The organism is Ensifer sp. ENS02 (assembly GCF_014851885.1).
GTDB classification, from domain to species: domain Bacteria; phylum Pseudomonadota; class Alphaproteobacteria; order Rhizobiales; family Rhizobiaceae; genus Ensifer; species Ensifer adhaerens.
Map to the genome: position 1 here is coordinate 108,815 of NZ_JACVAO010000009.1, position 56,867 is coordinate 165,681.

Consider the following 56,867-nt stretch of genomic DNA (forward strand, 5'->3'; position numbering starts at 1 on the left):
AAGGCGCGTCTGACCGAAAAGGGTTGGGCGAACGAGGATGAGCTGAAGCAGATCGACAAGGAAGTCCGTGACATCGTTGCCGACAGCGCCGATTTTGCCCAGGCCGATCCGGAGCCGGATGCATCCGAGCTCTACACCGACATCCTGCTTTGATCCGGGGAGGGACAAACATGCCAGTAGAAATTCTTATGCCCGCCCTTTCCCCGACAATGGAGGAAGGCACGCTCTCGAAATGGCTGAAGAACGAGGGGGACAAGGTGTCCTCCGGCGACGTCATTGCCGAAATCGAGACCGATAAGGCAACGATGGAAGTCGAAGCCGTCGATGAAGGCACGATCGGCAAGCTCTTGATTGCCGCCGGCACCGAAGGCGTCAAGGTCAACACCCCGATCGCCGTGCTGCTGCAAGACGGCGAAGGCGCTGGCGACATCGCCGCTCCGAAGGCCGAAGCGCCGAAGGCAGCCGCTGCCGAAGCGCCGGCCGCTTCCGCGCCGGCTCCGGTTGCAGCCCAGCCGAAGGTCGAAGTCGCTGCTGATCCGGCGATCCCTGCCGGCACCGAAATGGTGACGATGACCGTTCGCGAAGCACTTCGCGACGCCATGGCCGAAGAAATGCGCGCCAGCGACGACGTCTTCGTCATGGGTGAAGAGGTCGCCGAATATCAGGGCGCCTACAAGATTACCCAGGGCCTGCTGCAGGAGTTCGGCGCCCGCCGTGTCATCGATACCCCGATCACTGAGCACGGCTTTGCCGGCGTCGGCGTCGGCGCTGCCATGACCGGCCTTCGTCCGATCGTCGAGTTCATGACCTTCAACTTCGCCATGCAGGCGATCGACCAGATCATCAACTCCGCTGCCAAGACACTCTATATGTCCGGCGGCCAGATGGGCGCGCCGATCGTCTTCCGTGGCCCGAGCGGTGCGGCTGCCCGCGTGGCGGCGCAGCACTCGCAGTGCTACGCCGCCTGGTACAGCCATATCCCGGGCCTCAAGGTCGTCATGCCCTACACGGCTGCCGACGCCAAGGGCCTGCTCAAGGCTGCGATCCGCGACCCGAACCCGGTCATCTTCCTCGAAAACGAAATCCTTTACGGTCACTCCTTCGAAGTGCCGAAGCTTGACGATTTCGTGCTGCCGATCGGCAAGGCCCGTATCCACAAGGTCGGCAAGGACGCAACGATCGTTTCCTTCGGTATCGGCATGACCTACGCCGTCAAGGCGGTTGCCGAACTCGAAGCCCAAGGCATCGATGTCGAACTGATCGACCTGCGCACCATCCGTCCGATGGACCTGCCGACGGTCATCGAATCCGTCAAGAAGACCGGCCGTCTGGTCACCGTCGAAGAAGGCTATCCGCAGTCTTCCGTCGGCACCGAGATCGCAACCCGCGTCATGCAGCAGGCCTTCGACTACCTTGACGCTCCGATCCTGACGATCGCCGGCAAGGATGTGCCGATGCCTTACGCCGCGAACCTCGAGAAGCTCGCGCTTCCGAACGTCGCAGAGGTTGTCGATGCGGTGAAAGCCGTTTGCTACAAATAAGGGGAGGGCCCTTCGATGCCTATCAACATCACAATGCCTGCCCTCTCCCCGACGATGGAAGAAGGCAATCTGGCCAAGTGGCTCGTCAAGGAAGGCGACAAGGTCAAGTCCGGTGACGTGATTGCCGAGATCGAGACCGACAAGGCGACGATGGAAGTCGAAGCCGTCGACGAAGGCACCGTTGCCAAGATCGTCGTTCCCGCCGGCACCGATGGCGTCAAGGTCAATGCGCTGATCGCCGTTCTCGCCGCCGATGGCGAGGATGTCGCCGCCGCCGCCAAGGGCGGCAACGGCGCGGCAGCACCGGCACCCGCCGCCAAGGCCGAAGCGCCTGCACCGGCAGCGCCGAGCGCTCCGGCTGCGGCTCCTGCCGCTGCACCGGCTGCAGCCCAGCCGGCCAAGGCCGAGGGCGGCGCCCGCATCTTCTCCTCGCCGCTCGCACGCCGTCTGGCAAAGGACGCGGGCATTGACCTGTCGGCAGTTGCCGGCACCGGTCCTCATGGCCGCGTCGTCAAGAAGGACGTCGAAGCCGCCGTCTCCGGTGGCGCTGCCAAGCCTGCCGCCGCGCCGGCTGCTGGCGCTGCTGCTCCTGCAGCCGCTCCGCTTGCCAAGGGCATGTCGGAAGACGCCGTTCTCAAGCTGTTCGAGCCGGGTTCCTACGAACTCGTGCCGCATGACGGCATGCGCAAGACGATCGCCAAGCGTCTCGTCGAATCCAAGCAGACGATCCCGCACTTCTACGTGTCGGTGGACTGCGAACTCGACACGCTGCTGGCACTGCGTGCGCAGCTCAACGCAGCGGCTCCCGAGCAGGGTGGCAAGCCGGTCTACAAGCTCTCCGTCAACGACATGGTCATCAAGGCTCTGGCGCTGGCACTGCGCGATGTTCCGAACGCGAACGTCTCGTGGACCGAGAGCAACATGGTCAAGCACAAGCACGCCGATGTCGGCGTTGCCGTGTCGATCCCGGGCGGCCTGATCACCCCGATCATCCGCCAGGCGGAACTGAAGAGCCTGTCTGCCATCTCCAACGAGATGAAGGACCTCGGCCAGCGTGCCAAGGACCGCAAGCTGAAGCCCGAAGAATACCAGGGCGGCACGACTGCCGTCTCCAACATGGGCATGATGGGCGTCAAGAACTTCGCCGCCGTCGTCAACCCGCCGCATGCCACGATCCTCGCGGTCGGTGCCGGCGAGGAGCGCGTCGTCGTCAAGAACAAGCAGATGGTCATCGCCAACGTCATGACCGTCACGCTTTCGACCGACCATCGCTGCGTCGATGGCGCGCTCGGTGCCGAACTGCTCGGTGCCTTCAAGCGCTACATCGAAAACCCGATGGGCATGCTGGTCTGAGTTGGATGAGGACCGGCCTTCGGGCCGGTCCGTTCCTTTTCACGCAGTCGAAGGCGGGCCCGGACGATGAAAACAGTTCTCTGCTATGGCGACAGTCTGACCTGGGGCTACGATGCCACCGATGGCGGTCGACATGCGCTTGCCGATCGCTGGCCGAGTGTCTTGCAGAAGGCGCTGGGGCCGGACGTCCAGGTCATTGCCGAGGGGCTGAACGGCCGCACGACCGCCTACGACGATCACCTCGCCGATTGCGACCGTAACGGTGCGAAGGTGCTGCCGACGCTGCTGCACAGCCACGCGCCGCTCGATCTCATCATTCTTCTTCTCGGTGCAAATGACATGAAGCCGGTGATCCACGGAACCGCCTTCGGCGCCGTCAAGGGCGTCGAGCGGCTGGTCAATCTGGTGCGCCGTCACGATTGGCCGGTTGAGAGTGAGGACGGCCCGGAGATCCTGATCGTGTCGCCGCCGGTGCTTTGCGAAACGGCCGACGCCGGCTTTGCCGCAATGTTCGCAGGCGGCATCGAGCAGTCTTCGATGCTGGCGCCCCTTTACCGCGATCTCGCCGACGAACTCGATTGCGGCTTCTTCGATGCCGGATCAGTGGCGGTGACGACGCCGCTCGATGGCGTGCATCTCGATGCGGAAAACACGCGTGCGATTGGCCGGGGTCTGGAACCGGTCGTGCGGATGATGCTCGGGGTCTGAGAATGGTCGGGGGCGTCACCATACGTCCGGCCGAAAGACGTGAGGCGGCGGAACTCGCCATCCTCGTCGATATCGCCGCGCATGGCTTTGCCTCCTGGCTCTGGTACGGCGCCGTCCAGAATGGGGTGACGGATACGGCTTTCGAGCGCGGGCGCATCAAGCTGCGCGAAGAGCCGGGTCCGGGGAACTGGCGTGATGCGCTGGTTGCCGAGGTCGATAACGAGGTTGCCGGACTGTCGCTCGGCTATGGGGTCGGGCCGGAAGCGGCTGAGATTGTTGCCGGGCACCCGGTTCTCGAGCCCCTGCTGGCGCTGCAGCGCCAGATCGTCGGCCACTGGTTCATAGAGAGCCTGGGCGTCTATCGCCATCAGCGCGGCCGGGGGATCGGCAAGGCGCTTCTGGCAAAGGAATTCGAACGCGCCGGATCGGCGCCGGTGAGCCTGATCACCGAGAGCCACAACGGCAGGGCTCAGGCACTATACAGGGCAAACGGTTTCGGCGAGGCAGCGCGCGCCGAGGCGGTTCCGCTCTTTGAGGAAAGCAAGAAACACGACTGGGTGCTCTTCACCCGCAAGGTCGCTTGAGACAAAGGCAGGAAACACATGGCTGAGAATTACGACGTCATCGTCATCGGTTCGGGTCCGGGGGGCTATATCGCCGCCATTCGTGCGGCACAGTTGGGTCTCAAGACCGCGGTCGTCGAGCGCGAGCACCTGGCCGGCATCTGCTCCAACTGGGGCTGCATCCCGACCAAGGCGCTGCTGCGCTCCGCCGAAGTTCTGCACTACGCCCAGCACCCGGGCAGCTATGGCATCAAGATCGAAGGCACGGTGACGCCGGACCTGAAGGCGATCGTTGCACGCTCGCGCGGCATTGCCGGGCGCATGAATGGCGGCGTCGGCTTCCTGATGAAGAAGAACAAGGTCGATGTGATCTGGGGTGAAGCCAAGCTCACGAAGCCCGGCGAAATCGTCGTCGGCAAGTCGACGAAGCCGGTCGTCCAGCCGCAGGCGCCGCTGCCGAAGAACACCAAGGGCGAGGGCACCTACACCGCCAAGCATATCATCATCGCGACCGGCGCCCGCCCACGCGCGCTGCCGGGTATCGAGCCCGATGGCAAGCTGATCTGGACCTACTTCGAGGCGATGAAGCCTGAGGAAATGCCGAAGTCGCTGCTGGTCATGGGCTCGGGCGCGATCGGCATCGAATTCGCCTCCTTCTACCGCACCATGGGTGTGGACGTGACGGTCGTCGAAGTGATGCCGAACGTGATGCCGGTCGAAGATGCCGAGATTTCGAACATCGCCAAGAAGCAGTTCGAAAAGCAAGGCATGAAGATCCATCTCCAGGCCAAGGTGACGAAGGTCGAGAAGGCTGCCAACTCGATCACCGCCCATGTCGAGATGAAGGACGGCAAGGTCGAGAAGATCACCGCTGACCGCATGATCTCGGCCGTCGGCGTTCAGGGCAACATCGAGAACCTCGGCCTCGAAACGCTCGGGGTCAAGACCGACCGCGGCTGCATCGTCATCGACGGCTACGGCAAGACCAACGTTCCCGGCGTCTACGCGATCGGCGACGTCGCCGGACCGCCGATGCTCGCCCACAAGGCCGAGCATGAGGCCGTCATCTGCGTCGAAAAGATCGCTGGCCTGCCGAACGTCCACCCGATGGACAAGCTGAAGATCCCGGGCTGCACCTATTGCCACCCGCAGGTCGCCTCCGTCGGCCTTACGGAAGCCAAGGCCAAGGAACTCGGACGCGACATCCGCGTCGGCCGTTTCCCCTTCGTTGCCAACGGCAAGGCGATCGCGCTCGGCGAGGACCAGGGCATGGTCAAGACGATCTTCGACAAGAAGACCGGCGAACTCTTGGGCGCCCACATGGTCGGTGCGGAAGTCACCGAACTGATCCAGGGCTTCGTCGTCGCGATGAACCTCGAGACGACCGAAGAAGATCTGATGCACACGATCTTCCCGCATCCGACGATCTCCGAGACGATGAAGGAAAGCGTGCTCGACGCCTACGGCCGCGCGCTCAACGCCTGATGGTTTCGGCGCCGGCGCTTTTGGTGTAGCTTTGGCATTGATAATGGGCGCATTTTCAATGCACGGAGACCAAAATGAGCGTGAACGGCGTCGGTATTTTGGCTGCGATCATCGTCGGCGGTTTGGCTGGGTGGCTCGCGGAGAAGTTCATGGGCAGCAGCATGGGGCCGATCATGAACATAGTGCTCGGCATCATCGGTGCGGTGGTGCTGAATTTCGTCCTGGCGGCCTTCGGCATGGCCTATGCCGGCTGGGTCGCCTACCTGATCATCGGCTTCATCGGCGCATGCCTGTTGATCGCCGCTGGTCGGGTCGTAAAACGATAGTCTGCCGGGCCTTCTGTGCTTCCGTCGGGCTTCGAAAATAGACGGCCTGACATTTCTGGTCGGGCCGTCTATATAGAGCGAAAATGGGTCGTCCGGCCTGATGCCGGACCCGCCGCGACGAGGAAGACAGTATGGTAACGGTGTTCGATGCCGTCTCTGACCGGGCGCAACGCGTCCGCCACCCGGAAAAGGCCCACAAGCCCGACACGGAAGTGATGCGCAAGCCGGAGTGGATCCGCGTCAAGGCGCCGATGTCCAAGGGCTACCAGGAGACGCGCGAGTTGGTGCGTTCGCACAAGCTCGTGACCGTGTGCGAGGAAGCCGGTTGCCCGAACATCGGCGAATGCTGGGACAAGAAGCACGCCACCTTCATGATCATGGGCGAGATCTGTACCCGCGCCTGCGCCTTCTGCAATGTCGCGACCGGGAAGCCGAATGCGCTCGACATGGAAGAGCCGGCCAACATCGCCAAGGCCGTCAAGCAGATGGGCCTCAGCCACGTCGTCATCACTTCGGTCGACCGTGACGATCTGGAAGATGGCGGCGCCGAACACTTCGAGAAGGTCATCTGGGCGATCCGCGAGGCCTCGCCGACGACCACGATCGAAATCCTGACGCCGGACTTCCTGAAGAAGCCGGGTGCGCTGGAACGCGTCGTTGCCGCCAAGCCTGACGTCTTCAACCACAACATGGAAACGGTTCCCGGCAACTATCTGACGGTCCGCCCGGGTGCGCGCTATTTCCACTCCGTCCGCCTGTTGCAGCGCGTGAAGGAACTGGACCCGACCATGTTCACCAAGTCCGGCATCATGGTCGGCCTCGGCGAAGAGCGCAACGAAGTGCTGCAGTTGATGGACGACCTGAGGACCGCCGATGTCGACTTCCTGACGATCGGCCAATACCTGCAGCCGACGCGCAAGCACCACAAGGTCGAAGCGTTCGTCACGCCCGAGGAGTTCAAGTCCTACGAGACCGTCGCCTACACCAAGGGCTTCCTGATGGTGTCGTCGAGCCCGCTGACGCGCTCGTCGCACCACGCCGGCGACGACTTTGCGCGGCTGCGTGCAGCCCGTGAAAAGAAGCTGGCGGCCATGGCAGGCTGACGGCTCGGCCGCTCAAAAAAGACCGAAACTCCGGCCCCGCGCCGGAGTTTCGCATTGGGTTTCCTTGTTCCCGAGTTCCGCGGGAGTTTCCATGGACTTGCCGTCAAAACCGGCAATCGTCAACTACGTCGACGATGCCGTTGCCGCCGACCATATTCGCAGTGCCAGGCGTATCCTCGTTGTCGGGTGCTCCGGCGGCGGCAAGTCGACGCTTTCACAGAAGCTCGCTCGTCAGTTCCAGTTGACCTACATCTCGATCGATCGCGATATCCGGTGGTTGCCGGGTTGGGCAGAGCGAGACCGGGCGGAGCAGCGCCAGCGCATTGTCGAGAGGATCGCCGCCGATCGCTGGGTCATGGATGGCACCGGTCCGTCCACATTCGATATCCGGGTGCCGAGAAGCGACATCGTGATCTGGGTGCGCATGTCGCGGCTTGTCTGCATATGGGGCGTCGTCACCCGCTGGCTGAAACATTTCGGCCGCACCCGCCCGGAGATGGCGTCGGGCTGCATCGAAAAGGTCGATTGGGATTTCCTTCAGTTCATCTGGACGTTTGAGCAGAAGTTTACGCCGCACATCGTCGCAGGTCTGGCGAAGCACGGCCCTGACGTGCCGGTTCTGCAGTTGAAATCGCGGCGCCAGATGCGCAGGCTCCTTGATCTTCTCGGTTCTCCCGCTTAACTCCCCTTTATGCCGCATTTCGAAACCAACCACGTCGTCAAGCACACCGCAGACCAGATGTTCGACCTCGTTGCCGACGTCGAACAGTATCCGCAGTTTCTGCCGCTCTGTGAGGCGCTGACGGTGCGCTCGCGCAAGGAGCGCGATGGCAAAGTGCTGCTGCTTGCCGATATGACCGTCGGTTACAAGGCGATTCGCGAGACCTTCACGACGCAGGTGCTGCTGAACAAGGCAGAGCGGACGATCGACGTCAAATACATCGACGGGCCGTTCAAATATCTCGACAACCGCTGGCGCTTCGAGCCTTCGGGCGAGGGGCAGTCGATCGTGCACTTCGACATCGACTACGAGTTCAAGAGCCGCATCCTCGGGGCCTTGATGGGCTCGATGTTCGACCGCGCCTTCCGCATGTTCTCCGACGCCTTCGAAAAGCGCGCCGACAGCATCTATTCGGCCTGAGCGATCTGCGTGAGCAGATCGAGTGCGGTGCGGATGGTCGCAAGCCTTATGTTGCTGCGGCCGATATCGCCGTAGCGCATCTCGCGATGCAGCAGCGCGCCGTTTCGCCCTGCCGCAGCGAGATGCACAAGGCCGACAGGCTTTTCAGCCGAACCACCGCTCGGCCCGGCGATGCCGGTGACGGCAACGGCGAAGTCAGCCGCCGAATGCGCGATTGCGCCCTGTGCCATCTCGATCGCCGTCTGCCGCGAGACGGCACCATGGGCGACGAGCGTCGCCGTCTCGACGCCGAGCATTGCGACCTTTGCCTCATTGGAATAGGTGACGAAGCCGCGGTCGAGGACTGCGGACGAGCCGGAGATCTCGGTCAGCGCGCCGGAGATCAGGCCGCCGGTGCAGGATTCGGCCGTTGCCACCTTGAGGCCATGTGCCGTGAACTGCGCGATGATCTCACCGGCTTTGACTTCGATGTCGGCGGACCACATCACGAAAGGTTCCCATAGACGACCGTCGCCGTGGCGATCGCGGCGATGCCTTCGTCGCGGCCGACGAAACCAAGGCGTTCGTTGGTCGTTGCCTTGACCGAGCACCGGTCGAGTGAAATCCCCAGCATGTCCGAGAGACTTTCGCGCATCGTCAGGCGGTGCGGCCCGACCTTCGGCGCTTCGGCGATCAGCGAAACGTCTGCATTGGTGATGATGCCGCCGCGCTCGCGCACGATTTTGGCCGCGTGCTCCAGGAAAATGCGAGACGGCGCGCCCTTCCATTGCGGATCGGACGGCGGGAAATGATCGCCGATGTCGCCGGCGCCACAGGTGGCGAGCAGCGCGTCGGTGAGCGCATGCAGCGCCACGTCGGCATCGGAATGGCCGGAAAGTTTCTTGGTGTGCGCAATGAAGACGCCACAGAGCGTGACGCCGTCGCCCTCGACGAGCTGGTGCACGTCGTAGCCGTTGCCGGTGCGCACATCGGGCAGGGCAATCCGATTGAGTTTCTCGTCGGCCATGGCGATATCCCTTTTCAGCGTAAGCTTGACGTTGTCGACGGCGCCTTCGACGAGCACGACCTTGAGGCCGGCCCATTCAGCGATCGACGCGTCGTCGGTAAAATCCGTGCGGCCGCTTCTCGCCGCCTCCCGGTGCGCGGCAAGAATGGCCTGGAGATCGAATGTCTGTGGCGTCTGTGCGCCGTAGAGGCCGTCGCGCGGCACGGTTTCCGTGACCATGCCATCCTTGCCGGCACGCTTCAGCGTGTCTGCGACGGCGACCGCCGGCAGTACGGCCCTGACGTCCTCACTCAATGCCGCAGCGCACCGCGACAGCAGCGCGTGATCGGCAAAGGGGCGCACCGCATCGTGGATCATCACGCGGCGCGCGCCGATGTCGGCCAGGGCTTCGAGGCCGGCGAGCACCGATATCTGCCGGGTCGCGCCGCCGTGGACGATGATCACATCCTCGGCCACCGAGCGTTTGCGTGCGGCGTTAAACAGCGCCTCGTCGTCCGGATGGATGACGACGACGATCGGACCGGCGCCCGGCCATGTCGCGAAAGTGTCAAGCGTATGGGCGATAACGGGGCGGTCGCCGATGGTTCGGTACTGCTTCGGGCCCTCGGCGGATTGCCCGGCGCGTTCGCCGCGTCCTGCCGCAACGATAACCACGCCGCACTTGAGCTGTTCTTGAGGCTGCATTTTCTGTATGAGGTCCCGCATTCGCCGATCTTCGCCGTGATGTACCGCGAAGGGTCGTGCTTTGCCAGCTGAGCTTAGAATTTTGCGCGCCGCGCCGAAATCGCTTGGCAAGTCCGAGAACAATGTCTAAAAATAGTGCAGGAACAACATGTGCCTGAAAGATATGCATTTGCCAATTCCGGCTCTTTCGTCTCCGCTTCGCATCGGATCCATCGAAATCCGCAACCGTGTTGCGCTCGCGCCGATGTCCGGCGTCACCGATCTCCCATTCCGGCGGCTTGCCTGGCGCTTCGGTGCGGGTTTCGTCGTGACCGAAATGGTGGCTAGCCGTGAACTGGTCGGCAATGCCCAGGAATCCTGGGCGCGGCTGAAGAACTCCGGGATCGAGCCGCACATCGTCCAGCTTGCGGGCCGTGAGGCCCATTGGATGGCGGAGGCCGCGAAGATCGCTGCCGACAATGGCGCCGACATCATCGACATCAATATGGGCTGCCCGGCAAAGAAGGTGACGGGCGGTTACTCCGGGTCGGCCCTGATGCGCGACCCCGATCACGCTTTGTCGTTGGTCGAGGCGACCGTCAACGCCGTCGATGTGCCCGTTACGCTGAAGATGCGGCTCGGCTGGGATGAAAACTCGATCAATGCGCCGCTGATTGCCAAGCGCGCCGAAGAGGCGGGCGTGAAGGCAATTACCGTGCACGGCCGCACGCGCATGCAGTTCTACAACGGTAAGGCGGATTGGGATGCGATCCGATTGGTCCGCGAGGTCGTCACCGTGCCGCTGGTCGCCAATGGCGACGTGGAGACGGTCGCCGATGCAGAAGAGATTCTCCGCCGATCGGGCGCGGACGCCGTCATGGCCGGCCGGTCCTCGCAGGGGCGCCCGTGGCACGTCGGGCTTCTCGCCGGGGCGGTCACGCATCCGTCAGCGGCGGAGGTCGCCGATATCTTTGCGGAGCACTACGAGATGATGCTCGAATTCTATGGCGTTGAGGTCGGCCTCCGGCATGCCCGCAAGCATGTCGCCTGGTATCTCGATCGCGCCGCCCCTGACCTTGCGGGTCCAGAAAAGGCAGCAATCCTGACATCGACCGATGCCCGTTTCGTCCGTGACAGGGCCCGTGCGGCGATGCTCGACGCCACCTCGAGTAAGCCGGAAGGCGAGGCGGTAGCAGAAGGAATTGCCGCATGACCGAGAAACCGAGCATGCCCGATGCCGTCGCCAACGGTCTGTCGATGGCGGTTCTGAACGCCATCCAGAACCCGGTGATCATGGTGGACGCCAAGGGTCTCGTCGCCTTTGCCAACTGGGAGGCCGAATCGTTTTTCGGCGCCAGCGCCAACCACCTGGCGCGCCATGACATCAGCGCCTTCATTCCCTTTGGTAGTCCGCTGCTGACGCTGATCGAGCAGGTCCGCGAGCGCAAGGCGCCGGTCAACGAGTATCGCGTCGACCTGAGTTCGCCGCGCCTTGGGGCCGACAAGCTGGTCGATCTCTATGTCGCCCCTGTACTGTCCGAGCCGGGTGCGGTCGTCGTCGTCTTCCAGGAGCGTTCGATGGCCGACAAGATCGACCGGCAGCTGACGCATCGCGGTGCTGCCCGTTCGGTGACCGGTCTCGCCTCGATGCTGGCGCATGAAATCAAGAACCCGCTCTCGGGCATCCGAGGTGCTGCGCAACTGCTGGAGACCTCCGCCAACGACGAGGACCGCGCGCTGACGCGGCTGATCTGCGACGAGACCGACCGCATCGTTTCGCTGGTCGATCGCATGGAGGTGTTTTCCGACGAGCGCCCCGTCGATCGCGTGCCGCTGAACATCCATTCGGTGCTCGACCACGTGAAGGCGATCGCCAAGGCCGGCTTCGCCCGCCACATCAAGTTCGCGGAGCACTACGATCCGTCGCTGCCGCCCGTCTATGCCAACCGCGATCAGCTGGTTCAGGTGTTCCTGAACCTGATCAAGAATGCGGCCGAAGCGATCGGCGAACGCCACGACGGCGAAATCCTGCTGACGACCGCCTACCGGCCGGGCATTCGCCTGTCGGTTGCCGGGACGCGCGAGAAGATCTCGCTGCCGCTGGAATTCTGCGTGCACGACAATGGCCCAGGCGTCCCTCAGGACCTGCTGCCGCTCTTGTTTGACCCCTTCATCACCACCAAGACCAATGGTTCAGGCCTGGGTCTCGCTCTGGTTGCCAAGATCATCGGCGGCCATGGCGGGATCGTCGAATGCGACAGCCAGCAGAACCGCACCACCTTCCGCGTGCTGATGCCTGCCTCCAAGGGCCAGGCCGCGGATGACGACGACATGCCGATGACAAAAGGAAACCTTGCATGACCGGTGCCACGATCCTCGTCGCGGATGACGACGCCGCCATTCGCACCGTGCTGAACCAGGCGCTGAGCCGCGCCGGCTACGATGTCCGCATCACCTCCAACGCGGCGACGCTGTGGCGCTGGATTGCGGCGGGCGATGGCGATCTGGTCGTGACCGACGTGGTGATGCCGGACGAAAACGCCTTCGATCTTCTCCCGCGCATCAAGAAGGCGCGCCCCGACCTGCCGGTGCTGGTCATGAGCGCCCAGAACACATTCATGACGGCGATCAAGGCCTCGGAGAAGGGCGCCTACGACTATCTGCCGAAGCCTTTCGACCTGACCGAGTTGATCGGCATCATCGGCCGGGCGCTGTCGGAGCCGAAGCGCCGGCCGGCAAAGCTCGACGACGACACCCAGGACGGCATGCCGCTGGTCGGCCGCTCGGCTGCGATGCAGGAAATCTACCGGGTGCTGGCGCGCCTGATGCAGACCGACCTGACCCTGATGATCACCGGCGAGTCCGGCACCGGCAAGGAGCTTGTTGCCCGCGCGCTGCACGACTATGGCAAGCGCCGCAACGGTCCGTTTGTCGCGATCAACATGGCGGCGATCCCGCGCGACCTGATCGAATCGGAACTGTTCGGCCACGAGAAGGGCGCGTTTACCGGCGCGCAGATGCGCTCGACCGGGCGTTTCGAGCAGGCCGAAGGCGGAACGCTCTTCCTCGACGAAATCGGCGACATGCCGATGGACGCGCAGACGCGTCTTCTACGGGTCTTGCAGCAGGGGGAATATACGACCGTCGGCGGACGCACGCCGATCCGCTCCGACGTGCGTATTGTCGCGGCAACCAACAAGGACCTGAAGCAGTCGATCAATCAGGGCCTGTTCCGCGAAGACCTCTACTATCGTCTGAACGTCGTGCCGCTGCGGTTGCCGCCGCTGCGCGACCGTGCCGAGGACATTCCGGACCTCGTGCGCCACTTCGTCCAGCAAGCGGAAAAGGAAGGCTTGGACGTCAAGCGCTTCGACCATGAGGCGCTGGAGCTGATGAAGGCGCACCCCTGGCCAGGCAACGTTCGCGAGCTGGAGAACCTGGTGCGGCGCCTGACGGCACTTTATCCACAGGATGTCATCAGCCGCGAGATCATCGAAAACGAGCTTCGCTCCGAGATCCCGGATAGCCCAATCGAGAAGGCGGCGGCGCGTCCGGGCTCGCTGACGATTTCGCAGGCGGTCGAAGAAAATATGCGCCAGTATTTCGCAAGCTTTGGCGAGGCCTTGCCTCCGGCCGGCCTTTACGACCGGGTACTTGCGGAAATGGAGTATCCGCTGATCCTCGCAGCGCTCACCGCCACCCGCGGCAACCAGATCAAGGCGGCCGATCTGCTCGGACTCAACCGCAACACGCTGCGCAAGAAGATCCGTGAGCTCGGTGTTTCGGTCTATCGCAGCTCACGCAGCGCTTGACTTGGCCGCACCCACCGTTGCATTTTCGCCACAATGCGTTGCTTGAACGGATAACGGCCGCCGAATCGCGCGTCGTTGCCGTCCTGTTCAATCGATTTGACCCAATCGATTGACGGGGGTGCCGCGCGGCAGCCCATCTGGGTGGTGAGGTCAACCTTTGACCCGAGAATGCAAGCAAGAGATGCCGTCGCCGGCCGGCGACGGTTGGGGGAACGCTTTTCATGGTGGACGCAATGGCCTTGCCGCTGGGCACAGATGAGGGACTGGCGGCGCAGGATCGCCGTGGCTCCTTTGCCCTGCCGGGCCTGATGTTGGCAACCGGCGCGCTGATCTGTGCGACCGTCTCCCTGCTCGTGCTTCTCGGCCTGACGCCAATCAAGCTCGAACGAAATATCGTCATCGCCTGTGCGGCGATCAACAGCCTCTTCGTCGTCGGCCTCATCTATCTGATCGCCCGTGAAATCCTGCGTCTGCTGCGCGCCCGCCACAAAGGCCGTGCCGCAGCCCGACTGCACGTGCGCATCGTCGCGCTGTTTTCAATCGTGGCGATCACGCCGGCGGTTCTCGTCGCGATCTTTGCCAGCATCACGCTCGATGTCGGCCTTGACCGCTGGTTCTCGCTCCGAACCCAGGCGATCGTCCGCTCCTCGATCAACGTGGCGCAGGCCTACGTGCTCGAGAATGCCAGCTATCTCCAGGGCCAGACCGTCTCGATGGCGAACGACCTCGAGCGCAACCGTCAGCTCTACAGCCTCGACCGTACGGGCTTTGCCGAGTTGATGACCCGCCAGGCGCGCGGACGCGGCATGCTTGGCGCCTTTCTTGTGCGTGCCGACGGCAGCCCCATCGTGCAGGCCAACATCTCGACCGATCGGCCGCTGCCGGCGATCCCGCCGGATGCGTTGAAGAGTTCCGTCTCCGGCCAGCCGACCCTGATCCCGCCAGGGATCACCAACCTTGTCGGCGCGGTCATCCCGCTTGACGACATCCCGGGCACCTTCCTCTACACGGTTCGCAACGTCGATCCGGAGGTGATGCGCTCGCTCCGGCTGATGGAGGAGAACACCGCCGAGTACAAGATGCTCGAGGCCGGGCGAACCTTCACCCAGATTGCCTTCGGTGTCCTCTATCTCGGCTTTGCCCTCATCGTACTGCTGGCCGCGATCTGGACCGCGATCGCCGTCGCTGACCGGATTGTCCGGCCCATCCGCCAGCTGATCGGTGCCGCCGACAGCGTCGCTTCCGGTAATCTCGATGTCGTCGTGCCGGTGCGCGCCGTCGATGGTGACGTCGGTAATCTGTCACGAACCTTCAACAAGATGGTTTCTGAGATACGCAGCCAGCAGGAGCAGATCCTGGAGGCCAAGGACGAAGTCGACCACCGCCGCCGCTTCATCGAGGCGGTTCTGTCGGGCGTGACCGCGGCTGTCATCGGTGTCGGTCGTGACCGCCAGATCACCATTGCCAATCCGTCGTCCGAAGATTTCCTGAAGAAGGCCGCGCCGGATCTTCTCGGTGCCGATCTCAGGCAGATCGCGCCCGAGATCGAGGAGGTCCTGGTCGAGGCCGAAGGGCGCCATCGCAACGATTACCGCAAGCAGATCAACGTTATGCGCGGCGGAACCGAGCGCACGCTGAACGTTCAGGTGACGCGCGAAGAGGGCGGCGAGGCGAACGAATCCTACGTCATCACCATCGACGACATCACCGATCTCGTCATCGCCCAGCGCTCGACCGCCTGGGCGGACGTGGCGCGCCGCATCGCCCACGAGATCAAGAACCCGCTGACGCCGATCCAGCTTTCCGCCGAGCGCCTGAAGCGGCGCTACGGCAAACAGATCAATCAGGACGACAAAGCCGTTTTCGACCAGTGCACGGACACCATTGTGCGCCAGGTGGAAGACATCGGACGCATGGTGGACGAGTTCTCGGCCTTCGCGCGCATGCCGAAGCCGACAAAGGAACGGGCGGATCTTCGTGCGATCCTGAAGGATGCAGTGTTCCTGCGCGAAATGGGCAACAACCACATCAACTTCGTGCGCGATCTCGGCGAGGAGCCGCTTGAGGGCTCGTTCGACGGACGCATGCTCGGTCAGGCCTTCGGCAACATCGTCAAGAATGCCGTGGAATCGATCGAGGCGGTGCCGGCGGATGCGGTCCGCGGCCAGCCTGTCGTCGTGGCGCGTGCGCGAACCGATGCGGGGACCGGCCAGTTCGTCGTCGACATCATCGACAACGGCAAGGGCCTGCCCACGGAAAACCGGCACCGTATTCTGGAGCCATACATGACGATGCGCGAGAAGGGCACGGGCCTGGGTCTCGCCATCGTCAAGAAGATCATCGAGGACCATGGCGGACAATTGGAATTGCACGACGCGCCTGCCGAATACGACGGCGGTGTCGGGGCGATGATCCGCGTGATCCTGCCGCCTGCCGGAGAAACCGCGGGCGAAGAGAGTTTGAAGGATAAGGGTGCGAGCGATGGCCGCTGATATTCTGGTTGTGGACGATGAGGAAGATATCCGCGAGATCGTGTCGGGTATCCTGTCCGACGAGGGGCACGAAACGCGCACCGCCTTCGACAGCGACAGCGCGCTGGCGGCGATCAGCGATCGCGTGCCGCGGCTGGTCTTCCTCGACATCTGGATGCAGGGAAGCCGCCTCGATGGCCTGGCGCTGCTCGACGAGATCAAGGGGCGGCACCCGGATCTTCCGGTTGTCATGATTTCCGGTCACGGCAACATCGAGACCGCGGTCAACGCAATCAAGCGCGGCGCCTATGATTTCATCGAGAAGCCCTTCAAGGCCGACCGTCTGATCCTGATCGCCGAACGGGCGCTGGAAAATTCCAAGCTCAAGCGCGAAGTCTCGGAGCTGAAGAAGAAGTCCGGCGATCCGGTCGAGCTGATCGGCACGTCCGTTGCCGTCTCGCAGCTTCGCCAGACGGTCGAAAAGGTCGCGCCGACCAACAGCCGCATCATGATCCAGGGGCCCTCGGGTTCCGGTAAGGAACTGGTCGCGCGTATGATCCACCGCAAGTCGACGCGATCGACGGGCCCCTTCGTGGCGCTGAACGCAGCGGCGATCACGCCGGACCGAATGGAAATCGCGCTCTTCGGGACCGAGGGCACGCCGGGCCAGCCGCGCCGCACGGGCGCGCTCGAGGAAGCCCATGGCGGCATCCTTTATCTCGACGAGATCGGCGAAATGCCGCGCGAGACGCAGAACAAGATCCTGCGCGTGCTCGTCGACCAGCAGTTCGAGCGTGTCGGCGGCACCAAGCGCGTGAAGGTCGACGTCCGGATCATCTCTTCGACGGCCTACAATCTCGAAAACATGATCTCCGAGGGCCTGTTCCGCGAAGACCTGTTCCACCGGCTGGCGGTCATTCCGGTTCGTGTTCCGGCACTCGCCGAGCGGCGCGAAGACATTCCGTTCCTCGTCGACATGTTCATGCGCCAGGTCAGCGAGCAGGCGGGCATCCGTCCGCGCAAGATTGGCGACGACGCGCTGGCGGTGCTGCAGGCGCATGACTGGCCGGGCAACATCCGCCAGCTTCGCAACAACATCGAGCGGCTGATGATCCTTGCCCGCAGCGACGGTCCGGATACGCCGATCTCGGCCGACATGCTGCCGACCGAAGTGGGTGACACCCTGCCGAAGATTTCGGCCCAGGGCGACCAGCATATCATGACCTTGCCGTTGCGCGAGGCTCGCGAAATGTTCGAACGTGATTATCTGATCGCGCAGATCAACCGATTCGGCGGTAATATTTCGCGCACGGCGGAGTTTGTCGGTATGGAGCGGTCGGCGCTGCATCGGAAGCTGAAGTCGCTGGGCGTCTGAACCGGAATTTCCGGCCAACCCGCCCGCGCTCGCATGTGAAAGAACGACATGAAGGTAGTCATTTGTGGCGCGGGGCAGGTCGGCTACGGCATTGCCGAGCGACTGGCGCAGGAAGACAACGACGTTTCGGTGATCGATACGTCGGCGGCGCTGATCGCCAACATCACCGAGAGCCTCGACGTGCGCGGTTACGTCGGCCATGGCGCGCATCCGGATGTGCTCGCCAAGGCGGGTGCTGACCAGGCCGACATGCTGATTGCGGTCACGCTGTCCGACGAAGTCAACATCGTCGCCTGTGAAGTGGCGCACGCGATCTTCAACGTGCCGACGAAGGTTGCGCGCATTCGGGCGCAGAGCTATCTCGCGCCTGAGTATGCGAACCTGTTTTCGCGCGAGAACGTGCCGATCGACGTCACCATCTCGCCCGAAGTCGAGGTCGGGCGGCTCGTGCTGCGGCGCATTTCCTTTCCCGGCGCGATCGACGTCGTGCGTTTCGCCGATGACCGCATCGCCATGGTCGCCTTCGAGTGCCTGGAAGATTGTCCCGTCGTCGGCACGCCGCTGCAACAGTTGAGCGAACTGTTTCCTGACCTGCTTGCGACCGTCACCGGTATTTTCCGCAACGGCAAGGTGATCGTGCCCCATTCCGACGACCAGTTGCAGGCGGGCGATATCGCCTATGTCGTTTGCGATCGGGATCATGCGCGGCGCACGCTGACGCTCTTCGGCCACGAAGAGCAGGAGGCGCGGCGCATCATCATTTTCGGCGGCGGCAATGTCGGCTATTTCGTCGCCAAGACGATCGAGGAACACCAGCCGCGCACGCGGGTGAAGCTGATCGAGAGCGATCGCGACCGCGCGGTGATGATGGCCGACAAGTTGAGCAGCACGGTCGTCCTCAACGGGTCGGCCATGGACCAGCGGATCCTCGCGCAGGCCGATGTCCAGGACGCCGATCTCGTCGTGGCGCTCACGAACAACGACCAGATCAACATCCTCGGCAGCATGATGGCGAAACACCTGGGTGCAAAGTCCACACTCGTCCTCATCAACGAACCGTCCTACCAGGATTTTGCCGCGACTGCCGGCGTCGACGCCTATGTGAACCCGCGCGCGGTGACCATTTCGCGCGTGCTGCAGCATGTCCGCAAGGGCCGCATACGCTCGGTCTATGCGGTGCAGAAGGGCATGGCCGAGGTGATCGAGGCCGAGGCTCTGGAAACGTCCCCGCTCGTCGGCAAGGCCCTGCGCGACCTCGAACTTCCCGACGGAATCCGCATCGGCGCGCTCTATCGCGACAAGACGTTCATCCGCCCCGATGGCGCCACCCGGATCAAGGCGAAGGACCGCGTCGTGCTCTTTGCCACCGCCGATGCGGTGCGCCATGTCGAGCAATTGTTCCGCGTCAGCATTCAGTATTTCTAAGGTCGAGACGATGTCCCGAATTGCCTATGTCAACGGCGCCTACGTGCCGCACGCGGACGCCGGCGTCCATATCGAGGACCGCGGTTATCAGTTCGCCGACGGGGTCTACGAGGTCTGCGAGGTGCGTCACGGCTATATCGTCGATCTCACCCGTCATCTCGATCGCCTCGGCCGCTCGCTCAGCGAACTGCGCATCGACTGGCCGATGACAAGGGCCGCGCTCGTCCACGTGATCCGCGAAGTCATCCGGCGCAACCGGGTGAGAAACGGCCTGTTCTACATGCAGGTCACGCGCGGCGTGGCGCGCCGCGATCACGTCTTTCCCGTAGCGGAAACACGCCCGTCGATCGTGGTGACGGCGAAGCGCACCGACGCTGCAGCCATTGCCAGGAAGGCGACCCATGGCATTGCGGCGATCACGGTGCCGGAAAACCGTTGGGATCGTGTCGACATCAAGTCGGTCGGGCTTCTGCCCAACGTGCTGGCGCGCCAGAAGGCCAAGGAGGAAGGCGCACAGGAGGCGATCTTCGTCGATGCCGACGGCACGGTGAAGGAAGGCGCAGCGACCAATGTCTGGATTGTCGATCGCGACGGAAACCTGCGCACACGACCGGCAGAACACGGCATCCTCAAGGGAATCACCCGCACCACCTTGATGGATGTAGCGGTGCCGCTTGGGCTTAAAATCGAGGAGAGGGCGTTCTCGGTCGATGAGATGCTCGCGGCGCGCGAAGTGTTTATTACGGCCGCCACCAGCATCTGTTTTCCGGTCGTTTCGATCGACGGCAAGCCGATCGGCAACGGCCATCCAGGAAGCATAGCACAGAATATTCGCGAAGCCTTTTTCGGCGTTGCGGAAAAGACATTGATTTGATACCAACTCTGAAGAGGTGTCGGGGAAGGTACTTGTGGCGCCTCTGATTGCTGAATTTGACAAAAATGCACCGGCGCAAAACGCCGGCAAATAAGAAAGAAGCGGCGCGATGGCGGAACGTTCTCAAAACTTGCAGGATCTCTTTCTCAATACGGTCCGCAAGCAAAAGATTTCCTTGACAATTTTTCTCATCAACGGCGTCAAGCTTACCGGCGTTGTGACCTCGTTCGACAACTTCTGCGTCCTGCTGCGTCGCGACGGCCACTCGCAACTGGTCTACAAGCACGCGATCTCGACCATCATGCCCGGCCAGCCGCTGCAGATGTTCGAGAACGAAGAAGCCGCATCCTGACGGGACGTTAGGCACATTACCAAACGTGATTCAAAATTGTCGTCGATCATTCCGGAGCTCGAGAAGCTCCGCGACGACATGCGCGCGGTCGTCATCGTTCCAGTCTTGAAAAAGACCGGACGGCAGTCCGCAGATATGCTCTCGACCACCACGACGCGCTCGGACGAAAGTCGCCTCGAAGAGGCGACCGGTCTCGCCATGGCGATCGATCTTGAGGTCGTGCATGGCGCCATCGTTCCGGTGGCGCAGCCGAAGCCGGGCACCTTGCTTGGTACCGGCAAGATCGAAGAGATTGGCCACATCCTCGTCGAGCTCGATGCCGGTCTTGTCATCGTCGACCATCCGCTGACGCCGGTGCAACAACGCAATCTCGAGAAGGAATGGAACGCCAAGGTCATTGACCGTACGGGCCTCATTCTCGAAATCTTCGGCCGCCGCGCCTCCACCAAGGAAGGCACGCTGCAGGTCGATCTCGCGCATCTCAACTATCAGAAGGGCCGCCTGGTCCGAAGCTGGACCCACCTTGAGCGCCAGCGCGGTGGTGGCGGCTTCATGGGCGGTCCGGGTGAAACCCAGATCGAAGCGGACCGGCGCTTGCTGCAGGATCGCATCGTCAAGCTCGAGCGCGAGTTGGAGCAGGTGCGCCGCACACGGCAGTTGCATCGCTCCAAGCGCAAGAAGGTACCGCACCCGATCGTCGCCCTCGTCGGCTACACCAATGCCGGCAAGTCGACGCTGTTCAACCGCATGACCGGGGCAGGCGTTCTGGCCGAGGATATGCTGTTTGCGACGCTCGACCCGACGCTTCGGCGGCTGAAGCTGCCGCATGGCCGGATGGTCATCCTCTCCGACACTGTCGGCTTCATTTCCGACCTGCCGACCCATCTCGTCGCCGCGTTTCGCGCGACGCTGGAAGAGGTACTGGAGGCGGATCTGATCCTGCATGTCCGCGACCTCTCGGACCCGGACAACCAGGCACAAGCAAGCGACGTTCTCAGAATCCTGTCCGATCTCGGCATCGACGAGAAGGAAGCCTCCGAGCGCCTGATCGAGGTCTGGAACAAGATCGACCGGTTGGATGACGAATCACGCGAGGCATTGCGCGGCAAAGCGGCGACGTCCAACAACACGGTTGCCGTTTCCGCGATCACCGGTGACGGCGTCGACGAACTGCTCGCCGAAATCGGCCGTCGTCTTTCCGGCGTCCTGACGGAATGCACTGTCGTTCTCGGCATCGATCAGCTGCAGCTTCTGCCCTGGGTCTACCAGCACGCGATCGTCGACGGTCGCGAGGACCTGGAAGATGGGCGGGTGAGCCTTGATCTCAGGTTGACCGAGAACGAGGCCTCCGAGCTGGAGCGTCGCCTCGGAAACGGGCCGAAGCCCGTCGAGGAAGACTGGTAAGCCATAGCTTTCCCGGGGTTGGCGGCTAGCGGGCCGTCGGCCTCAGCTTTGGGAAAGAGGACGCATGGCGGGCACGCGTCTCGCTCGTTCTAGCCCAGCTGTCGCTCGATCGCCTTGGCTGCCTGCCAGAGCTCTTCCATCCGCTCCAGCGTTGCCTCATCCAGCGTCTCGCCGGCCGCGCCGAGTTCCCGCTCGATATGGGCGAAGCGGCGGCGGAATTTGGTGTTGGTGCCGCGAAGCGCCATCTCCGGATCGGTGCCGACATGGCGCCCGATGTTCACCACGGCAAAGATCAGGTCGCCCAGTTCGTCGCTGACTTTGGCGTGGTCCTTTTCTCGCAGAGCCTGGCGCAGTTCACCGATCTCCTCCTCGATCTTGTCGAGAATTGGTTCCGGTTCCGACCAGTCGAAGCCGACCTTTGCGGCGCGCTCCTGCAGCTTCAGGGCTTCTACGAGCGCCGGAAATGAGCGCTGCACCGAGCCCAAATGGTTTGCGGCTGCATCAGGCGCGAGGCCACGCTTGACGCGTTTTTCTTGCCGCTCGGCCTTTTCGGCCTGCTTGATCTCATCCCATTGCAGCTTCACCGCCTCGGGCGTATCGGCGTCGGAGCGGGCAAAGACATGCGGGTGCCGGCGGATCATCTTGCGGGTCACCGCCTCAACGACGTCGCCGAAAGCGAAGTCGCCGGCCTCTTCGGCCATACGGGCGTGGAAGACCACCTGCAGCAGCAGGTCGCCGAGCTCGTCGCAGAGGTCGTGCATGTCGCCGCGCTCAATGGCATCGGCAACCTCATAGGCCTCTTCGATCGTATAGGGCTTGATGGTCTCGAAGGTCTGGACGATGTCCCAGGGGCAGCCGGTCTCGGGCTGGCGGAGCGCCGCCATGATGTCGAGCAGGCGCGTTATGTCGCGTGAAGGTTCCATGGATCTCAGTTCAGCGGAATGGCGTTGTCGTCCTTGCCCGACTGGTAGCTGTCGGAAAGGCTCTGGTAGCGGGCGCGGATGCGGGCATCCTGGGCGGAAAGCCGATCGCGGGTTTCGGCGTCGGCGTCTTTCGAGAGTGCAGCAATCGAGGCCGAGTGCCAGAAAGCGTTGTCTTGCGCGTAGCCACCCGGTTCCAGCCGGAAGACCTCTTTCAGGATCTTCAAGTCGTGCGGGATCGCGAACGCGTCGCGCGAATCCTCGTGGCTGAAGAAATAGTAGAAATTGTCGAAGCCGGCCCAGGTGATGGCAGAAAGGCACATCGAGCAGGGCTCGTGCGTCGAGAGGAAGATGAGGTCGCGTGTGTCCGGTTTCTCCGCCATCTCGTAGAAACGCTTCAGCGTGTGCACTTCGCCGTGCCAGAGCGGATTTTCCGTCTCGTTGTTGGTTTCGGCAAGCACCAGCGACAGATCGGACTTGCGCAGGATCGCTGCGCCGAAGACCTTGTTGCCGGCGGCAACACCCTTTTCGGTAAGCGGCAGGATATCCTGCTCGATGACGGTCAAAAGCCGTTCGGCGAGTTCGGGTTTTGTCATGTCTTGGGCCTCCGGCAGGTCGTTGACGGCATTTAACGGAGGTTACCCATGCGGCGCAATGGCCGCGCCAAGGTCGGCGATTGAACAGGCTCGGAGATATTTGCTCAAAATGGTGCACCGCCGAGCAAAACAATACGTGCCTGGAAAGGCATTGAAATTTCTGTTCCTTCAATTGTCGTGCGCCATAAGGGATATTCGCCGCAGCCTGTAGAAGGAACGACCGCAAGACCATGTCGCAGCAGCTCGCCGTTTTCCCCGCATTCTTTCGCGTCGCGCAAAAGCGCGTGGCGGTTTTCGGCAATGGCGACGAAGCCTTTGCCAAGGTGCGGCTGCTGCTGAACACCGAAGCGTCGATCGTCGTCTTCGCCGACGCGCCGGAAGCGGAGTTCGCACAATACCTTCGTGACCGTGGGATCGAACATGTCGCGGCCGCCTTCGCACCCGAGCAGCTCGACGGCGCCATTCTCGTTTTTGCCGCGACCGGCAATGCCGTCGAGGATCAGCGCATCGTCCTTGCAGCGCGTGAACGCAAGATCCCGGCAAATGCCGTCGACCAGCCCGACTTCTGCGACTTCTTCACGCCGGCGCTCGTGAACCGTGCCCCTGTTGCAGTCGCCATCGGGACCGAAGGGGCAGGACCCGTTCTGGCGCAGATGATCCGTGCGCAGATCGATCAGCTGCTGTCCCCCTCGCTCGGTGTCGTTGCTTCGCTTGCCGCGAGCTATCGCGAGGCCGTCGATCGCCTGGTGCCGCGCGGCGTTGCCCGCCGCATGTTCTGGCGCCGGTTTTTCCAGGGGCCGGTGGCAGACAAGGTCGCCGGCGGCGATCTGGCTGCTGCCCGCCGTGAGGCTTCGCGTCTGCTCGATGCGCCCGAGAAGGCGAGGGGCCATGTCTGGCTCGTCGGTGCCGGTCCAGGCGCGGAAGACCTGCTGACGCTCCGCGCCCAGCGCGTGATGATGGAAGCCGATGCGATCGTTTATGATGCGCTGGTGCCGCAGACGATCGTCGATATGGGTCGTCGTGACGCCGAGCGCCTGTCGGTCGGTAAGCGCAAGGGCTGCCACACCAAGTCCCAAGACGAGATCAACCAGCTGCTGGTGACGCTGGCTGCCGAAGGCAAGCGCGTCGTCCGTCTGAAGTCCGGCGATCCTTTGGTTTATGGCCGCGCCGGCGAAGAGATGGCGGCGATGCGCGAAGCCGGTATCAGCTATGAGATCGTCCCGGGTATCACTTCGGCCTTCGCCGCGGCGGCCGATTTTGAACTGCCGCTGACGCTTCGCGGTGTTGCCTCCTCGCTGGTCTTCACGACCGGCCACGATCTGACCGGCGAAGTCCTGCCCGATTGGGCGCGGCTTGCCGTCTCGGGTGCAACGATCGCCGTCTACATGGGACGCACTGTTGCGGCGTCGGTCGCCGGTCGTCTGATGCAGGCAAGCCTCCCGCCGGAAACGACGGTTGCCGTCATCGAGAATGCCAGCCGCGCCGACCGGCGCCTGCTGCACGGTACGCTGAAGGACCTTCCGGATCTTGAAAACCGCAGCGAGCTTGCAGGTCCGGTGATGGTCATCATCGGCGATGCCGTCGCCGGCGCCAATTTCGAGCGGTCCGAACCGCTTGTCGCAGGCAAGGCACGTGGCGAGAAGAAAAACATTGAAGCTGCTTTCGGGCGCGACGAACAGATTTTGAACTGAGGAAGAGGTTATGGTGAGCAAGGTTTTGACGGCAAATCGACTTTCGGACGGCATTTCCGTCTGGCTGGATGCCGCGGGCAACTGGGTCGAGCAGCTTCAGGATGCCTTCATCGCTCGCCACGCCGAGGCCGTGACGGCGCTCGAAGCCGCCGGTAAGCAGGCGTTCGATGACAACAAGGTCGTCGATGCCAACGTCGTCGACGTCGAAGAGATCAACGGCACGCTTCGCCCGCTGCGCATGCGCGAGCGCATCCGCGCTGAAGGCCCCTCGATCCCCTACGCTGCCGGCTACAATGGCCTTTCCGGCCCGAAACACGCTGCCTGAGGAACCGATACCCGATGTACCGTTACGATGAATTCGACCACGCCTTCGTTTCCTCCCGCGTCGAACAGTTCCGCGATCAGGTCGAGCGGCGACTGAGTGGCGAGCTTGCCGAAGACGCCTTCAAGCCGCTGCGCCTGATGAACGGCGTCTACCTGCAGCTTCACGCCTATATGCTGCGCGTCGCCATTCCCTATGGCACGCTGTCGAGCCGCCAGATGCGCATGCTCGCCCATATCGCGCGCAAATATGACCGCGGCTACGGCCACTTCACCACGCGCCAGAACATCCAGTACAACTGGCCGCGTCTGTCCGACACGCCGGATATCCTGCAAGAGCTCGCAAGCGTCGAGATGCATGCGCTCCAGACCTCGGGCAACTGCATTCGCAATGTGACCGCCGATCACTTTGCCGGCGCGGCCGCCGATGAGGTCGCAGACCCAAGGCCTTACGCCGAGATCTTGAGACAGTGGTCGAGCGTACATCCGGAATTCTCGTTCCTGCCGCGCAAGTTCAAGATCGCCGTCACTGGCGCTGAGCGCGACCGCGCCGCAATCCAGGTCCATGATATCGGTCTGCACCTGAAGAAGGACGAAAACGGCCGCATCGGCTTTGCCGTCTATGTCGGCGGTGGTCAGGGCCGCACGCCGATGATCGCCAAGAAGATCCGCGACTTCCTGCCGGAGGAGGACCTGTTGTCCTACACGACGGCGATCATGCGCGTGTACAACCTGCACGGCCGCCGCGACAACAAGTACAAGGCCCGCATCAAGATCCTCGTACACGAGACCGGCGCCGAAGAATTGTCGCGTCAGGTCGAAGTCGAGTTCGCGGCCCTCAAGGACACCGAGCTGAAGCTGCCGGAGACCGACATCCAGGCGATCTCCACCTATTTCGCACCACCGGCCCTCGAAAACCGTGCTGAAGGCTGGGAGAGCCTGGCGCGCTGGAAGAAGACCGATCCCGAGTTTGCCCGTTGGGTGCAGCAGAATGTGCAACCGCACAAGCACCCGGACTACGGCATGGTGACGATCTCGCTGAAGCCGATCGGCGGCATTCCGGGCGACGCCAGCGACGCGCAGATGGATGCCGTTGCCGATATCGCCGAGGAATACGCCTTCGACGAAATCCGAGTCAGCCACGAACAGAACCTGATCCTGCCGCATGTGGCGCTGGCCGATCTCGAGCCGGTCTACCGCGCGCTGGTCGCCTCAGGTCTTGCCACTGCCAATGCCGGCCTGATCACGGATATCATCGCCTGTCCTGGGCTGGACTACTGCGCACTTGCCAATGCGCGCTCCATCCCCGTGGCGCAGGAAATTTCGACCCGCTTCGGTTCGCCCGAGCGTCAGGCCGAGATCGGTGAGTTGAAGATCAAGATCTCCGGCTGCATCAATGCCTGCGGTCATCACCATGTCGGCCATATCGGGCTGCTTGGCGTTGAAAAGAAGGGTGCGGAACTCTATCAGATTACGCTTGGTGGCTCCGGCGACGAAAACACCTCGATCGGCGAGATCATCGGCCGCGGCTTCGAACCGGAGAAGGTGACCGACGCCGTCGAGACCATCGTCGACACCTACCTGGGACTGCGCCGCGACGGTCAAGAGACCTTCCTCGAAGCCTATCGCCGCGTCGGCCCACAACCCTTCAAGGATGCGCTCTACGGCAGCGCGCAGGAAGCTGCCTGAGGCGCTGAGGAACGGAAATGACGAAAATCTGGAAGGAAACCGGTTTCGTGGGCGATGATCCCTGGGTCATCGAGACGGAGGAAACCAAGGCAGGCTCGAACGAGAAGGCGATCGTCGGTCTCGACGCATTCCTGGGCAAGGTTGCAGACAGCGACGAAACCGGTCTTGGCGTGGTCATCGCGCCGGCAGACGACGTGACGAAGCTCGCACCACACCTTGATCGCCTTGCGCTGGTCGCCGTCGCGTTCCCGGCGTTCAATGACGGCCGCGCCTTCAGCCATGCGTCGCTGCTGCGCGCGCGCCTTGGCTTTACCGGCGAGGTGAGGGCGGTCGGCGACGTGCTGATTGACCAGATCCCGCTGATGCTGCGCTGTGGCGTCGAAAGCTTCGCTGTCAGCAATGCGACAGCGCTGAAGCGTTTGTCCGAAGGACGCCTGCCGGGCATTGCTGTGCACTACCAGCCGACCGCCAAGCCTTCGACCGATGCTAAATCCTATAGCTGGCGCCGGGTGTCATAGGGTAGGGTTGGCCGCGACAGTGTGAAGCACGCCGAAATCCCCAAAAGCGACTATATTTGGAAGAGATTTCCTTTCAACAAGGCGCAGCTTGGAATATCGGCTTATTGTTGATAGACAGGGTCATCATTTACAGGACTTGTAGCTAAGATGAATGCTCCGGCAAAAACGGAAGATTTCGCGATCCAGGCACCCGCAGGCGTCTACGTCGAGACGGTGACCAGCGTTGAACACTATACGGATCGGCTCTTCCGCTTCCGCATGACCCGCCCTGCCGAATTCCGCTTCCGCTCGGGCGAATTCGCGATGATCGGCCTGATGGTCGGCGACAAGCCGGTCTATCGCGCCTATTCGATCGCCAGCCCGGCCTGGGACGAGGAACTCGAGTTCTTCTCGATCAAGGTGCCGGATGGCCCGCTGACCTCGCACCTGCAGGGGATCAAGCCGGGCGACAAGGTGCTGATGCGCAAGAAGCCGACCGGTACGCTGGTGCTCGACGCGCTCGTTCCCGGGCGCCGTCTCTACATGTTCTCGACCGGCACCGGCATTGCGCCCTTTGCAAGCCTGATCCGCGATCCCGAGACCTATGAAAAGTTCGAGGAAGTGATCCTCACCCATACCTGCCGCGATGTTGCCGAACTGAAATACGGCTTCGATCTGGTCGAGGAAATCCGGAACCACGAGTTCCTGAACGAGATTGTCGGGGACAAGCTGCGCCACTACGCGACGGTGACCCGCGAAGACTTCCCGTTCAAGGGCCGCATTACCGACCTAATGGTAAACGGCAAGTTCTTCTCTGATCTCGGCCTGCCGCCGCTCGATCCGGCTGTCGATCGCGGCATGATCTGCGGCTCGACCGCGATGCTGAAGGACACCAAGGAAATCCTCGAGGCCGCTGGTCTCACCGAAGGTGCCAACAACAAGCCGGCCGAATTCGTGATCGAACGCGCCTTCGTCGGCTGACCCTTTTTTGTGCAGTTTATCGTTCGAGGGGCGCGCCAAGGGTGCGCCCCGCGTCGTTTAAGGCGAAATACCATCGAGCTATGCGTCGGCGGTAGTTCCGCCTTGCCCATTCTGCGTACCGCCCTTCGGTCCGAGCGGCTATCGTGCTCCTGCAAATCTTCATAGCGTGCGCACGCAGACATGCGAAAATAAGCGCACGACGAACCAAGCCCGCGCCGTCCTGATATGAGCCTCGTGGGCCATTTCTGGGAGTGCCCGATGAGTCATGTTCCGCCAACCGACCTGGAAGCCAGGATCCGCTGCAAATCGCTGCGTGATCGCATCGCTACGCCGGAAGAGGCGGCCGCGCTGATCAAGGACGGCATGACCATTGGCATGAGCGGCTTCACCAAGGCCGGTGACGCGAAGGCCGTGCCGCTTGCCATGGCCGAACGGGCCGCACGGGAGAAGTTTCGCATCACGCTGATGACGGGCGCCTCGCTCGGTCATGACATCGACAAGACGCTGACAGAGGCGGGTGTTCTTGCCCGGCGCCTGCCGTTCCAGTCGGACCCGGTTCTGCGAGCGGCGATCAACCGCGGCGAGGTGATGTTCATCGATCAGCATCTCTCGGAAACCGTCGAGCAGTTGCGGTCCGGCCAGATCAGCCCGATCGACTATGCGGTGGTCGAGGCGGTGGCGATCACCGAAGACGGCGGCATCGTTCCGTCGACATCGGTCGGCAATTCGGCAAGCTTCGCGATCCTGGCGAAGAAGGTGATCGTCGAGCTCAATCTCAGCCACAGTCCCGAACTCGAAGGCCTGCACGATATCTTCATTCCGGCGAAGCGACCGAGCCGCACGCCGATCCCGGTCGTTGCCTGCGATAGCCGTGCGGGCTCGCCCTACATTCCTGTCGATCCGGAAAAGATCGTCGCAATCGTCGTCACCGAGAAAGAGGACAGCGCCGCACGGATCTCTCCGCCGGATGCGGAGACGACGGCGATCGCCGGCCATCTGATCGCCTTCTTGCAGGAGGAGGTGCGCAAGGGCCGCCTCGACATGACGCTCAACCCGCTGCAGGCGGGCATCGGCGTCATCGCCAATTCGGTGCTGAGCGGCCTGGTCGACAGTCCCTTCCATGATCTGCGTATGTATAGCGAGGTGCTGCAAGACAGCACGTTCGAGCTTTTCGAGGCCGGCAAGCTGAGCTTCGCCTCGGCCTCGTCGATGACGCTTTCCAGCGCCTGGGCTGATCGCGTGTTCCGCAACATCCGCGCCTACAAGGACAAGCTGGTTCTGCGGCCGCAGGAGGTGAGCAATCATCCGGAGATCATTCGGCGCCTCGGTGTCATCGGCATCAACACGGCGCTCGAATTCGATATCTACGGCAACGTCAACTCGACCCATGTCGGCGGTACCGACATGATGAACGGTATCGGCGGCTCCGGCGATTTCGCCCGCAACGCCTTCCTGTCGATCTTCGTCGCCAAGTCGGTTGCCAAGGGCGGGGCGATATCGTCTGTCGTGCCGATGGTGTCCCATGTCGACCACACGGAGCACGACGTCGATATTCTGGTGACCGAGCATGGTCTTGCAGATCTGCGCGGCCTGGCGCCGCGGGAGCGCGCACCCGTCATCATCGAAAACTGCTGCCACCCGGCCTATCGGGAGCTTTTGTCGGATTACTTCAATCGTGCGGTCGCCACCCGTGGCGGACAGACCCCGCATATTCTGGAAGAGGCTTTCGACTGGCATGTGCGCCGGCTGAAGACCGGCAGCATGATGCCGACGGCCTGAAGTGTGTTGAAGAAACAACCGTGAAAGCAATCGCTTGCCGTTGTTTCTTCTCGTGCAGGCAAGGTTTCTTCAGGCGTCTGATAGATAGCTCATCAGGTCCGCCATCGCGGCCGACGCGCCTTCAGCGTCGGCCCGCTCGATCGCATCGATCACCGTGACATGGCGGCGGACCGATCCGGCCATCTTTTCAGGCGAGGACGAAGCAAACCAGATGCGGCGCGCATGTGTCTGCAGCGGGGCAAGTGCTGCGGTCAGGAACCGGTTGGGGCAGGCTTCTTCCATCAGTTCGTCGAACACCTTGTCGGCGACGAGAAAACCCTCCATGTCGCCCGCATCAAGACAGGTGGCCATCTCCGCACCGCAAGCTTTCATCGCGCTTCGCTCCTCGGCGCTTGCGTGCGTTGCGACGAGGGCGGCGGCAAGCGGCTCCAGTTTCTGGCGCGTCTGCATGACATGCACCTGGTCGTCCGGCCGGATCGTGGTGATTTGCAAGCCGACACGGGGACGGATATCCATGAGACCCTGCCAGGCCAGCTTCTGGATCGCCTCGCGAACCGGTGTTCGCCCAAGCCCGGCAAGTTCGATCAACTGCCTCTCGGTGACCAGGGCGCCGGGCTCGAGCTTCAGAGTGACGATCAGGCGTTCGAGCGCGAGATAGGCGAGGTGAGCCTGAGATTGCGGTGACATGCCGTTCCTTTGGTTCTGATATATCAGTAGCTTGCACGATTTCATACAACCAGGCAAGCGCGCCGGTTGCCTGGCTTTGTGCAGGTTAAAAGGGGGTGGTTTGCCTATGTGATCAATAAAATAAGCGAATGCTTAAAAAATACGAATTTCAAAGGCATGAATAAACCAACCTCATAGGACGTTTCCAATAGGAATCGTGTTGACGAACCGAGAGGTGCTTGCCACTCTCCCAACAAAGGCCCCGCGTGAAAGAGGCGCGTGGGTCGTTGCGGCAAGAAGCTGGTTGCATGTTTCCTTGGTCGCTAGGGATCGAAGGCAACAGGCACAAGGCAAGGCAACAACCGTCAGCCATCGGCGTTGAGGGGCGCAAGATGCAAGTGGGCGCGTTTCTGGTCTGGTCCTTGATGGCATTTGCGGCGCTGCTGGCCGTACCCGCAGTCAGTCACACCAATGCATTGACGACATTTTCGCTGATGGCGTCGTCGGCGGCCTTTGTCGGCATGGCCGTCGCGCAGTTCATGGCCGCGCGCCCGCCGTTCGTCGAGGCTCTCTTCGGGGGGCTCGACCGTGTCTATCATTTTCATCGCAGGATAGGCATCTCGGTGCTGTGCCTCATCCTCGTGCACTATTTCCTGAAACCAGACTTCAAGGGCCTGGCGCTGACGAGCGGTCTGAACCAGCTTGCTGCATCCGCCGGCAAATATGCCTTCTACGGTTTCGTCGTGCTGCTCGTTCTCAGTATCGTCAAGATCATACCGCGGACGAAGATCGAGATCCCCTACCATCTGTGGCGCTACACGCACCGCTTCATCGGCCTGCTCTTCGTGATGGTCGCCTTCCACCAGATGTTCATCAAGCGCCCCTATGACGGTACCGCGCTTCTGGCGGTCTACCTCAACGCCTTCGCAGCACTTGGCATCCTGAGCTACACCTATACCCAGCTGCTGCCCTGGCTCAGAACCCGCGGCTACGAAGTCTTCGATGTCGCCCGGGAGGACGGGGCGACGGTGATTGCGGCGCGGCCGCTGCGGCGTGCCTTGCGCGCCAAGCCCGGGCAATTCGGTTTTCTGCGGGTGCTGAAGCCTGGGCTGCGCGAGCCGCATCCGTTTACGATCGCTGGTATCGAGCCTGACGGGGTCGTGCGCTTCGCGATCAAGCCGCTTGGCGACTACACCCAGGCCCTGCGGGACGGACTCGCTGTCGGCGACCGGTTGAAGCTCGAGGGTGGCTATGGCCGCTTCAACCACCGCCGTGGCGGCAAGAAGCAGATCTGGCTCGCCGGCGGCATCGGCGTCACACCGTTCCTGGCGATGGCGCGACATCTCAATGGCGACGAGGGGCAGGACATCCACATGGTCTATTGCGTGCGCGACCGGCGCGAGGCGATCGGCCTGGAGACCTTCGAGGGGCAGGCCGGAAAGCTCGGCAACTTCACTTTTGTCCTGCACGATTCCTCCGTGGACGGGCGCCTGGATGCGGCCAAGCTTGCGAACGGTAGCGCGATCGATCCGGCGGAAGCCGATCTGTGGTTTTGCGGCCCGCCACCTCTCAGGGAGGCGATCGTCAAAGGCCTGAAAGATCTCGGCAAGCGGCCGAAGCGGGTTGAATTCGAGCGATTTCAGTTTCGGTAGTGCAGCGGATTTCAGTAGCGATTCTATTGTTTTAGGGAGTGGGTTTCATGCGCGGTCTGCAGAGAAAGCGAGAGGGCGCCTCGTCATTGTCCGGTCTTGGCCGCGGATATTGGGCCGTTTCATTTGCGGCGCTGGTCGCAGTCTCGCTCTGTCCCGCTAGTGCCTCGGCGCGCGATGCCTTCGCTGAGGATGCCTTCTCCACCTACAAGGCCAATGTCGACAACGGCAAATACATGTTCAACGCCGCAGGCTGCGGCGCCTGCCACGGCTCCGGCGACAACACCGAACTGCTCTCCGGCGGCATGGAGATGAAGACGGCGATCGGCACCTTCTATGCGCCGAACATTTCGCCGCACGCCAATGGCATCGGCGGCTGGACCAATGCGCAGTTTCTGAATGCGGTTCTGGTCGGTCTCGATCGCGAGGGCAACAACCTCTATCCGGTTATGCCCTACACCTCATATGGCGGCATGAAGCCGGAGGATGCGCTCGACATCAAAGCCTATATCGAGACGTTACCCCAGGCGGATGCAGTGTCGAAAGAGGATGAGATTGCTTTTCCGTTCAGTCGTCAGACGACGATCACGCTCTGGAAGCGCAGCCACTTCACGGTGCCGGCCTACCAGCCGCGCGAGGAGACGCAAGCCGAGCGCGGCCGCTATCTGGTCGAGAATGTCGGCGGCTGCGGCGATTGCCACACACCGCGCACCACGACCTATGGGCTCGACCTGGAGCGCGCCTATGAGGGCGAAAAGGATTTGAGCGGCGCGGTCGCGCCCGACATCAGCAAGACGAAGATGGCCGGTCTTGCCTCGCCCGACGTTTTCACCAAGAGCCTGATCGAGGAAGGCAAGAAGCTCTCGGGCGCGCCGATCAGCGATCCGGTGATGCGGCGTATAGCCAAGGGGCTGAACGTTCTTTCTGGCGACGATCGCCGCGCGATCTATGCCTTCCTTGCCGATCGTGAAGTGAAGGCCCCCGCGCCGGTGGCGCAGTCGGTCACGGCCGTCTGCAAGGAGAATACGGCGACTGAAGCGCTGGGCGGCGGCAATGCGGCGCTGGCGCAGCAGGCAGATGCCTTCATCGGCAGATACTGCCGCAACTGTCACGGGCCGGGCGAAAGTTCGCAGGGGAGCTACCCGGCGGGCGAACTCCCCTCGATTGCCGCCGACGCAAACTTCGTGACCCCCGGAGATGCCTCGAAGTCACGGCTCTACGCGACTGTCGTCAGCGGCCGCATGCCGCTTGGCAAGCGCCCCTCTGCCGAAGAGATCAAGGTGCTGGAGGACTGGATCAACGCACTGAACGAAAAGAGCCTGCCGCAGACGGTGGCCGCAAAACCGGCGCGCGCCCGCCCGATGTTGGGTTATGGCCAGTTCGTCGATGCGGCGCTGAAGGACATCGAGACGGTCAGTGCCCTCGACCGCCCCTACATGCGCTACTTTTCCTATCGCGACCAGTACAACGGCATGATGGGCTGCGAGGACGACCAGACCTTCATGAAGCGCATGGACGTGCTTGCCGGCGGCTTCAAGAAGCTGCTGAATTCGCTGTCCTACGGGCCAAAGCTGGTGCTTCCGACAGAGGTCGACGGCACCAATGGCTTGCTGGTTCGCGTCGATCTGCGCAAACTGCAATGGGACGCGGCGGACTATGACTTCCTGATCAAGCGCTATTTCTATGGGATTGATCCCGAGAGCGACGCGTCGCTTTCGGCCCTTTCGAAGGAAACGGCGACGCAACTGCCGATCATGCGGGTCGACTGGTTCATGAGCAACGGCGCGCGCCCGGAGATCTACAACCGGCTGATGAAGTTGCCGACCGAGATCGCCGAACTCGAAAAGCGCTTCAAGATCGATGTAGCCGGGAACATTCGCCGGCGCGATGTGTTGCGGGCCGGTTTCGCCGACGGCTCGTCCGGGGTTTCCGACCACAACCGCATGCTCGAACGGCACGACATGCCGTTCGGCGGCTACTACTGGAAGTCCTATGATTTCGGCGGCGACATCGGCAAGCAGGTGCTGAAGCGCTTCCCGCACGGGCCTCGGGAATTGGCACCGCTCGACGCGGGCCTCGTGCCCTTCGAGCACGACGGCGGCGAAATGATCTTCTCGTTGCCGAACGGCCTGCAGGGCTACTACCTCTCGACGTCAGCAGGAAAGCAGCTTGATGTCGGGCCGACCACCATCGTGTCCTTCCGCAAGCGCCCGATCGGCAAGGGCGTCGAGATCATCAACGCGCGATCCTGTGTCGATTGCCACGCCGATGGCATCCTTTCGAAACGCGATCAGCTGCGCGAGCAAATCGAGACGTCGACGCTGTTCAGCAAGGATCAACAAGACGTGCTGCTTGCCATGTATGTGAAGCAGGAGGAACTGGACGAAACCTATCGCAAGGACCGCGAGCGCTTCGTCAACGCGTTGAAGGTGCTCGGCGTCACCGAGCCGACGCCCGATGGGGGCCTCCAGAGCAAGCATGCGCCGGGCGAGGCGGAGCTCATCACCTACTTTGCCGACAAGTACGAAGACGAGCTCGACTTCGATGCTCTGGCGGCCGAGTTTGACATGACGCCCAAGCAATTCTCAGAAGCGATCAAGCGGGTGACGAACACCGATGTCCTGCGCCTCGGGCTCGACTGGGTGACGACGCTGGAAGCGGGCGGAACCATTCCGCGCAACGAGGTCGAGCAACAATATGCATTGCTGATGGCGCCGCTCACCCAGCGCCGTCCGCTCGACACGACGGCGATCGTCATTGCCGGTTCCGAGCCGATGGTGGACGACAGGCCGCAGTCGATCGCAGCCGCCGTGCCGGACTATCGCAAGGAGGATGCGGGGACTGGCCACAAGCTCGAGCTGGCCCTGAACGTGAAGTCGACGACGGCGAAGGTTGGCGACGAGCTTTCCTTCGAACTCAGCGCCAACCAGGCCTGCGAGCTGCAAATCCTCTATGTCGAGGAGAACGGCAACGTCGAGGTCATCCCGGACGTGATGATCGGCAACACCACACTTAAGCCGGGCGAGAGACGCCTGATCCCGCAGCCGGGCACGGGCACGCTCACCTTCGACACACCTGCGCCCGCCGAAACGATGCTGGCCTTCTGCCGTGCCGGCGGGCTCGGTGACCAGAAGCTGACGGTGGAGAAGGCACGCCAATATGTCGCGACGTCGCGGTTGCCGCCGACACGGGGACTGGCGATCAACCTGGCCAAGCGAGCGCAGGGTGACGCCGGTGCCAGCAGTGTTCAGATGGTGACGTTCGAGATCAAGGATTGATGGTCGAGTCATGGTTCAGCTACGAGCATTTCTCCTCGCTTCGGCGGTTCTGGCGGTCTTCACCGCGCCGGTCATGGCCTGCGATGGTCTTCGCCTGGCCTCCGAGGCGCTGAACCGCGCCGACGAGGCCGGCACTAAGGTGGCGGCCGACCCCGTAAACATGAAGGGTTGCTCGGCGACCGAGATCGCGCTCACCCGGCGCATCGCGGCGCTCGCAACCTTCAACCGGGTTGCAGCGGCAGTGGGGCAAGGCGCGAAGCTTGAAACCTTCGAAGCGGAACTGACGGCCGCAAGCCGCGACGCCGGCGGCCCCTGGCAGATCCTCGATGCGCTCGGCGACATCAAGCGCGAGCGCAAGGACTACGACGCCGCGGCGACCTCCTATCAGCAGGCGCTGGAAGATGCGGCAAACGAGGAACTGACGCCCGATTGGATGGCGCCGGACAAGGCCTATATCGAACGGCTGGACCGCCTGGCTTCGGAAATGCGGCTCGCTGCAACCAAGCCGGTCAAGCTCGCCGCGCGCGGCGCCTGCAAGTTCTCCTATCGTGGTGTCTCGATCCGGAAAAAGGCGACGCCGGTGCGCTACGTCTTCGGCACGGCCGAGTTTACGCCCGAAGGTCTCGAGTCGGCCAGGGACCTGTTCGAGTGCCTGAAGTCGGCAAAGCCGGCCGCGATCACCCTGATCGGTCACACCGATCCGGTAGGTACCCCCGAGGCGAACATGGCGCTCTCGCTCGCCCGTGCAAAAGCGTTGGCTCAATACCTCGTCGACGCCGGTTATCCCGGCACCTGGACAGTCGTCGGCAGGGGCGAGGACGAACCGTTCAAACCCGATGATCCGACCGCCTATAGCGAGGAGATGTTGCACCAGCTCGACCGGCGCGTGGATGTGGATGTGGGGAAATGACAGTGCCGTGCAGAACCCTGCTTGCGATGAGCTTGCTCGCATTGCCGGTGGCCCCGGCGATGGCCTCGACCTCGGCGCTGGTCGTCGGGGTGGACAAGTATCCGCACGAAGTAAGCCTCGATGGTGCCGTCCGCGATGCGCAAGACGTCACGCAGGCGCTGAAGGCGGCGGATGTCGCCCCAATCCGCCAATTCATCAACGAACAGGCGACCAAGGATGCAATCCGAGCGGCCTGGGTCGAGCTCGTGGCGGCCGCTGAGCGCGGCGATACGATCGTCTTCACCTATGCCGGGCACGGTGCGCAGATGCCGGAGCTGGTCGCCGGCAGTGAGGAGGACGGGCTCGACGAATTCCTGGAGTTGCCGGGCTTCGACCGGGCGCGTGCTGAGGAGACGGCGAGCGAAATCATCGTCGACAACGAGCTCAGCGCCTGGTTCGCGGAGGCGGAAGCCAAGGGCATTCATGTCCTGTTCGTCTCCGACAGCTGTTATTCAGGCGGCATGAACCGCTCGATCTCCGGCAAGACGCGGCTGGCGCCGATGGTGCGCGCCAAGCTGCCGCCGCCATCCAAGGAGGCGCTGTCCGGCGCCAAGGTGAGGGACGTGGAGCTGTCGCAGGTGACGATCCTCGCCGCATCGCTCGAAAGCCAGCCGACCCCGGAAGTGGTTATCGGCGGCGAGCCCCGCGGCGCCCTGAGCTGGAGTTTTGCCCGTGCGTTGGAAGGCGCCGCCGATCGCGATGGCGACGGGCGGATTTCGCGGGTCGAACTCGAAGACTACGTGTTTTCCAACGTCAAGCTGCAGTCGGAAGCCCTGCAGGTGCCGAACTTCACGCCGCAACTGGCGCGCTCCGACAAGGAAATCGTGCTGTCCCTGCCGCGTAGCGCCAAGGTCGGCGTGGCGCCAACAGTGAGCGGCACGAAGCATGCACTGAAGTCGCCGCGCGAAACCGGATGGACGGGCAATTTGCCATTGAGCGTCGTCGGTGACATGCCTGATCTTGCCAATATCGGTGGCGACGGCGTGCCCTACCGGTGGGAGGCGACATCCGGTGTCTTCTATACGCCGAACGGGGACGTCGCCGCGGAACATGTCGCGCCCAAAAGGCTCCAGGGCGTGGTCGACAAATTCATCCTGGTGGATTTTCTGAAAGCACTTGCGGCGCAGAGCCCGGGAGCCGTTTCGCTGAAGCCCGTCAAGGACATCTACTTTGCCGGCGACCGCCTGAACGTCGAGGCGCCGCAGGGCGGCTATGCCAATATGCTGGTCTTCAACCTCGCCAATACCGGCGAAGCACAACTGCTCGACGTGCAGATTGCCGGCAGCGAAAGCCATGCCTTCAAGCTGCGTGACCTGGAGGTGGTCAAGCCCTTCGGTGCGGACCATCTGGTCGTCATCGCGACCAATGCGCCTGTCGACGCGATCGCGGCCGCCTTTGCCAATTCGGACCTCGACGCAGCGGCCTTGCTGCGCTTGCTCGAAACGCGCCTGGAAGGGAGTGAGAGTACGATCGCGGTTCAACCGCTTTACACGAGAGGTCAGGGCCAATGAGCATGGGCGCCAGATCGCGAGTGCCGTTCCTTCACGCCCTTGCGTGTTTCATGCTGCTGGCTGCTCCTGTGGTCGCCGGAGATCGGGCTTTGCTGATCGGGGTCGGCAACTATCAGAATCTGCCGACCGAGTTTTCCCTGCCCGGACCGGCGAACGATCTGGTCGCGATGCAAAGGCTGCTCACGGAACGGCTCGGCTTCGACAGTGCCTCGATCCGCGTGCTGAAGGACGGGCAGGCGACCAGAGCTGAAATCCTGTCATCCATGAACGGCTGGCTTGTCGATGCGACGAAGCCCGGCGATCGCGTCTATCTCTATTTTTCAGGCCACGGCCTGCAGGTGAAGGATGCGGATGGCGACGAAGCGGATGGGCTGGATGAAGCGATTGCGCCTGCCGACATTGCCGCCGGTGAAACGGACTGGCAAGGCGCTGTCCTCGACGACGAGATCGATGCGGTGCTGGAGCGCCTGAAGGGGCGCGCTGTGACGGTCGTGATCGACGCCTGTCACTCCGGCACGATCTCCCGGTCGCTGTCCGAGGACATCAAAAAGCCTATCGACGGCGCCCGCTTTCTCCCGCGTCCCGATGCCAAGCCGGTCGAGCAAGCGCTGACCCGCGGCCTTAGGATTGATCTTGCCCTCGTCGACAAGCCGAAGCTCGTCGATGCCGGGGTGACCGCCTGGAGTGCGGCGGCGCCCTATCAGGTCGCCTGGGACGATGTCCGGCTACCGACAGCGGATCGGCACGGGGTTTTCACCGCAGCCTTCGTCGCCGGCCAGACCGGCGACGCTGCCGATGGCAATGGCAACGGATTGACGAGCAACGCCGAGCTTCTTGGATATGTAAAGGCGCAATCTGCCTCCTACTGCGCCTTGCAGGAGCAATGCGGCAATCTCGACCCGCAGTTGGAAGGCAGACCCGAGGCGCTCGGCGACAGCGCGATGGTGCCGGAAAAGCGCGATGCGGATGGCAGCGGGCAGGGTACGTATACCATTACTCCGAATGCAGCGGTGCCGAGCTATCAGGCGGCCAACCCCATCGATGCCGTCGGTGATATCATCGGCAAGAGCGAAGCCGGCGATGTCATGCTCTCTATCGACAAGCCGACCACCATGAAGGCCGGCGAAGTCTTCAAACTGACGGTCAACAGCCACACGGCCGGCAATCTCCTGATTTTCGACGTCAACAGCCAGGGCAATGCAACACAGATTTTCCCGAACGAGTTCGCGCAAAAGATCACGACGTTGGCGCCGGACGTGCCGCTGACCTTGCCGGATGAATATTACGGCTTCGATTTCGAGGCCTCGGGCGAGGGGGACGGCATTTTCGTGGCGCTTGTCGTCAGCGATGCTGTCGACTTGAGCGATCTTGCGCCGATATCGCGGGGCCTCAAGGTGGAGGTCGATGCGCGCGAGACCTTGAGCGAGATCATCGCGCGGCTGCAGAAGAACTGGACCGAAGATCTCGACACGCGCGGAATCCATTGGTCAGTCGGCACCCTGCGCTATCGCGTCGAGTAGGATCGATAACGGGCAGAACGAAAAAACCCGCCTCGATGAGGCGGGCTTCTTTTTGTGTCGTCTCGTCCGGTCCTAGTGCAGGATCTGGCTGAGGAACAGCTTGGTGCGCTCGTGCTGCGGATTGTCGAAGAACTCGGCCGGCGAGTTCTGCTCGACGATCTGGCCCTGGTCCATGAAGATCACGCGGTTGGCGACCTGGCGGGCGAAGCCCATTTCGTGGGTCACGCACAGCATGGTCATGCCTTCTTCGGCGAGCGACACCATGGTGTCGAGCACTTCCTTGACCATTTCCGGGTCGAGCGCCGAGGTCGGCTCATCGAACAGCAGGATCTTCGGCTTCATGCACAGCGAGCGGGCGATCGCCACGCGCTGCTGCTGACCACCGGAGAGCTGGCCGGGATACTTGTTCGCCTGCTCGGGGATCTTGACGCGCTTCAGGAAGTGCATCGCGATTTCTTCTGCCTGCTTCTTCGGCATCTTGCGCACCCAGATCGGTGCAAGCGTGCAGTTTTCGAGGATCGTCAGGTGCGGGAAGAGGTTGAAGTGCTGAAACACCATGCCGACTTCGCGGCGCACTTCGTCGATCTTCTTCAGATCGTTGGTGAGCTCGATGCCGTCGACGACGATCTTGCCCTTCTGGTGCTCTTCGAGCCGATTGATGCAGCGGATCATCGTCGACTTGCCGGAGCCCGACGGGCCGGCAATGACGATGCGCTCGCCCTTCATAACCTTCAGGTTGATGTCACGAAGGACGTGGAAGTCCCCGTACCACTTGTTCATTCCAGTGATTTCGACTGCGACATCCGTTGCGGATACGGTCATTTTGGAAGCAGTGGCTGCGTTTGCCATGCGATCCTCCCCTCATTTTATCGTTTATGGGCCGTGTCGAGCACGCGTTCCATGAAACCTGAATAGCGCGACATACCAAAGCAGAAAAGCCAGAATATGAAGCCAGCGAAAATTAGCCCTGAGATCGGCGTTACCGAAGAGGCCCAGTTGGCGTCGGTAAAGTTGAAGCGGACGATGCCGAGCAGATCGAACATGCCGATGATCGACACCAGTGACGTGTCCTTGAAGAGGCCGATGAAGGTGTTGACGATGCCCGGAATCACGAGCTTCAGCGCCTGTGGCAGCACGATGAGGTTCATCTTCTGCCAGAAGCTGAGGCCGAGGGAATCCGCGCCCTCATACTGCCCCTTCGGGATAGCCTGGAGGCCGCCGCGCACCACTTCGGCCATGTAGGCCGAGGCAAAGAACGACACGCCGATCAGTGCACGCAGGAACTTGTCGAAGGTGACGCCCTGCGGCAGGAACAGTGGCAGCATGACGCTCGCCATGAAGAGCACGGTAATCAGAGGGATGCCGCGCACCAGTTCGATGAAGGCGGTGCAGAGCATCTTGATCACAGGCATATGCGATCGCCGCCCCAGTGCCAGAAGAATGCCGAGTGGCAACGACACGGCAATGCCGACGAACGAAAGGATGAGCGTCACCATCAGACCGCCCCAGAGCGGCGTCTCGACGTAGGTCAGTCCGAACCAGCCGCCGGGAAGTAGGATCAAGGAAATGATCGGCAGCACGGCGAAGAGCAGGATGGCGTTGATGCCCTTGAAGGGAGCCTTCGGGATCAACATCGGAATGAGGAAAAGCACGAAGAGGATGCCGACCAGCGTCGGTCTCCAACGCTCATCGAGCGGGTAGCGGCCGTAGGCGAATTGGTCGAGTTTTGCGTTGACGAAGGCCCAGCACGCACCGCTCCAGCCATCCGGCTGCGAGCCTCCTTGAGCAACCGTGGCGCAAACGCCACGGCCGCCGCCGGTCCAGGCGGCGTCGATGAAGAGCCACTGGATGGCCGGAGGCACGAGCCACGCAAGCGCAAGCAGGCTGACGATGGTGAGCACCGCATCCTTTGGCGTCGCGAACAGGTTTTCGCGCAGCCAATGGACGATGCCACCTTCGGCGACCGGCGGGGCGGACCCTTCGATCATTGAGGTACGGACAAAAGTTGCCTGGTGTGTGTTCATGATCTTATCTCTCCACCAGGGCCATGCGGGCATTGAACCAGTTCATGAACAGCGACGTCGCAAGGCTCAGCGACAGGTAGACGACGATCCAGATCGTGACGATCTCGATCGATTGTCCTGTCTGGTTGAGGATGGTGCCACCCACTGCGACAAGATCCGCGTAACCGATCGCAACGGCGAGCGACGAGTTCTTGGTAAGGTTCAAATACTGGCTGGTGAGCGGCGGAATGATGATCCGGAGCGCTTGCGGAACCACCACCAGTCGTGTCGTCAGGCCGGGGCGTACGCCGAGCGCGTGCGCGGCTTCCGTCTGCCCCTTGGATACGCCGCGGATGCCGGCACGCACGATCTCGGCTATGAAGGCGGCCGTGTAGAACGAGAGCGCCAGGAACAGCGACAGGAATTCTGGTCCGATGACCGAGCCGCCGGTGAGGTTGAATTTGCCGGCGACGGGGACGTCGAAGGTGATCGGCGATCCCGTGGCAAGGAAGACCAACAACGGCAGACCGATGATCAGGCCGAGAGACGCCCAAAGAACCGGGAAACGCTGTCCGGTGGCCTCCTGCTTCTTGCGCGCATAGCGTGCCAGGAGGAAGCTGGCGACGATCGCGAGGACAAAGGCTAGAACCGTGTACAGCGAGCCGTCGCCAAAGATCGGCTTGGGAAAGGCAAGGCCGCGGTTGTTGAGGAACATGTTGAGCGGCAGTGCTGCCGATTCACGCGGCTGCGGCAGGATCGCCAGGACGCCGCTGTACCAGAAGAAGATGACCAGCAGCGGCGGGATGTTGCGGAAGATCTCGACATAGGCGAGCGACAGCTTGGCGATCAGCCAGTTGTGCGACAGGCGGCCGATCCCGACTGCAAAGCCGATGATGGTGGCGGTGAAAATACCGCAGACGGCGACCAGCAATGTGTTGAGCAGGCCGACGACAAGTGCGCGCTGATAGGTGGAATCGCTGGTATAGGCGATCAGCGACTGCCCGACGTCAAAACCGGCGCGTCCATTGAGGAAGCCGTAACCGGAAGCGATGTTCGCCCGTTTGAGATTCTCGATCGTGTTGTCGGCCACCCAATAGACGAAGGCCCCGAGTAGGACGACGGTAATAACCTGATAAAAGATGCCGCGGACCTGCGGGTCGTTGATGATCGACCCCGACGGTTTCGATTTCTCAGGCGTAGTTGTGACGCCAATCGCCATGCAATGCCTCTTTCCCCTTTTCACCCTTTTGGGTGTTTTTATCGTTGGGACGGGGAAGCGGTTGTCCGCTTCCCCGGTATTTTCGGTTCGCTTTAGCGGACCGGCGGAGCGTACTGGATGCCGCCCTTGTTCCACAGCGCGTTGAGGCCGCGCTCGATCTTGAGCGGGCTGCCGGCGCCGATGTTGCGGTCGAAGACTTCGCCGTAGTTTCCGACGGCCTTGATCACGTTCACGGCCCATTCGTTGGTGAGGCCGAGGTCGGTGCCGATCTTCGAGTCAGCTTCGACGCCGAGGAAGCGCTGAACGTCAGGGTTGGTGGACTTCTTCATTTCTTCGACGTTGGCCTGGGTGACGCCGAACTCTTCAGCCTGGATCAGCGCGTAGTGAACCCAGCTGACGATATCGAACCACTGGTCGTCACCCTGGCGCACGGCCGGGCCGAGCGGCTCCTTCGAGATGATTTCCGGCAGGATCATGTGATCGTCTGGCTTCGACAGCGTCAGACGCAGCGAATAAAGGCCGGACTGGTCGGTCGTGTAGACGTCGCAACGGCCGGCGTCATAGGCGGCGTTGACTTCTTCAAGCTTTTCGAAAACGACCGGATTGTACTGCAGGTTGTTCGACTTGAAGTAGTCGGCGAGGTTGAGCTCGGTGGTGGTGCCCGTCTGCACGCAGACAGCGGCGCCCGAAAGCTCCAACGCAGATTTGACGTTCAGGCCCTTGCGAACCATGAAGCCTTGGCCGTCATAGTAGTTGACCGGGCGGAAGTTGAAGCCGAGCGCGGTGTCGCGGTTGATCGTCCAGGTGGTGTTACGCGCAAGCACGTCGACTTCGCCCGACTGCAGCGCCGGGAAGCGTTCCTTGGCGGAAGTCGGGGTGTACTTCACCTTGCTGCCATCCGCGAAGATCGCGGCGGCGATTGCCTTGCAGTAGTCTACGTCGAATCCGCTCCAGTTGCCCGAAGCATCCGGCGCTGCGAAGCCGGCGAGACCGGTGTTCACGCCGCACTGGACAAAGCCCTTGGCTTTGACGTCATCAAGAGTAGCGCCCGAAGCCGCCTGTGTGCCAATCCCCATGACAGCAGCGCCAACGAGAGCTGTCAGAATTCTTTTTGCCATTTTTAGAACCTTTTTCTGTTGTCGTTAGTTCCAGTCTGCACCGTCGCGTCTCCTAGCGCGGTGAGCCTCCGCCACCCTCCTGGCGCGAGTGTCGGCTATCTCATGCTCAATTTCCATGAGGGTCAAGAGAGGCCGCCGATTTTCTGGTTTTGCATGTGAAAAACTCGAAACAAGCCAGAAAGTTAGGCAGATCTTGGGGGTGTGAAGCACGCTCTGGCGGAAAATTCGCCAGAAGTGGCCTCGCGACGGTCAAAACGACGCTTCATGATTTTTGCCACTTGACCGCGATTGTGGCTCGTTCGAAGAGTTTTGCATTCGAAATCTAGAAGCGGAATGAGCAATGGCAGACAGTGGCAATGTGAACGGCAAGGCAGGCATCAACACGCGTCTCGCCCATAGCGGCAACAACCCCTCCGATTACTTCGGCTTCGTCAATCCGCCGGTCGTGCACGCCTCCACGGTGCTGTTCCCGAACGCCAAGACCATGGAGACGCGGGCGCAGAAGTACACCTACGGCACGCGCGGAACGCCGACCACGGACGCGCTCTGCGACGCGATCAACGAACTCGAAGGGGCCGCCGGAACGATCCTCGTGCCGTCGGGGCTGGCGGCGGTCACGGTGCCGTTCCTCGCCTATCTCTCGGCCGGCGACCACGCCTTGATCGTCGATTCGGTCTACTTTCCGACGCGCCATTTCTGCGACACGATGCTGAAGCGACTTGGCGTCACGGTCGAATACTACGATCCGATGATCGGCGCTGCGATCGAGAGCCTGATCCGCCCGAACACGCGCCTGGTACACACCGAAGCACCGGGATCGAACACCTTCGAAATGCAGGACATCCGCGCGATTGCCGATGCCGCCCATCGCCATGGCTGCATCGTCACCATGGACAATACCTGGGCGACGCCCGTCTACTTCAAGCCGCTCGACCATGGCGTCGATGTGTCGATCCATGCGGCGACCAAGTATCCGTCCGGCCATTCGGACGTGCTCTTCGGCACCGTCTCGGCCAATGCCGAGCACTGGCCGGCCCTGACAGAGGCCATGGTGACGCTCGGTGTCTGCGTCTCGCCCGATGACAGCTACCAGATCCTGCGTGGCCTTCGCACCATGGGCATCCGTCTCGAGCGGCACCAGGAAAGCGCACTGACACTAGCGAAATGGCTGGAAACACGCGAGGAAGTGGCCCGCGTGCTGCATCCGGCGCTGCCGAGCTTCCCCGGCCACGAGCTCTGGAAGCGCGATTTCACCGGCGCGAGCGGCATCTTCTCCTTCGTGCTGAAGGCGGAGAGCCCTGACCGCTTCAAGGCCAAGGCGCACGCCTTCCTCGATGCGCTGAGATTGTTCGGGCTCGGCTATTCCTGGGGCGGTTTCGAAAGCCTCGCGCTCCATGTCGGTCTCGGAGATCGCAAGGTGGCGCTGGCGCCGACCGACGGTCCGGTTCTACGCCTGCAGATCGGCCTTGAGGACGTGCCGGATATCCGGCGCGACATCGAAGCGGGCCTGGCTGCGGCAAACGCCGTTTGACGAAGGCAATGACGGACGCCGCGGTCATCCGCGGCGTTCTGCTTTTCTGGACTAGATCTTGCGCGCGCCGGCAGTTTATCGAACGGATCGCGGTGAATGGCCGTCGCTTCTCAGTGCTCTGGCGCCCCGTAGCCGTAGAGCCAGTCGAGGTCGGCTGCGAGCGCGTCGGGCCCCTTGAGCTTCAACACCATGTCGCGGCCGATACGCACCGGCCCGCGGGCGTGATAGGCGAAATGGTTGAAGGCCGCACGGCGGCGGACGCGCGCGATGCGTGGCCTGCGAAGCGCCTCGAATTTCCGCAAGGAATCCGCGACGCTGAGGTTTTCAGACAGGCAAGCCGCAAGCGCGGATGCGTCCTCGATGGCCATGGCCGCACCTTGCGCCGCAAAGGGCGTCATCGCATGGGCCGCGTCGCCGATCAGCACTGTTTTTTGACCATCCTGCCAGGCGCCGTCGTCGACGGTGCAGAGCGGCCAGTAGGTGGGCGCCACGGCCTTATCGAGAAGCGAGCGGATGCCTGGGCTCCAATCGGAAAAGGCGCTGAGGCAATCCTGGCGCCGCGCGTCCGAATCCTTGCCGACCCAGATCGCGTCGGTCTCCTTGCCCTCGATGATGGCGACGAGATTGAAACCGCCGACTTCCCGCAGAGGATAGGCAACGAGGTGGGCGCGCGGGCCGAGGAAGGCGGTGACCTCACCGCGGTTGAGCACGCCCGCGGCAACGTCGCCTGCAAGCGTCATGCGCCAGGCGATATTGCCCGAGAACCGGACACGGCCGGCGGCGGGCACGGTCTCGCGCAGCCGCGACCAGATGCCGTCGGCGCCGATGACGACGTCCGGCATGCGCCCTGTCACTGCCGCGATCGCCTGGTCCCCGGGCTTGTCGATCTGGCATCCGAGGTGGAGACGGCAGCGCGGTTCGGATTGAACAGCCTGAAACAGGATTCTCTGAAGGCTGGCGCGGTGGAGAACGGCATAGGGCGCATGCCAGCGGCGGCGCGCGAAGGTCCCGGCCGGTACGCTGGCAAGCGCGCGCAGAGAGCGGCCGTCAACGAGCCCGATGCGCTCGGGCTCCGTCCATACGCTCTCAAGCTGCGTCAGCAGGCCGAGCTCGATGAGGATGCGGGAGGCGTTCGGTGAGAGCTGCAGGCCGGCTCCGACCTCGGTCAGTGCCGTCGCCCGCTCGATGATATCGACGTCGAAGCCGCGCCGGGCAAGGCACAGGGCAGCCGTGAGGCCGCCGATGCCGGCGCCGATGATCGCGACGGGGCGCGACATCGTCGCTTATCAGGCGGCTTTATGGGCGAAGAGGCAGCCGGGGGGATTGGTTTCGGTCGCCTTCAGCTTCGGATTGTAGCGATAGAGCGTAGAGCAGTAGGAGCAGACCTTCTCGTTGTCGTCACCCATGTCGATGAAGATGTGCGGGTGATCGTAGGGAATGGATGCGCCGGTGCACATGAATTCCTTGACGCCGATTTCGATTGCCTGATGTCCGCCGTCGTTCTGGAAATGCGGGATGCTGTGGCCGGCCATGTCATGCTCCGATGAATGCAAGTCTGAAGGTCAAATTTGGCGGCACCATAGTCAGCTTTGCCGGAAATGTGTAGCGGCAAAGCTGCCGCAGTTGTGGTTTTTGCCGGTGCGGGGTTTCGCCCGCCAAGGCGACGAACTAGGTTGCGCGGGATCGATATGCCCAAGGATGAATAGATGGATCTCACCCCGCCGCCGTTTTCCCGTTTCAATCATGACGGTCTGGAGATCGCCTTCTTCGACGAGGGCGACCCGTCCGGCGCGCCCGTTCTGCTCATTCACGGCTTTGCCTCCAGCGCCAACGTCAACTGGGTTTTCCCGGGCTGGCTGAAGACGCTGGGTGACGCCGGCTACCGCGTCATCGCGCTCGACAATCGCGGTCATGGCAAGAGCAGCAAGCCCTACGACCCGGAACTCTACCACCCTCAGCAGATGGCGGATGACGCCGCCGCATTGCTTGGGCATCTCGGGATCGCCGAGGCCCATGTCATGGGCTATTCGATGGGCGCTCGAATCTCGGCCTTCCTGGCGCTCGCGCATCCCGATCGCGTGCGCTCGCTGGTCTTCGGCGGCCTCGGCATTGGCATGGTGTCGGGGGTAGGGGATTGGGATCCGATTGCCGACGCTCTGGTGGCGCCGTCGCTTGACGACGTGACCCATGCGCGCGGGCGCATGTTCCGTGCCTTTGCCGACCAGACCAAGAGCGACCGGCAGGCGCTTGCGGCCTGTATCTCGACCTCGCGGGATCTGCTGACGGCACAGGATATGGCGCGCATCGAGCAGCCGACGCTGATCGGCGTCGGGACGACCGATGACATCGCCGGATCGGCGCAGGAACTGGCAGCGCTGATGCCGCGTGCGCGTGCGCTCGACATTCCGGGCCGCGACCATATGCTCGCCGTCGGCGACCGGGTTTTCAAGAAAGCGGTGCTCGAATTTCTGGCAGAGATCGATCGCATCTAGCGTATCGTCATTGCCGCCAGACGCCATTTAAGTCACGCCTGATTTCCCCTATAGTGGTGGCAGGCACGGACAAGGAAGGAGAGCGACGATGGTCGCCAAGACCGAACTTCGCCAGGCAGAAGCGCTGCAAGTGATGGACCCGATCTGGAATAGCCTGCGCGAAGAAGCCCGGATTGCCGCCGAGCAAGACCCAATGCTCGCGGCCTTCCTCTATTCCACCGTGGTCAATCAGCACTCTCTCGAAGAAAGCGTGATCTACCGCATCTGCGAAAGGCTGGATCACCCGGATCTGCAGGCAAACCTTTTGCGCCAGACCTTCTCGGAGATGCTGGAGGACTGGCCGGAATGGGGCACCATTCTGCGTGTCGACATCCAGGCCGTCTACGACCGTGACCCCGCCTGCACCCGCTTCATCGAGCCGGTGCTCTATTTCAAGGGCTTCCATGCGATCCAGACGCATCGCCTGGCGCATTGGCTATTGAAGCGCGGCCGCAAGGATTTCGCCTTCTACCTGCAGAGCCGGGCGTCGAGCGTCTTCCAGACGGACATCAACCCCGCCGCCCGCATCGGCCGCGGCATCTTCCTTGATCATGCCACCGGCCTTGTCGTCGGCGAGACCGCGGTCATTGGTGACAACGTCTCGATCCTGCACGGCGTGACGCTCGGCGGCACGGGCAAGGAAGGCAGCGATCGCCACCCGAAGATCGCCGATGGCGTGCTGATTGGCGCCGGCGCCAAGATCCTCGGCAATATCCATATCGGGCACTGCTCGCGCGTCGCTGCGGGTTCGGTCGTGCTGAAACCGGTGCCGCCGAAGTCGACGGTCGCCGGCGTGCCGGCAAAGGTCGTGGGCGAGGCCGGCTGTTCCGAGCCGTCGCGCCAGATGGACCAGATCCTTGCCAGCTTCGATATCTGACATGCGGGAACCGGTGTGTAGCCTCTTTCGAGGGGTTTACACCCGCCGATGCAGCGTGCGAGAAGCGCCGCACAGTTTAAACGGCTACGGAGACGTGTTTTGAAGCCCGAAGAAATCCGCAAGCTTGAAGCCTACTTCAAGCGCACCTTCAATCAACAGATGGTCGTCAAGGCTCGCCCGAAGAAGGACGAGTCCGCTGAAGTCTATCTCGGTGACGAGTTCCTCGGTGTGGTCTTCCGCGATGAGGAAGACGGCGAGCTTTCCTACAACTTCTCCATGGCGATCCTCGACATCGACCTCTAAGTCGCGACGCCGGACGCTTTCAGTATAAACCCCGAAAATCCATGGGATTTTCGGGGTTTATTGTTTTGTGCGGGATGTTGATGTCTTGCTGGGCAATTGCTCGCTAGTGCTTATCTTGCGGCTGTAGCGAGCGCGGCAAGAAATTTCATGCCGAACCGCCATATTTCATCAAGTTGTTGCATCTGTTGTATTTTATTGCATCGCACACTCGTCTTGACTTTTTGTGCAGTGCACATAAACTGAAGCCTCCAGATCAGGCCGTCACCAAGGAGACACCGGATGTTCAACTTCGACGATGCAAACAAGAAGAGCAAGGAAGCCATTGACGTGGCTGTAAAGAGCTATTCCGCTTGGACCAAGGGTCTCCAGGCTATCGCGACCGAAGCTGCCGACTTTTCGAAGAAGTCCTTCGAGGACAGCGTCGCGCATGTCGAAAAGCTGACCAGCGTCAAGAGCGTCGAGGCTGCTTTCGAACTGCAAACCAACTTCGTGAAGTCGAGCTACGAAGGCTTTGTCGCCGAAGCAACGAAGATCGGCGAAATGTATGCCGACCTCGCCAAGGACGCCTACAAGCCCTACGAAGCGCCAGTTGCCAAGGCAACGGCAGCAGTCAAGGCCGCCGCTGCAGCAGCCTGATCACCGGCTAAAACAATTTCTCAATAAAAAGGCCGGTCGCAGCGCTTGCGACCGGCCTTTTTGTTTTTCGCATAAGCTGTGCGCAGCCCAAAGAAAGTTGATCAATCTTGGCGGTCAACGTGCGATTATGATTGCAGTGTGTTGGTTCGGTCTTAAAATCTGAAAACGAACCATTAGATAAAGGGCAAGCAGGCTGCGGCCGAGTTCGATGGGTCGCTACTGTACAAGGAACTGACAAGAATGATCGCCATGCCGGTCCGGATGCAGCAAGGTAGCGATGATGAGGGGAACGGCAACAACCGCAGCACGTCCGTCATCACGCGTACCAAGCCGAAGACCAAAAAGCCGAGTTTGTATCGCGTTCTGCTTTTGAATGACGATTACACGCCGATGGAATTTGTCATCCATATTCTGGAGCGCTTCTTTCAAAAGAACCCGGAAGAGGCGACCCGCATCATGCTCCACGTCCACAATCACGGTGTGGGAGAGTGCGGCGTCTTCACCTATGAGGTCGCCGAAACCAAGGTGACGCAGGTGATGGACTTCGCCCGGCAGCATCAGCATCCGTTGCAATGCGTCATGGAAAAGAAATGAGGAACTAACGTGCCAACATTTTCGCCCAGCCTCGAAAAGGCGCTGCATCAGGCACTGACTTTTGCCAACGAGCGCCACCACGAATACGCTACGCTCGAGCATCTGCTTCTGGCATTGATCGACGATGCCGACGCGGCGGCCGTGATGGGCGCCTGCAACGTCAATCTTGAGACGCTGCGCAAGACCGTAACCGATTACGTCGACAACGAACTGTCGAACCTGGTGACCGGCTACGACGAAGATTCCAAGCCGACGGCCGGGTTCCAGCGCGTGATCCAGCGGGCGGTGATCCACGTGCAATCGTCCGGCCGCGAGGAAGTGACCGGCGCCAACGTGCTGGTCGCGATCTTCGCCGAGCGCGAAAGTCACGCAGCCTATTTCCTGCAGGAGCAGGAGATGACCCGCTACGACGCGGTCAACTTCATTTCGCACGGCATCGGCAAGCGGCCTGGCAGCTCCGAGTCCCGTCCTGTGCGCGGCTCTGACGATCATGAGAGCGAGCAGAAGCCCGCGCGCGACAACGAGGAGGCCAGCGCCAAGAAGCAGCAGGACGCGCTGACCGCCTATTGCGTCAACCTCAATGAGAAGGCGAAGTCCGGCAAGATCGACCCGCTGATCGGCCGTCACGCCGAGGTGAACCGCACCATCCAGGTGCTGTGCCGCCGCTCGAAGAACAATCCGCTCTATGTCGGGGACCCCGGCGTCGGCAAGACGGCGATCGCCGAAGGCCTTGCCAAGCGCATCATCGAAAAGAAGGTGCCGGAAGCGTTGCAGGATGCGACGATCTTCTCGCTCGACATGGGCACGCTTCTTGCCGGCACGCGCTACCGTGGCGATTTCGAAGAACGGCTGAAGCAGGTCGTCAAGGAGCTCGAGGACTATCCGGGCGCCGTGCTCTTCATCGACGAGATTCATACGGTCATCGGCGCCGGAGCTACGTCCGGCGGCGCGATGGATGCATCCAACCTTCTGAAGCCGGCGCTTTCCTCCGGCGCGATCCGCTGCATCGGTTCGACCACCTACAAGGAATACCGCCAGTTCTTCGAGAAGGATCGGGCGCTGGTCCGCCGTTTCCAGAAGATCGACGTGAACGAGCCGACGATTGCCGACGCGATCGAGATCATGAAGGGGCTGAAGCCTTATTACGAGGAATACCATCACCTGAAATACTCGAACGAGGCGATCAAGGCCGCGGTCGAGCTTTCGGCCCGCTACATCAACGACCGCAAGCTGCCGGACAAGGCGATCGACGTGATCGATGAATCCGGTGCCGCACAGATGCTGCTGCCCGCCAGCAAGCGCCGCAAGCTGATCACCGAGAAGGAGATCGAGGCGACGATCGCGACGATGGCGCGCATCCCGCCGAAGACCGTCTCCAAGGACGACGAGGCCGTGCTTGCCAATCTCGAGAGAGAGCTGCGCTCGGTTGTCTACGGCCAGGACCTGGCGATCGAGGCGCTCGCTTCGTCGATCAAGCTGGCGCGTGCCGGCCTGCGCGAACCGAACAAGCCGATCGGCTGCTACGTCTTCTCCGGCCCGACCGGCGTCGGCAAGACGGAAGTCGCCAAGCAGCTTGCGACCTCGCTCGGCGTCGAGCTCCTGCGCTTCGACATGTCGGAATACATGGAGCGGCATACGGTTTCCCGCCTGCTCGGTGCACCTCCCGGCTATGTCGGCTTCGACCAGGGCGGCCTCTTGACCGATGGCGTCGACCAGCACCCGCATTGCGTGCTGCTGCTCGACGAGATCGAGAAGGCGCATCCGGACCTGTTCAACATCCTGCTGCAGGTCATGGACCATGGCTCGCTGACGGATCACAACGGCAAGAAGATCGACTTCCGCAACGTCATCCTGATCATGACGACCAATGCCGGCGCATCGGAAATGGCCCGGGCCGCCATCGGCTTCGGTTCTTCCAAGCGTACGGGCGAAGACGAAGAGGCGCTGAACCGCCTGTTCACGCCGGAATTCCGCAACCGTCTGGATGCGGTCATTCCGTTTGCTTCGCTGCCGACACCGGTTATCCACCAGGTGGTTCAGAAGTTCGTCATGCAGCTTGAAACCCAGCTTGCCGAGCGCAACGTCACCTTCGACCTCGCGCCGGAGGCGATCGCCTGGCTTGCCGAAAAGGGCTACGACGAGAAGATGGGCGCGCGACCGCTGTCGCGTGTCATCCAGGAAAACATCAAGAAGCCGCTCGCCGATGAAATCCTCTTCGGCAAGCTGAAGAAGGGCGGTGTCGTCAAGGTGACGATCGGCACGAAGGCCGATGGCACCAAGGGCCTGCTGCTCGATGCCGTTCCTGAGACGACGCCAATCAAGCCGAAGGCGGAAGTATCCCGCCCGGCGATGAAGGCCGCCAAGCCGAAAAAGGCCGAGGACAAGGAAGAGGTGGGCGCCGAGCCTGCGCCGAAGTCCAAGCCGAAGAAGGCTGCCGCCAAGGCGTCAACGGATGACGAGGCCGGGGCGGGCGACGCGGCTCCAAGAAAGGGCCGCACGGTGCCGAAGGTGCCGCGCAAGAAGTAGCTCCCCCCGCAAGACACGTTCGACGGTGCTGGATGCAAACCATCCGGCACCGTTTTTCTTTAAAAACGAAATGAGAAGAGCCTGCGTGGTTTTTCGTCCGCGTGCCGGTCTGATAGCCTATATTCGGTCATGCTTATCCCGGACGATTCGATCCGGGGTGGTCGTAGTCGAGTTGAAAACAATCCGGAATCGCCGATGAAGAGAGAAGAAGACGAGCAATCTTCGCTCGCCTGGTTCGGGAAAGGCATGCGCGGCATTTTCAGCCTGCCGGCCTTCATTCTGATGTTGTCCTTTGTCGGCTTCTGTTCGCTGACGGCTCAGGCCGGCATCCCGGTCGAGCAGGTGGTCTTCATGGTCGGCATGGTCTGGGCGCTTCCGGCCAAGGTCATTCTCGTCAGTTCGATGATGAGCGGAGCCGGGCTCGCGACCGCGTTCCTCGCGGTCTCGCTGTCGTCCGTACGGCTGATGCCGATGGTCGCCGCGCTGATACCGGAGCTGCGCGGGTCGCGCACGCCGACTTGGCTTCTGCTCTTCCTGTCGCATTTCGTCGCGATCACCGCCTGGGTTTTCGCGATGGAGAAGGTGCCGCACGTGCCGCGCGAGCGGCGCGTCGCCTTTTTCGCGGGCTTCGGCATCACGCTGGTGGCGGCAAACATGCTGCTCGTCGCTGTCGTCTACCACTTCGTCGCCGATTTCCCGCCGATCGTTGCCGGCTGCCTTTTCTTCCTGACGCCGGTCTACTTTCTCGCCTCGATCTGGCATTCGGCGCGCCATCCCGTCGTCTATGTGGCGTTGCTCTTCGGTCTTGCAGGCGGGCCGCTGTTCTACTGGCTGTTTCCGGAATTCGACATCCTGCTCGCCGGCCTCGTCGGCGGTACGCTTGCCTGGCTCATCGAGCGCCTCTGGCGCCGTCGCAAGGAGGTGAGAGGATGACCTGGGAGGATGGTTGGTGGGCCTATGTCTTCATCGCGATTGCCGGCTGGCTGGCGACCGACATCTGGCGCTGGTTGGGCGTCATCACAGGCAACAGGCTGCGCGATGATTCCGAGGCGCTGAACTGGGTGAGGGCGGTTGCCACCGCGCTGGTCGCAGCGGTCATCGCAAAGCTTATCCTCTATCCGACCGGCGTACTCGAACAATCTCCGCTCTGGCTGCGCGCAGGTGCCGTCGCGCTCGGGGCGGCCGCCTTCTTCCTGTTCGGAAGAAAGCCGGCGATCGGGATCGCGTCAGCGATTGCCGCGTTGGCGCTGGGCCTGTGGTGGTTGGGTTTTTAGGCCGGGTGAGGTGCTTTCACCTGACCGTCGGTTAAAGAGCCGGCGCGTCGCCGGCTCCCTGGCTCCTGCGCGGATAGTGTGAGCGCGATCAGAGCGCCTGCCGAACCTTTTCGGCATTGGCAGCCAGAACGGCGCCGTCTTCCATCGTGCCGGAATGCGGCTTCAGCGGCACGCCTGCTTGCCGCGGAATGACGTGGAAGTGCAGGTGGAAGACCGATTGTCCGGCCGGTGCTTCGTTGAACTGCATGATCGTCACACCATCGGCGTCGAAAGCTTCCTTGGCGGCAACGGCCAGCTTCTGTACGGTGGCAATCAGCGCCGGCAGCGTTGCTGCATCGGCGTCGAGCAGGTTGCGCGAAGGGGATTTCGGCACCACGAGCAGATGGCCTTCTGCCTGCGGCATGACATCCATGAAGGCGATCGTCGCGTCGTCCTCGTAGACGCGGTGCGAGGGAATTTCGCCGCGCAGGATCTTGGCGAAAATGTTGTTGTCGTCGTAGCTCATTGTTCTTCCTCGTGTAATGAAGCCGGCCTTCACGAAAAGGGGGTCAGTCGTCCTGCCGTTCACCCTTTCGGAAAGGTCCGTGCTCGGCAAGAAACTCGCCCGTTTCCTCCACATCCCTGCGCTCGCGCTGAAGATAGTCGCCGACGGCGCGGGCAAGTCCCGGATGTGTGATGAAATGGGCGGAATGGGTGGTGACGGGCATGTAGCCGCGCGCAAGCTTGTGTTCGCCCTGGGCGCCAGCCTCGACCCGTTTCAGCCCCTTGGCGATCGCGAAATCGATCGCCTGGTGATAGCAGACTTCGAAATGCAGGAACGGGTGATCCTCGATGCAGCCCCAGTGGCGACCGTAGAGCGCATCGCCGCCGATGAAGTTGATCGCGCCGGCGATGTAGCGGCCGTTGCGGCGTGCCATCACCAGCAGGATATCGTCGGCCATGCGCTCGCCAATGAGCGAATAGAACGCGCGCGTCAGATAGGGGCGGCCCCATTTGCGTCCGCCGGTGTCCATGTAGAAGGCGAAGAACTCGTCCCAGATCGATTCCGTCAGGTCGCTGCCGGTCAGCCAGTCGATCGAAATGCCGTTTTCGAGCGCAGCCCTGCGCTCCTTCTTCAGCGCCTTGCGTTTGCGTGAGGCAAGGGTCTCCAGAAAATCGGCGTGGGAGCCATAGCCTTCATTGGTGAAGTGGAACTGCTGGTCTGTGCGGTGCAGGAACCCGGCGCGCTCAAGCGCAGGGATCTCGGCTTCGGGCGCGAAAGTCACATGTGCCGAAGAGACATCGTGTCTGCGGGCAAGCTCTTTCAGGCCCGCGGCAAGCGCATCCTGAACGGCGTTCGTATTTTCGTCCGGTGCCGAAAGCAGCCGTGGTCCGGTCGCAGGCGTGAAGGGGATGGAACTTTGCAGTTTCGGATAGTAGCGGCCGCCGGCGCGCTCGAAGGCGTCTGCCCAGCCGTGGTCGAAAACGTATTCGCCCTGGCTGTGGCTCTTCAGGTAGCAGACGAGGCCGCCGCGCAATTGCCCGTCGCCGCCTTCAAGCAACAGATGCTGGCCGAGCCAGCCGGTCTTGGCCGTCGCCGACCCGGACTCTTCGAGCGCCGAGAGATAGGCATGCGAGAGGAAGGGATTGTAGACGCCGCCAGGAAACGCCTTCGATGCACCGGACAGCACATTCCAGCGTGCCGCCGGTATATCGGTGAAGGATTGCGCGATGCGGAGGGTGACGGCGTCTGACATTACTTTAGGAAACCAGGGCCTCCCGCGGGTCGAAACCCTCGAAGGTCATCTGATCCGCATGGGCAAACGTGTAGGCTTCGGCCTGCCGGTCGCGCACGGTCCAGGTGATGATCGTCTTGCCGAGCGTCCGTTCCTTGGTGATGAACGAGTTCGGTAGGTGGCCGTAGTGGTAGGAGATGAAATCGAGCCCGAGTTGCATCGCTTCCTCATGCACGAAGAAGGTCTCCGGATTGGCACCTTCCGCGGTGAGGCCCAGCGGGTAGGGCGCGTCGAGCGCCTTCAGGTCCTTGAGCAGCCAGTGATCGAAGCTCATCAGTGCGACATGGCCCTTGTAGCCTTCGAGCGTTTCGAGCACGGCGGCGGCAAAGCCCTCATCGTCGCCCTTGCGGCCCTTGAGCTCGATGACGAGCGGCACCTTGCCGGCAACCAGGCGCAGCATCTGCGTCAACGTCGGCACCTTGTCCTTCGTGCCGCCGATCGCCATCAGGCCGAGTTCGCCGGCGGTGCGCGCGCGAACGTCGCCCTTGATCCCGCACAGGCGCTGGGTGTCGTCATCGTGGAAGACGACCGGAATGCTGTCGGCGGTATACTGCAGATCGCATTCGATCGCGAAACCGGCGTCGACGGCGCGGGAGAAGGCCGAAAGCGTATTCTCCCACACCTGCTTGTTCATGTCGTGATAGCCGCGATGGGCAATCGGTTGGGCCTTCAGCCAGGAAATATCAGCCATGCCGGGCACTCTGTCAGGCGATTTCGATGACGGCGTCGATCTCGACGGCGGCATTGAAGGGAAGGGAAGCCATGCCGACGGCGGCACGTGCATGCTTGCCGGCTTCACCGAGCACGGTCGCAAGCAGATTGGATGCGCCG

General features: G+C 62.3%; 54 protein-coding genes (2 of these 54 running past the window's edge). 39 read left to right on the forward strand and 15 right to left on the reverse strand.

Annotation, left to right across the window (positions count from 1 at the left end):
- The 10 genes from pdhA to IB262_RS20175 form a co-directional block, all read left to right on the forward strand.
- On the forward strand, positions 1-153 hold the end of the coding sequence (gene pdhA / locus IB262_RS20130) for a pyruvate dehydrogenase (acetyl-transferring) E1 component subunit alpha (RefSeq protein ID WP_034795824.1). 894 nt of this gene lie to the left of the window's left edge; 153 of the gene's 1,047 nt are visible here — the last part of the coding sequence; its start codon lies beyond the left edge, outside the window; it ends in the stop codon at positions 151-153.
- A gap of 17 nt (positions 154-170) precedes the next feature.
- Entirely contained in the window at positions 171-1,541 is a 1,371-nt protein-coding gene (locus tag IB262_RS20135) for a pyruvate dehydrogenase complex E1 component subunit beta (protein ID WP_060516909.1), read from the forward strand.
- Between the two features lie 15 nt (positions 1,542-1,556).
- Positions 1,557-2,894: a pyruvate dehydrogenase complex dihydrolipoamide acetyltransferase gene (locus tag IB262_RS20140; RefSeq protein WP_112976414.1), complete on the forward strand. Its 1,338-nt coding sequence runs from the start codon at positions 1,557-1,559 to the stop codon at positions 2,892-2,894.
- A gap of 66 nt (positions 2,895-2,960) precedes the next feature.
- Complete coding sequence (locus IB262_RS20145; RefSeq protein WP_034795815.1) at positions 2,961-3,602, forward strand: SGNH/GDSL hydrolase family protein; 642 nt, start codon at positions 2,961-2,963, stop codon at positions 3,600-3,602.
- Positions 3,603-3,604: 2 nt separating this feature from the next.
- The gene (locus IB262_RS20150) at positions 3,605-4,186 is read left to right on the forward strand and encodes an N-acetyltransferase (protein ID WP_112976415.1); all 582 of its coding nucleotides are present in this window, start codon (positions 3,605-3,607) and stop codon (positions 4,184-4,186) included.
- Between the two features lie 18 nt (positions 4,187-4,204).
- Positions 4,205-5,650 (forward strand): dihydrolipoyl dehydrogenase, encoded by a 1,446-nt coding sequence (gene lpdA, locus IB262_RS20155; protein WP_112976416.1) that lies wholly within the window; start codon positions 4,205-4,207, stop codon positions 5,648-5,650.
- Positions 5,651-5,724: 74 nt separating this feature from the next.
- Positions 5,725-5,976, forward strand: coding sequence for a GlsB/YeaQ/YmgE family stress response membrane protein (locus tag IB262_RS20160; protein WP_112976417.1), 252 nt, complete (start codon positions 5,725-5,727; stop codon positions 5,974-5,976).
- Positions 5,977-6,107: 131 nt separating this feature from the next.
- The gene (gene lipA, locus IB262_RS20165; protein ID WP_112976418.1) at positions 6,108-7,079 is read left to right on the forward strand and encodes a lipoyl synthase; all 972 of its coding nucleotides are present in this window, start codon (positions 6,108-6,110) and stop codon (positions 7,077-7,079) included.
- Between the two features lie 91 nt (positions 7,080-7,170).
- The gene (locus IB262_RS20170; RefSeq protein WP_112976419.1) at positions 7,171-7,761 is read left to right on the forward strand and encodes an AAA family ATPase; all 591 of its coding nucleotides are present in this window, start codon (positions 7,171-7,173) and stop codon (positions 7,759-7,761) included.
- A 9-nt stretch (positions 7,762-7,770) separates the two neighbouring features.
- A complete protein-coding gene (locus IB262_RS20175) occupies positions 7,771-8,220 on the forward strand; it encodes a type II toxin-antitoxin system RatA family toxin (RefSeq protein WP_060516918.1) in 450 nt (149 codons plus the stop codon).
- On the opposite strand, the gene IB262_RS20180 is transcribed toward IB262_RS20175, so the two are convergent.
- Both IB262_RS20180 and IB262_RS20185 read right to left on the reverse strand, forming a co-directional pair.
- Positions 8,208-8,705, reverse strand: coding sequence for a CinA family protein (locus IB262_RS20180; RefSeq protein ID WP_112976420.1), 498 nt, complete (start codon positions 8,703-8,705; stop codon positions 8,208-8,210). The two genes, IB262_RS20175 and IB262_RS20180, sit on opposite strands and share 13 nt — an antisense overlap.
- Positions 8,705-9,910: a bifunctional 2-C-methyl-D-erythritol 4-phosphate cytidylyltransferase/2-C-methyl-D-erythritol 2,4-cyclodiphosphate synthase gene (locus IB262_RS20185; protein ID WP_348646596.1), complete on the reverse strand. Its 1,206-nt coding sequence runs from the start codon at positions 9,908-9,910 to the stop codon at positions 8,705-8,707. Before IB262_RS20185 ends, IB262_RS20180 begins: the two co-directional genes overlap by 1 nt.
- Before the next feature lie 148 nt (positions 9,911-10,058).
- Between IB262_RS20185 and dusB the strand changes: the two genes are divergently transcribed.
- The 9 genes from dusB to hflX all read left to right on the forward strand — a co-directional run bounded on the left by dusB (position 10,059) and on the right by hflX (position 21,602).
- Positions 10,059-11,102: a tRNA dihydrouridine synthase DusB gene (dusB, locus tag IB262_RS20190; RefSeq protein ID WP_034795782.1), complete on the forward strand. Its 1,044-nt coding sequence runs from the start codon at positions 10,059-10,061 to the stop codon at positions 11,100-11,102.
- Positions 11,099-12,250, forward strand: a complete 1,152-nt coding sequence (locus IB262_RS20195; protein WP_034795779.1) for a nitrogen regulation protein NR(II) — start codon at positions 11,099-11,101, stop codon at positions 12,248-12,250. The genes dusB and IB262_RS20195 overlap by 4 nt, the downstream gene beginning before the upstream one ends.
- On the forward strand, positions 12,247-13,701 hold the full coding sequence (gene ntrC / locus IB262_RS20200; protein WP_034795776.1) for a nitrogen regulation protein NR(I): 1,455 nt from the start codon (positions 12,247-12,249) through the stop codon (positions 13,699-13,701). Before IB262_RS20195 ends, ntrC begins: the two co-directional genes overlap by 4 nt.
- A 221-nt stretch (positions 13,702-13,922) precedes the next feature.
- A complete protein-coding gene (locus IB262_RS20205; protein ID WP_112976422.1) occupies positions 13,923-16,193 on the forward strand; it encodes a PAS domain-containing sensor histidine kinase in 2,271 nt (756 codons plus the stop codon).
- Positions 16,183-17,547: a two-component system response regulator NtrX gene (gene ntrX / locus IB262_RS20210; RefSeq protein WP_060582471.1), complete on the forward strand. Its 1,365-nt coding sequence runs from the start codon at positions 16,183-16,185 to the stop codon at positions 17,545-17,547. Before IB262_RS20205 ends, ntrX begins: the two co-directional genes overlap by 11 nt.
- Before the next feature lie 48 nt (positions 17,548-17,595).
- Positions 17,596-18,972 (forward strand): Trk system potassium transporter TrkA, encoded by a 1,377-nt coding sequence (gene trkA, locus IB262_RS20215; RefSeq protein ID WP_034795767.1) that lies wholly within the window; start codon positions 17,596-17,598, stop codon positions 18,970-18,972.
- A gap of 10 nt (positions 18,973-18,982) precedes the next feature.
- The gene (locus IB262_RS20220; protein ID WP_060607423.1) at positions 18,983-19,846 is read left to right on the forward strand and encodes a D-amino-acid transaminase; all 864 of its coding nucleotides are present in this window, start codon (positions 18,983-18,985) and stop codon (positions 19,844-19,846) included.
- 109 nt (positions 19,847-19,955) lie between these two features.
- Entirely contained in the window at positions 19,956-20,198 is a 243-nt protein-coding gene (hfq, locus tag IB262_RS20225) for an RNA chaperone Hfq (RefSeq protein ID WP_003535434.1), read from the forward strand.
- A 78-nt stretch (positions 20,199-20,276) separates the two neighbouring features.
- Positions 20,277-21,602: a GTPase HflX gene (gene hflX / locus IB262_RS20230; RefSeq protein WP_060517394.1), complete on the forward strand. Its 1,326-nt coding sequence runs from the start codon at positions 20,277-20,279 to the stop codon at positions 21,600-21,602.
- An 89-nt stretch (positions 21,603-21,691) separates the two neighbouring features.
- Here hflX and mazG read toward each other — a convergent pair whose 3' ends face one another.
- Positions 21,692-22,525 carry a nucleoside triphosphate pyrophosphohydrolase gene (gene mazG / locus IB262_RS20235; protein ID WP_112976423.1) on the reverse strand — a complete coding sequence of 278 codons (834 nt, stop codon included), beginning with the start codon at positions 22,523-22,525 and terminating at the stop codon, positions 21,692-21,694.
- Between the two features lie 5 nt (positions 22,526-22,530).
- Positions 22,531-23,118: a nucleoside deaminase gene (locus IB262_RS20240; protein WP_034795738.1), complete on the reverse strand. Its 588-nt coding sequence runs from the start codon at positions 23,116-23,118 to the stop codon at positions 22,531-22,533.
- A 230-nt stretch (positions 23,119-23,348) separates the two neighbouring features.
- On the opposite strand from IB262_RS20240, the gene cysG reads away from it, so the two are divergent.
- From cysG to IB262_RS20270, 6 genes are all read left to right on the forward strand, one after another.
- A complete protein-coding gene (gene cysG / locus IB262_RS20245) occupies positions 23,349-24,809 on the forward strand; it encodes a siroheme synthase CysG (protein ID WP_192493743.1) in 1,461 nt (486 codons plus the stop codon).
- Between the two features lie 10 nt (positions 24,810-24,819).
- Positions 24,820-25,134, forward strand: coding sequence for a DUF2849 domain-containing protein (locus IB262_RS20250; protein WP_112976424.1), 315 nt, complete (start codon positions 24,820-24,822; stop codon positions 25,132-25,134).
- 14 nt (positions 25,135-25,148) lie between these two features.
- On the forward strand, positions 25,149-26,819 hold the full coding sequence (locus tag IB262_RS20255; RefSeq protein ID WP_034795728.1) for a nitrite/sulfite reductase: 1,671 nt from the start codon (positions 25,149-25,151) through the stop codon (positions 26,817-26,819).
- A 17-nt stretch (positions 26,820-26,836) separates the two neighbouring features.
- The gene (locus IB262_RS20260) at positions 26,837-27,337 is read left to right on the forward strand and encodes a DUF934 domain-containing protein (protein ID WP_060582465.1); all 501 of its coding nucleotides are present in this window, start codon (positions 26,837-26,839) and stop codon (positions 27,335-27,337) included.
- Between the two features lie 147 nt (positions 27,338-27,484).
- A complete protein-coding gene (locus IB262_RS20265; protein ID WP_034795721.1) occupies positions 27,485-28,297 on the forward strand; it encodes a ferredoxin--NADP reductase in 813 nt (270 codons plus the stop codon).
- 258 nt (positions 28,298-28,555) lie between these two features.
- Positions 28,556-30,076: an acetyl-CoA hydrolase/transferase family protein gene (locus IB262_RS20270; protein WP_034795713.1), complete on the forward strand. Its 1,521-nt coding sequence runs from the start codon at positions 28,556-28,558 to the stop codon at positions 30,074-30,076.
- Positions 30,077-30,145: 69 nt separating this feature from the next.
- Here IB262_RS20270 and IB262_RS20275 read toward each other — a convergent pair whose 3' ends face one another.
- Positions 30,146-30,763 carry a GntR family transcriptional regulator gene (locus IB262_RS20275; protein ID WP_112976462.1) on the reverse strand — a complete coding sequence of 206 codons (618 nt, stop codon included), beginning with the start codon at positions 30,761-30,763 and terminating at the stop codon, positions 30,146-30,148.
- A 371-nt stretch (positions 30,764-31,134) separates the two neighbouring features.
- Between IB262_RS20275 and IB262_RS20280 the strand changes: the two genes are divergently transcribed.
- From IB262_RS20280 to IB262_RS20300, 5 genes are all read left to right on the forward strand, one after another.
- Positions 31,135-32,394: a ferric reductase-like transmembrane domain-containing protein gene (locus IB262_RS20280; protein ID WP_112976463.1), complete on the forward strand. Its 1,260-nt coding sequence runs from the start codon at positions 31,135-31,137 to the stop codon at positions 32,392-32,394.
- Positions 32,395-32,441: 47 nt separating this feature from the next.
- The gene (locus IB262_RS20285; RefSeq protein ID WP_192493744.1) at positions 32,442-35,669 is read left to right on the forward strand and encodes a c-type cytochrome; all 3,228 of its coding nucleotides are present in this window, start codon (positions 32,442-32,444) and stop codon (positions 35,667-35,669) included.
- Between the two features lie 10 nt (positions 35,670-35,679).
- A complete protein-coding gene (locus tag IB262_RS20290) occupies positions 35,680-36,579 on the forward strand; it encodes an OmpA family protein (RefSeq protein ID WP_060516939.1) in 900 nt (299 codons plus the stop codon).
- Positions 36,580-36,581: 2 nt separating this feature from the next.
- Positions 36,582-38,129: a caspase family protein gene (locus IB262_RS20295; RefSeq protein ID WP_162728818.1), complete on the forward strand. Its 1,548-nt coding sequence runs from the start codon at positions 36,582-36,584 to the stop codon at positions 38,127-38,129.
- A gap of 89 nt (positions 38,130-38,218) precedes the next feature.
- On the forward strand, positions 38,219-39,649 hold the full coding sequence (locus IB262_RS20300; protein ID WP_162728819.1) for a caspase family protein: 1,431 nt from the start codon (positions 38,219-38,221) through the stop codon (positions 39,647-39,649).
- A gap of 72 nt (positions 39,650-39,721) precedes the next feature.
- On the opposite strand, the gene IB262_RS20305 is transcribed toward IB262_RS20300, so the two are convergent.
- The 4 genes from IB262_RS20305 to IB262_RS20320 form a co-directional block, all read right to left on the reverse strand.
- A complete protein-coding gene (locus IB262_RS20305) occupies positions 39,722-40,498 on the reverse strand; it encodes an amino acid ABC transporter ATP-binding protein (RefSeq protein WP_064816988.1) in 777 nt (258 codons plus the stop codon).
- Between the two features lie 17 nt (positions 40,499-40,515).
- The gene (locus tag IB262_RS20310; RefSeq protein ID WP_034796753.1) at positions 40,516-41,673 is read right to left on the reverse strand and encodes an amino acid ABC transporter permease; all 1,158 of its coding nucleotides are present in this window, start codon (positions 41,671-41,673) and stop codon (positions 40,516-40,518) included.
- A 4-nt stretch (positions 41,674-41,677) separates the two neighbouring features.
- Positions 41,678-42,871: an amino acid ABC transporter permease gene (locus IB262_RS20315; RefSeq protein ID WP_060585310.1), complete on the reverse strand. Its 1,194-nt coding sequence runs from the start codon at positions 42,869-42,871 to the stop codon at positions 41,678-41,680.
- Positions 42,872-42,963: 92 nt separating this feature from the next.
- Positions 42,964-43,989: an amino acid ABC transporter substrate-binding protein gene (locus IB262_RS20320; protein ID WP_034796750.1), complete on the reverse strand. Its 1,026-nt coding sequence runs from the start codon at positions 43,987-43,989 to the stop codon at positions 42,964-42,966.
- A gap of 340 nt (positions 43,990-44,329) precedes the next feature.
- Here IB262_RS20320 and IB262_RS20325 point away from each other — a divergent pair, with 340 nt between their 5' ends.
- On the forward strand, positions 44,330-45,520 hold the full coding sequence (locus IB262_RS20325) for a cystathionine beta-lyase (protein WP_112976427.1): 1,191 nt from the start codon (positions 44,330-44,332) through the stop codon (positions 45,518-45,520).
- A gap of 110 nt (positions 45,521-45,630) precedes the next feature.
- On the opposite strand, the gene IB262_RS20330 is transcribed toward IB262_RS20325, so the two are convergent.
- Together IB262_RS20330 and IB262_RS20335 are read right to left on the reverse strand one after the other, a co-directional pair.
- Positions 45,631-46,797 carry an FAD-dependent monooxygenase gene (locus tag IB262_RS20330; protein ID WP_112976428.1) on the reverse strand — a complete coding sequence of 389 codons (1,167 nt, stop codon included), beginning with the start codon at positions 46,795-46,797 and terminating at the stop codon, positions 45,631-45,633.
- A 9-nt stretch (positions 46,798-46,806) separates the two neighbouring features.
- On the reverse strand, positions 46,807-47,052 hold the full coding sequence (locus tag IB262_RS20335) for a zinc-finger domain-containing protein (protein WP_057255736.1): 246 nt from the start codon (positions 47,050-47,052) through the stop codon (positions 46,807-46,809).
- A gap of 174 nt (positions 47,053-47,226) precedes the next feature.
- Between IB262_RS20335 and IB262_RS20340 the strand changes: the two genes are divergently transcribed.
- From IB262_RS20340 to IB262_RS20375, 8 genes are all read left to right on the forward strand, one after another.
- Positions 47,227-48,012 (forward strand): alpha/beta hydrolase, encoded by a 786-nt coding sequence (locus IB262_RS20340; RefSeq protein WP_112976429.1) that lies wholly within the window; start codon positions 47,227-47,229, stop codon positions 48,010-48,012.
- An 88-nt stretch (positions 48,013-48,100) separates the two neighbouring features.
- Positions 48,101-48,928 (forward strand): serine O-acetyltransferase, encoded by an 828-nt coding sequence (cysE, locus tag IB262_RS20345; protein WP_034796741.1) that lies wholly within the window; start codon positions 48,101-48,103, stop codon positions 48,926-48,928.
- A gap of 99 nt (positions 48,929-49,027) precedes the next feature.
- Entirely contained in the window at positions 49,028-49,231 is a 204-nt protein-coding gene (locus IB262_RS20350; protein WP_034796738.1) for a DUF3126 family protein, read from the forward strand.
- Between the two features lie 279 nt (positions 49,232-49,510).
- Positions 49,511-49,867: a phasin family protein gene (locus IB262_RS20355; protein ID WP_034796735.1), complete on the forward strand. Its 357-nt coding sequence runs from the start codon at positions 49,511-49,513 to the stop codon at positions 49,865-49,867.
- A gap of 240 nt (positions 49,868-50,107) precedes the next feature.
- On the forward strand, positions 50,108-50,461 hold the full coding sequence (gene clpS, locus IB262_RS20360; RefSeq protein WP_043622145.1) for an ATP-dependent Clp protease adapter ClpS: 354 nt from the start codon (positions 50,108-50,110) through the stop codon (positions 50,459-50,461).
- Between the two features lie 9 nt (positions 50,462-50,470).
- Positions 50,471-52,987 carry an ATP-dependent Clp protease ATP-binding subunit ClpA gene (clpA, locus tag IB262_RS20365; RefSeq protein WP_034796722.1) on the forward strand — a complete coding sequence of 839 codons (2,517 nt, stop codon included), beginning with the start codon at positions 50,471-50,473 and terminating at the stop codon, positions 52,985-52,987.
- Positions 52,988-53,182: 195 nt separating this feature from the next.
- Positions 53,183-53,920 (forward strand): AzlC family ABC transporter permease, encoded by a 738-nt coding sequence (locus tag IB262_RS20370; protein WP_034796721.1) that lies wholly within the window; start codon positions 53,183-53,185, stop codon positions 53,918-53,920.
- Positions 53,917-54,261 (forward strand): AzlD domain-containing protein, encoded by a 345-nt coding sequence (locus IB262_RS20375; RefSeq protein ID WP_112976430.1) that lies wholly within the window; start codon positions 53,917-53,919, stop codon positions 54,259-54,261. The genes IB262_RS20370 and IB262_RS20375 overlap by 4 nt, the downstream gene beginning before the upstream one ends.
- An 88-nt stretch (positions 54,262-54,349) precedes the next feature.
- Here the strand turns inward: IB262_RS20375 and IB262_RS20380 are convergent, their stop codons facing one another.
- The 4 genes in view from IB262_RS20380 to IB262_RS20395 are tightly spaced (at most 43 nt apart) and all read right to left on the reverse strand, a layout consistent with a single transcriptional unit that may run on beyond the window.
- Complete coding sequence (locus IB262_RS20380; RefSeq protein WP_034796718.1) at positions 54,350-54,766, reverse strand: HIT family protein; 417 nt, start codon at positions 54,764-54,766, stop codon at positions 54,350-54,352.
- Between the two features lie 43 nt (positions 54,767-54,809).
- The gene (locus tag IB262_RS20385) at positions 54,810-55,997 is read right to left on the reverse strand and encodes a GNAT family N-acetyltransferase (RefSeq protein WP_034796717.1); all 1,188 of its coding nucleotides are present in this window, start codon (positions 55,995-55,997) and stop codon (positions 54,810-54,812) included.
- A gap of 4 nt (positions 55,998-56,001) precedes the next feature.
- Complete coding sequence (locus IB262_RS20390; RefSeq protein WP_060516956.1) at positions 56,002-56,727, reverse strand: glycerophosphodiester phosphodiesterase; 726 nt, start codon at positions 56,725-56,727, stop codon at positions 56,002-56,004.
- Between the two features lie 13 nt (positions 56,728-56,740).
- A protein-coding gene (locus tag IB262_RS20395; RefSeq protein ID WP_043622203.1) for a RidA family protein crosses the window boundary here: on the reverse strand, positions 56,741-56,867 show its end. 341 nt of this gene lie beyond the right edge of the window; the window shows 127 of its 468 coding nt (coding positions 342-468); the start codon falls outside the window, past its right edge — the gene reads right to left on this strand; its stop codon occupies positions 56,741-56,743.

Bases quoted from the DNA above. Each gene is read 5' to 3' on its own strand.
- IB262_RS20135 (WP_060516909.1), top strand. From the start codon at position 171: ATGCCAGTAGAAATTCTTATGCCCGCCCTTTCCCCGACAATGGAGGAA.
- IB262_RS20140 (WP_112976414.1), top strand. From the start codon at position 1,557: ATGCCTATCAACATCACAATGCCTGCCCTCTCCCCGACGATGGAAGAA.
- IB262_RS20145 (WP_034795815.1), top strand. From the start codon at position 2,961: ATGAAAACAGTTCTCTGCTATGGCGACAGTCTGACCTGGGGCTACGAT.
- IB262_RS20150 (WP_112976415.1), top strand. From the start codon at position 3,605: ATGGTCGGGGGCGTCACCATACGTCCGGCCGAAAGACGTGAGGCGGCG.
- lpdA (WP_112976416.1), top strand. From the start codon at position 4,205: ATGGCTGAGAATTACGACGTCATCGTCATCGGTTCGGGTCCGGGGGGC.
- IB262_RS20160 (WP_112976417.1), top strand. From the start codon at position 5,725: ATGAGCGTGAACGGCGTCGGTATTTTGGCTGCGATCATCGTCGGCGGT.
- lipA (WP_112976418.1), top strand. From the start codon at position 6,108: ATGGTAACGGTGTTCGATGCCGTCTCTGACCGGGCGCAACGCGTCCGC.
- IB262_RS20170 (WP_112976419.1), top strand. From the start codon at position 7,171: ATGGACTTGCCGTCAAAACCGGCAATCGTCAACTACGTCGACGATGCC.
- IB262_RS20175 (WP_060516918.1), top strand. From the start codon at position 7,771: ATGCCGCATTTCGAAACCAACCACGTCGTCAAGCACACCGCAGACCAG.
- IB262_RS20180 (WP_112976420.1), bottom strand. From the start codon at position 8,705: ATGTGGTCCGCCGACATCGAAGTCAAAGCCGGTGAGATCATCGCGCAG.
- IB262_RS20185 (WP_348646596.1), bottom strand. From the start codon at position 9,910: ATGCAGCCTCAAGAACAGCTCAAGTGCGGCGTGGTTATCGTTGCGGCA.
- dusB (WP_034795782.1), top strand. From the start codon at position 10,059: ATGTGCCTGAAAGATATGCATTTGCCAATTCCGGCTCTTTCGTCTCCG.
- IB262_RS20195 (WP_034795779.1), top strand. From the start codon at position 11,099: ATGACCGAGAAACCGAGCATGCCCGATGCCGTCGCCAACGGTCTGTCG.
- ntrC (WP_034795776.1), top strand. From the start codon at position 12,247: ATGACCGGTGCCACGATCCTCGTCGCGGATGACGACGCCGCCATTCGC.
- IB262_RS20205 (WP_112976422.1), top strand. From the start codon at position 13,923: ATGGTGGACGCAATGGCCTTGCCGCTGGGCACAGATGAGGGACTGGCG.
- ntrX (WP_060582471.1), top strand. From the start codon at position 16,183: ATGGCCGCTGATATTCTGGTTGTGGACGATGAGGAAGATATCCGCGAG.
- trkA (WP_034795767.1), top strand. From the start codon at position 17,596: ATGAAGGTAGTCATTTGTGGCGCGGGGCAGGTCGGCTACGGCATTGCC.
- IB262_RS20220 (WP_060607423.1), top strand. From the start codon at position 18,983: ATGTCCCGAATTGCCTATGTCAACGGCGCCTACGTGCCGCACGCGGAC.
- hfq (WP_003535434.1), top strand. From the start codon at position 19,956: ATGGCGGAACGTTCTCAAAACTTGCAGGATCTCTTTCTCAATACGGTC.
- hflX (WP_060517394.1), top strand. From the start codon at position 20,277: ATGCGCGCGGTCGTCATCGTTCCAGTCTTGAAAAAGACCGGACGGCAG.
- mazG (WP_112976423.1), bottom strand. From the start codon at position 22,525: ATGGAACCTTCACGCGACATAACGCGCCTGCTCGACATCATGGCGGCG.
- IB262_RS20240 (WP_034795738.1), bottom strand. From the start codon at position 23,118: ATGACAAAACCCGAACTCGCCGAACGGCTTTTGACCGTCATCGAGCAG.
- cysG (WP_192493743.1), top strand. From the start codon at position 23,349: ATGTCGCAGCAGCTCGCCGTTTTCCCCGCATTCTTTCGCGTCGCGCAA.
- IB262_RS20250 (WP_112976424.1), top strand. From the start codon at position 24,820: ATGGTGAGCAAGGTTTTGACGGCAAATCGACTTTCGGACGGCATTTCC.
- IB262_RS20255 (WP_034795728.1), top strand. From the start codon at position 25,149: ATGTACCGTTACGATGAATTCGACCACGCCTTCGTTTCCTCCCGCGTC.
- IB262_RS20260 (WP_060582465.1), top strand. From the start codon at position 26,837: ATGACGAAAATCTGGAAGGAAACCGGTTTCGTGGGCGATGATCCCTGG.
- IB262_RS20265 (WP_034795721.1), top strand. From the start codon at position 27,485: ATGAATGCTCCGGCAAAAACGGAAGATTTCGCGATCCAGGCACCCGCA.
- IB262_RS20270 (WP_034795713.1), top strand. From the start codon at position 28,556: ATGAGTCATGTTCCGCCAACCGACCTGGAAGCCAGGATCCGCTGCAAA.
- IB262_RS20275 (WP_112976462.1), bottom strand. From the start codon at position 30,763: ATGTCACCGCAATCTCAGGCTCACCTCGCCTATCTCGCGCTCGAACGC.
- IB262_RS20280 (WP_112976463.1), top strand. From the start codon at position 31,135: ATGCAAGTGGGCGCGTTTCTGGTCTGGTCCTTGATGGCATTTGCGGCG.
- IB262_RS20285 (WP_192493744.1), top strand. From the start codon at position 32,442: ATGCGCGGTCTGCAGAGAAAGCGAGAGGGCGCCTCGTCATTGTCCGGT.
- IB262_RS20290 (WP_060516939.1), top strand. From the start codon at position 35,680: ATGGTTCAGCTACGAGCATTTCTCCTCGCTTCGGCGGTTCTGGCGGTC.
- IB262_RS20305 (WP_064816988.1), bottom strand. From the start codon at position 40,498: ATGGCAAACGCAGCCACTGCTTCCAAAATGACCGTATCCGCAACGGAT.
- IB262_RS20310 (WP_034796753.1), bottom strand. From the start codon at position 41,673: ATGAACACACACCAGGCAACTTTTGTCCGTACCTCAATGATCGAAGGG.
- IB262_RS20315 (WP_060585310.1), bottom strand. From the start codon at position 42,871: ATGGCGATTGGCGTCACAACTACGCCTGAGAAATCGAAACCGTCGGGG.
- IB262_RS20320 (WP_034796750.1), bottom strand. From the start codon at position 43,989: ATGGCAAAAAGAATTCTGACAGCTCTCGTTGGCGCTGCTGTCATGGGG.
- IB262_RS20325 (WP_112976427.1), top strand. From the start codon at position 44,330: ATGGCAGACAGTGGCAATGTGAACGGCAAGGCAGGCATCAACACGCGT.
- IB262_RS20330 (WP_112976428.1), bottom strand. From the start codon at position 46,797: ATGTCGCGCCCCGTCGCGATCATCGGCGCCGGCATCGGCGGCCTCACG.
- IB262_RS20335 (WP_057255736.1), bottom strand. From the start codon at position 47,052: ATGGCCGGCCACAGCATCCCGCATTTCCAGAACGACGGCGGACATCAG.
- IB262_RS20340 (WP_112976429.1), top strand. From the start codon at position 47,227: ATGGATCTCACCCCGCCGCCGTTTTCCCGTTTCAATCATGACGGTCTG.
- cysE (WP_034796741.1), top strand. From the start codon at position 48,101: ATGGTCGCCAAGACCGAACTTCGCCAGGCAGAAGCGCTGCAAGTGATG.
- IB262_RS20355 (WP_034796735.1), top strand. From the start codon at position 49,511: ATGTTCAACTTCGACGATGCAAACAAGAAGAGCAAGGAAGCCATTGAC.
- clpS (WP_043622145.1), top strand. From the start codon at position 50,108: ATGATCGCCATGCCGGTCCGGATGCAGCAAGGTAGCGATGATGAGGGG.
- IB262_RS20370 (WP_034796721.1), top strand. From the start codon at position 53,183: ATGAAGAGAGAAGAAGACGAGCAATCTTCGCTCGCCTGGTTCGGGAAA.
- IB262_RS20375 (WP_112976430.1), top strand. From the start codon at position 53,917: ATGACCTGGGAGGATGGTTGGTGGGCCTATGTCTTCATCGCGATTGCC.
- IB262_RS20380 (WP_034796718.1), bottom strand. From the start codon at position 54,766: ATGAGCTACGACGACAACAACATTTTCGCCAAGATCCTGCGCGGCGAA.
- IB262_RS20385 (WP_034796717.1), bottom strand. From the start codon at position 55,997: ATGTCAGACGCCGTCACCCTCCGCATCGCGCAATCCTTCACCGATATA.
- IB262_RS20390 (WP_060516956.1), bottom strand. From the start codon at position 56,727: ATGGCTGATATTTCCTGGCTGAAGGCCCAACCGATTGCCCATCGCGGC.